This window comes from Streptomyces sp. CWNU-52B, from assembly GCF_047444975.1.
Classification (GTDB): Bacteria; Actinomycetota; Actinomycetes; order Streptomycetales; family Streptomycetaceae; genus Streptomyces.
Map to the genome: position 1 here is coordinate 958,258 of NZ_JBLFJV010000005.1, position 54,241 is coordinate 1,012,498.

46 protein-coding genes and 2 pseudogenes (1 of these 48 cut by a window edge) are annotated in these 54,241 nt (G+C 70.6%); 21 read left to right on the forward strand and 27 right to left on the reverse strand.

The window, feature by feature from the left end; all coding sequences use genetic code 11:
- Nucleotides 1-243: the 3' end of a PP2C family protein-serine/threonine phosphatase gene (locus ACLVWQ_RS07165; protein ID WP_414107322.1), read on the forward strand. It extends 963 nt beyond the left edge of the window; 243 of the gene's 1,206 nt are visible here — the last part of the coding sequence; its start codon lies off the left edge, out of view; it ends in the stop codon at nucleotides 241-243.
- Between the two features lie 141 nt (nucleotides 244-384).
- Nucleotides 385-1,110: a beta-glucanase gene (locus ACLVWQ_RS07170; RefSeq protein WP_414107323.1), complete on the forward strand. Its 726-nt coding sequence runs from the start codon at nucleotides 385-387 to the stop codon at nucleotides 1,108-1,110.
- Nucleotides 1,111-1,201: 91 nt separating this feature from the next.
- Here ACLVWQ_RS07170 and ACLVWQ_RS07175 read toward each other — a convergent pair whose 3' ends face one another.
- Together ACLVWQ_RS07175 and ACLVWQ_RS07180 are read right to left on the reverse strand one after the other, a co-directional pair.
- Nucleotides 1,202-3,565 (reverse strand): AbfB domain-containing protein, encoded by a 2,364-nt coding sequence (locus ACLVWQ_RS07175; RefSeq protein WP_414107324.1) that lies wholly within the window; start codon nucleotides 3,563-3,565, stop codon nucleotides 1,202-1,204.
- A 270-nt stretch (nucleotides 3,566-3,835) separates the two neighbouring features.
- Nucleotides 3,836-4,615 (reverse strand): maleylpyruvate isomerase N-terminal domain-containing protein, encoded by a 780-nt coding sequence (locus ACLVWQ_RS07180; protein WP_414107325.1) that lies wholly within the window; start codon nucleotides 4,613-4,615, stop codon nucleotides 3,836-3,838.
- A 147-nt stretch (nucleotides 4,616-4,762) separates the two neighbouring features.
- Here ACLVWQ_RS07180 and ACLVWQ_RS07185 point away from each other — a divergent pair, with 147 nt between their 5' ends.
- Both ACLVWQ_RS07185 and ACLVWQ_RS07190 read left to right on the forward strand, forming a co-directional pair.
- Entirely contained in the window at nucleotides 4,763-5,341 is a 579-nt protein-coding gene (locus ACLVWQ_RS07185) for a TetR/AcrR family transcriptional regulator (protein ID WP_414107326.1), read from the forward strand.
- A gap of 32 nt (nucleotides 5,342-5,373) precedes the next feature.
- Nucleotides 5,374-6,003 carry a YczE/YyaS/YitT family protein gene (locus ACLVWQ_RS07190; RefSeq protein WP_414107327.1) on the forward strand — a complete coding sequence of 210 codons (630 nt, stop codon included), beginning with the start codon at nucleotides 5,374-5,376 and terminating at the stop codon, nucleotides 6,001-6,003.
- A gap of 14 nt (nucleotides 6,004-6,017) precedes the next feature.
- Here ACLVWQ_RS07190 and ACLVWQ_RS07195 read toward each other — a convergent pair whose 3' ends face one another.
- Nucleotides 6,018-8,054: a CASTOR/POLLUX-related putative ion channel gene (locus ACLVWQ_RS07195; RefSeq protein ID WP_414107328.1), complete on the reverse strand. Its 2,037-nt coding sequence runs from the start codon at nucleotides 8,052-8,054 to the stop codon at nucleotides 6,018-6,020.
- 213 nt (nucleotides 8,055-8,267) lie between these two features.
- Between ACLVWQ_RS07195 and ACLVWQ_RS07200 the strand changes: the two genes are divergently transcribed.
- Nucleotides 8,268-9,716 carry a WGR domain-containing protein gene (locus ACLVWQ_RS07200; RefSeq protein ID WP_414107329.1) on the forward strand — a complete coding sequence of 483 codons (1,449 nt, stop codon included), beginning with the start codon at nucleotides 8,268-8,270 and terminating at the stop codon, nucleotides 9,714-9,716.
- A gap of 241 nt (nucleotides 9,717-9,957) precedes the next feature.
- Here the strand turns inward: ACLVWQ_RS07200 and ACLVWQ_RS07205 are convergent, their stop codons facing one another.
- The 4 genes from ACLVWQ_RS07205 to ACLVWQ_RS07220 form a co-directional block, all read right to left on the reverse strand.
- Complete coding sequence (locus tag ACLVWQ_RS07205) at nucleotides 9,958-10,284, reverse strand: STAS domain-containing protein (protein WP_414107330.1); 327 nt, start codon at nucleotides 10,282-10,284, stop codon at nucleotides 9,958-9,960.
- 137 nt (nucleotides 10,285-10,421) lie between these two features.
- The gene (locus tag ACLVWQ_RS07210; protein ID WP_414107331.1) at nucleotides 10,422-10,781 is read right to left on the reverse strand and encodes an STAS domain-containing protein; all 360 of its coding nucleotides are present in this window, start codon (nucleotides 10,779-10,781) and stop codon (nucleotides 10,422-10,424) included.
- Nucleotides 10,782-11,162: 381 nt separating this feature from the next.
- A complete protein-coding gene (locus ACLVWQ_RS07215; protein ID WP_414107332.1) occupies nucleotides 11,163-14,300 on the reverse strand; it encodes a discoidin domain-containing protein in 3,138 nt (1,045 codons plus the stop codon).
- Nucleotides 14,301-14,462: 162 nt separating this feature from the next.
- The gene (locus ACLVWQ_RS07220; protein WP_414107333.1) at nucleotides 14,463-14,990 is read right to left on the reverse strand and encodes an ATP-binding protein; all 528 of its coding nucleotides are present in this window, start codon (nucleotides 14,988-14,990) and stop codon (nucleotides 14,463-14,465) included.
- A gap of 214 nt (nucleotides 14,991-15,204) precedes the next feature.
- Here ACLVWQ_RS07220 and ACLVWQ_RS07225 point away from each other — a divergent pair, with 214 nt between their 5' ends.
- A complete protein-coding gene (locus ACLVWQ_RS07225; RefSeq protein ID WP_414107334.1) occupies nucleotides 15,205-15,843 on the forward strand; it encodes a CHRD domain-containing protein in 639 nt (212 codons plus the stop codon).
- A 186-nt stretch (nucleotides 15,844-16,029) separates the two neighbouring features.
- On the opposite strand, the gene icmF is transcribed toward ACLVWQ_RS07225, so the two are convergent.
- The 4 genes from icmF to ACLVWQ_RS07245 form a co-directional block, all read right to left on the reverse strand.
- On the reverse strand, nucleotides 16,030-19,257 hold the full coding sequence (gene icmF / locus ACLVWQ_RS07230; RefSeq protein ID WP_414107335.1) for a fused isobutyryl-CoA mutase/GTPase IcmF: 3,228 nt from the start codon (nucleotides 19,255-19,257) through the stop codon (nucleotides 16,030-16,032).
- Nucleotides 19,258-19,595: 338 nt separating this feature from the next.
- Entirely contained in the window at nucleotides 19,596-21,041 is a 1,446-nt protein-coding gene (locus ACLVWQ_RS07235) for a glycoside hydrolase family 43 protein (RefSeq protein WP_414107336.1), read from the reverse strand.
- Nucleotides 21,042-21,338: 297 nt separating this feature from the next.
- Entirely contained in the window at nucleotides 21,339-21,713 is a 375-nt protein-coding gene (locus tag ACLVWQ_RS07240) for a nuclear transport factor 2 family protein (protein ID WP_414107337.1), read from the reverse strand.
- A gap of 29 nt (nucleotides 21,714-21,742) precedes the next feature.
- Entirely contained in the window at nucleotides 21,743-22,207 is a 465-nt protein-coding gene (locus ACLVWQ_RS07245) for a cupin domain-containing protein (RefSeq protein ID WP_414107338.1), read from the reverse strand.
- A gap of 541 nt (nucleotides 22,208-22,748) precedes the next feature.
- On the opposite strand from ACLVWQ_RS07245, the gene ACLVWQ_RS07250 reads away from it, so the two are divergent.
- On the forward strand, nucleotides 22,749-24,173 hold the full coding sequence (locus ACLVWQ_RS07250) for a cytochrome P450 (protein WP_414107339.1): 1,425 nt from the start codon (nucleotides 22,749-22,751) through the stop codon (nucleotides 24,171-24,173).
- A 448-nt stretch (nucleotides 24,174-24,621) separates the two neighbouring features.
- A complete protein-coding gene (locus ACLVWQ_RS07255) occupies nucleotides 24,622-26,049 on the forward strand; it encodes a phosphatase PAP2 family protein (protein WP_414107340.1) in 1,428 nt (475 codons plus the stop codon).
- Nucleotides 26,050-26,484: 435 nt separating this feature from the next.
- Here ACLVWQ_RS07255 and ACLVWQ_RS07260 read toward each other — a convergent pair whose 3' ends face one another.
- From ACLVWQ_RS07260 to ACLVWQ_RS07275, 4 genes are all read right to left on the reverse strand, one after another.
- A complete protein-coding gene (locus tag ACLVWQ_RS07260; RefSeq protein ID WP_414107341.1) occupies nucleotides 26,485-26,868 on the reverse strand; it encodes a toxin Doc in 384 nt (127 codons plus the stop codon).
- Nucleotides 26,868-27,107: a hypothetical protein gene (locus ACLVWQ_RS07265; RefSeq protein WP_414107342.1), complete on the reverse strand. Its 240-nt coding sequence runs from the start codon at nucleotides 27,105-27,107 to the stop codon at nucleotides 26,868-26,870. The genes ACLVWQ_RS07260 and ACLVWQ_RS07265 overlap by 1 nt, the downstream gene beginning before the upstream one ends.
- Nucleotides 27,108-27,285: 178 nt before the next feature.
- The gene (locus tag ACLVWQ_RS07270; RefSeq protein ID WP_414107343.1) at nucleotides 27,286-28,236 is read right to left on the reverse strand and encodes a bile acid:sodium symporter family protein; all 951 of its coding nucleotides are present in this window, start codon (nucleotides 28,234-28,236) and stop codon (nucleotides 27,286-27,288) included.
- A 292-nt stretch (nucleotides 28,237-28,528) separates the two neighbouring features.
- Nucleotides 28,529-28,882: an ATP-binding protein gene (locus ACLVWQ_RS07275; protein ID WP_414107344.1), complete on the reverse strand. Its 354-nt coding sequence runs from the start codon at nucleotides 28,880-28,882 to the stop codon at nucleotides 28,529-28,531.
- A 387-nt stretch (nucleotides 28,883-29,269) separates the two neighbouring features.
- Here ACLVWQ_RS07275 and ACLVWQ_RS07280 point away from each other — a divergent pair, with 387 nt between their 5' ends.
- The 3 genes and pseudogenes from ACLVWQ_RS07280 (at nucleotide 29,270) to ACLVWQ_RS07290 (ending at nucleotide 31,318) form a co-directional block, all read left to right on the forward strand.
- Nucleotides 29,270-30,142, forward strand: a complete 873-nt coding sequence (locus tag ACLVWQ_RS07280; RefSeq protein WP_414107345.1) for a helix-turn-helix domain-containing protein — start codon at nucleotides 29,270-29,272, stop codon at nucleotides 30,140-30,142.
- Nucleotides 30,139-30,387: pseudogene (locus ACLVWQ_RS07285) on the forward strand (DUF397 domain-containing protein); the annotation flags it as partial. The gene ACLVWQ_RS07280 and the pseudogene ACLVWQ_RS07285, both read left to right, overlap by 4 nt.
- Before the next feature lie 115 nt (nucleotides 30,388-30,502).
- Nucleotides 30,503-31,318 carry an SAM-dependent methyltransferase gene (locus tag ACLVWQ_RS07290; protein ID WP_414107346.1) on the forward strand — a complete coding sequence of 272 codons (816 nt, stop codon included), beginning with the start codon at nucleotides 30,503-30,505 and terminating at the stop codon, nucleotides 31,316-31,318.
- Nucleotides 31,319-31,447: 129 nt separating this feature from the next.
- Here the strand turns inward: ACLVWQ_RS07290 and ACLVWQ_RS07295 are convergent, their stop codons facing one another.
- The gene (locus ACLVWQ_RS07295) at nucleotides 31,448-32,425 is read right to left on the reverse strand and encodes an NAD-dependent epimerase/dehydratase family protein (RefSeq protein WP_414107347.1); all 978 of its coding nucleotides are present in this window, start codon (nucleotides 32,423-32,425) and stop codon (nucleotides 31,448-31,450) included.
- A gap of 40 nt (nucleotides 32,426-32,465) precedes the next feature.
- Between ACLVWQ_RS07295 and ACLVWQ_RS07300 the strand changes: the two genes are divergently transcribed.
- Nucleotides 32,466-32,903: a MarR family winged helix-turn-helix transcriptional regulator gene (locus ACLVWQ_RS07300; protein WP_414107348.1), complete on the forward strand. Its 438-nt coding sequence runs from the start codon at nucleotides 32,466-32,468 to the stop codon at nucleotides 32,901-32,903.
- A 96-nt stretch (nucleotides 32,904-32,999) separates the two neighbouring features.
- Here ACLVWQ_RS07300 and ACLVWQ_RS07305 read toward each other — a convergent pair whose 3' ends face one another.
- Both ACLVWQ_RS07305 and ACLVWQ_RS07310 read right to left on the reverse strand, forming a co-directional pair.
- A complete protein-coding gene (locus ACLVWQ_RS07305) occupies nucleotides 33,000-36,281 on the reverse strand; it encodes a LamG-like jellyroll fold domain-containing protein (protein ID WP_414107349.1) in 3,282 nt (1,093 codons plus the stop codon).
- A gap of 676 nt (nucleotides 36,282-36,957) precedes the next feature.
- Nucleotides 36,958-37,455: a peptidylprolyl isomerase gene (locus ACLVWQ_RS07310; protein WP_414107350.1), complete on the reverse strand. Its 498-nt coding sequence runs from the start codon at nucleotides 37,453-37,455 to the stop codon at nucleotides 36,958-36,960.
- A 327-nt stretch (nucleotides 37,456-37,782) separates the two neighbouring features.
- Here ACLVWQ_RS07310 and ACLVWQ_RS07315 point away from each other — a divergent pair, with 327 nt between their 5' ends.
- Together ACLVWQ_RS07315 and ACLVWQ_RS07320 are read left to right on the forward strand one after the other, a co-directional pair.
- Nucleotides 37,783-37,917 (forward strand): hypothetical protein, encoded by a 135-nt coding sequence (locus ACLVWQ_RS07315; RefSeq protein ID WP_414107351.1) that lies wholly within the window; start codon nucleotides 37,783-37,785, stop codon nucleotides 37,915-37,917.
- Nucleotides 37,918-38,033: 116 nt separating this feature from the next.
- Nucleotides 38,034-39,563 (forward strand): aKG-HExxH-type peptide beta-hydroxylase, encoded by a 1,530-nt coding sequence (locus tag ACLVWQ_RS07320; protein WP_414107352.1) that lies wholly within the window; start codon nucleotides 38,034-38,036, stop codon nucleotides 39,561-39,563.
- A 64-nt stretch (nucleotides 39,564-39,627) separates the two neighbouring features.
- Here ACLVWQ_RS07320 and ACLVWQ_RS07325 read toward each other — a convergent pair whose 3' ends face one another.
- The 3 genes from ACLVWQ_RS07325 to ACLVWQ_RS07335 all read right to left on the reverse strand — a co-directional run bounded on the left by ACLVWQ_RS07325 (nucleotide 39,628) and on the right by ACLVWQ_RS07335 (nucleotide 42,641).
- Nucleotides 39,628-40,347: a LuxR C-terminal-related transcriptional regulator gene (locus ACLVWQ_RS07325; protein ID WP_414107353.1), complete on the reverse strand. Its 720-nt coding sequence runs from the start codon at nucleotides 40,345-40,347 to the stop codon at nucleotides 39,628-39,630.
- A 156-nt stretch (nucleotides 40,348-40,503) separates the two neighbouring features.
- On the reverse strand, nucleotides 40,504-41,826 hold the full coding sequence (locus ACLVWQ_RS07330) for a family 43 glycosylhydrolase (protein ID WP_414107354.1): 1,323 nt from the start codon (nucleotides 41,824-41,826) through the stop codon (nucleotides 40,504-40,506).
- A gap of 194 nt (nucleotides 41,827-42,020) precedes the next feature.
- Nucleotides 42,021-42,641 carry a TetR/AcrR family transcriptional regulator gene (locus tag ACLVWQ_RS07335; protein ID WP_414107355.1) on the reverse strand — a complete coding sequence of 207 codons (621 nt, stop codon included), beginning with the start codon at nucleotides 42,639-42,641 and terminating at the stop codon, nucleotides 42,021-42,023.
- 84 nt (nucleotides 42,642-42,725) lie between these two features.
- On the opposite strand from ACLVWQ_RS07335, the gene ACLVWQ_RS07340 reads away from it, so the two are divergent.
- Nucleotides 42,726-43,667, forward strand: a complete 942-nt coding sequence (locus ACLVWQ_RS07340) for an aldo/keto reductase (RefSeq protein WP_414107356.1) — start codon at nucleotides 42,726-42,728, stop codon at nucleotides 43,665-43,667.
- A gap of 36 nt (nucleotides 43,668-43,703) precedes the next feature.
- Here the strand turns inward: ACLVWQ_RS07340 and ACLVWQ_RS07345 are convergent, their stop codons facing one another.
- Nucleotides 43,704-44,522 (reverse strand): class I SAM-dependent methyltransferase, encoded by an 819-nt coding sequence (locus tag ACLVWQ_RS07345; RefSeq protein WP_414107357.1) that lies wholly within the window; start codon nucleotides 44,520-44,522, stop codon nucleotides 43,704-43,706.
- Nucleotides 44,523-44,691: 169 nt separating this feature from the next.
- Between ACLVWQ_RS07345 and ACLVWQ_RS07350 the strand changes: the two genes are divergently transcribed.
- From ACLVWQ_RS07350 to ACLVWQ_RS07360, 3 genes are all read left to right on the forward strand, one after another.
- Nucleotides 44,692-45,939, forward strand: coding sequence for a sensor histidine kinase (locus ACLVWQ_RS07350; protein ID WP_414107358.1), 1,248 nt, complete (start codon nucleotides 44,692-44,694; stop codon nucleotides 45,937-45,939).
- Nucleotides 45,936-46,568 carry a response regulator gene (locus tag ACLVWQ_RS07355; RefSeq protein ID WP_414107359.1) on the forward strand — a complete coding sequence of 211 codons (633 nt, stop codon included), beginning with the start codon at nucleotides 45,936-45,938 and terminating at the stop codon, nucleotides 46,566-46,568. The genes ACLVWQ_RS07350 and ACLVWQ_RS07355 overlap by 4 nt, the downstream gene beginning before the upstream one ends.
- A 451-nt stretch (nucleotides 46,569-47,019) precedes the next feature.
- Complete coding sequence (locus ACLVWQ_RS07360; protein ID WP_414107360.1) at nucleotides 47,020-47,307, forward strand: hypothetical protein; 288 nt, start codon at nucleotides 47,020-47,022, stop codon at nucleotides 47,305-47,307.
- Nucleotides 47,308-47,374: 67 nt separating this feature from the next.
- Here the strand turns inward: ACLVWQ_RS07360 and ACLVWQ_RS07365 are convergent, their stop codons facing one another.
- The 4 genes from ACLVWQ_RS07365 to ACLVWQ_RS07380 all read right to left on the reverse strand — a co-directional run bounded on the left by ACLVWQ_RS07365 (nucleotide 47,375) and on the right by ACLVWQ_RS07380 (nucleotide 51,568).
- Nucleotides 47,375-48,229, reverse strand: coding sequence for a class II fructose-bisphosphate aldolase (locus ACLVWQ_RS07365; protein ID WP_414107361.1), 855 nt, complete (start codon nucleotides 48,227-48,229; stop codon nucleotides 47,375-47,377).
- Nucleotides 48,230-48,392: 163 nt separating this feature from the next.
- Nucleotides 48,393-49,337 carry a DMT family transporter gene (locus ACLVWQ_RS07370; RefSeq protein WP_414107362.1) on the reverse strand — a complete coding sequence of 315 codons (945 nt, stop codon included), beginning with the start codon at nucleotides 49,335-49,337 and terminating at the stop codon, nucleotides 48,393-48,395.
- Nucleotides 49,324-50,361, reverse strand: a complete 1,038-nt coding sequence (locus ACLVWQ_RS07375) for an N-acetylglucosamine kinase (protein ID WP_414107363.1) — start codon at nucleotides 50,359-50,361, stop codon at nucleotides 49,324-49,326. The genes ACLVWQ_RS07370 and ACLVWQ_RS07375 overlap by 14 nt, the downstream gene beginning before the upstream one ends.
- A gap of 34 nt (nucleotides 50,362-50,395) precedes the next feature.
- Entirely contained in the window at nucleotides 50,396-51,568 is a 1,173-nt protein-coding gene (locus tag ACLVWQ_RS07380) for an SIS domain-containing protein (protein ID WP_414107364.1), read from the reverse strand.
- A 164-nt stretch (nucleotides 51,569-51,732) separates the two neighbouring features.
- Here ACLVWQ_RS07380 and ACLVWQ_RS07385 point away from each other — a divergent pair, with 164 nt between their 5' ends.
- Together ACLVWQ_RS07385 and ACLVWQ_RS07390 are read left to right on the forward strand one after the other, a co-directional pair.
- The gene (locus tag ACLVWQ_RS07385) at nucleotides 51,733-52,524 is read left to right on the forward strand and encodes a GntR family transcriptional regulator (protein WP_414107365.1); all 792 of its coding nucleotides are present in this window, start codon (nucleotides 51,733-51,735) and stop codon (nucleotides 52,522-52,524) included.
- Nucleotides 52,525-52,655: 131 nt separating this feature from the next.
- Nucleotides 52,656-53,189, forward strand: coding sequence for a ferritin-like domain-containing protein (locus ACLVWQ_RS07390; RefSeq protein ID WP_414107366.1), 534 nt, complete (start codon nucleotides 52,656-52,658; stop codon nucleotides 53,187-53,189).
- A gap of 409 nt (nucleotides 53,190-53,598) precedes the next feature.
- Here the strand turns inward: ACLVWQ_RS07390 and ACLVWQ_RS07395 are convergent, their stop codons facing one another.
- Nucleotides 53,599-53,907, reverse strand: coding sequence for a hypothetical protein (locus tag ACLVWQ_RS07395; RefSeq protein WP_414107367.1), 309 nt, complete (start codon nucleotides 53,905-53,907; stop codon nucleotides 53,599-53,601).
- A gap of 112 nt (nucleotides 53,908-54,019) precedes the next feature.
- Between ACLVWQ_RS07395 and ACLVWQ_RS07400 the strand changes: the two are divergent.
- A pseudogene (locus tag ACLVWQ_RS07400) lies at nucleotides 54,020-54,241 on the forward strand (hypothetical protein); the annotation flags it as partial.

The following is a 54,241-nucleotide window of genomic DNA, read 5'->3' on the forward strand; positions in this document are numbered from 1 at the left end:
CTCCCGGCCGCCGGAGCCCTGACCCTCTACACCGACGGCCTCACCGAAGGACACAACGGGACGAAGAGCGAGCGGCTCGGCGTCGAGGGGCTGCTCGCGCTGATCGAGAACCTGCCGTCGGCGGACCCGGCCGCCCACGTCGACCTCCTCATCAAGGAGACCCACGCGCTCAACGCGGGACGGCACTCCGACGACCTGGCCGTGCTCCGCCTCGACTGGGGCAGCCGGGCCACCCGTCCCTGAGGCCCCGCTCGGGCAGGGAGGTCCCTGTCAGGGAGACCCTTGTTCGGCGAGGCGGCCCTTGTCCGGTGGGCTGATTCACCCGGGCGGGTTGTTTCGCGCGCCTGTCGGGCCGGTCGGCGCATGAGCGGCGGCCGGCGGGGGATGAACCGACCGCGCACGTCCCCCCGTTCCTCACCGCCAAGGAGCCGGCCTGTGTCCGACATCGTCTTCACGGCCGACTTCGGGTCGCACGATCAGTGGGTGGCCGGCCGCTCGTGGGCCTATCCCGAGGGCGGTCCGGTCAACCCGTCCGACGACAAACTCGACCACCTGGTGTCCGATCCCGCCTACTCCCGCACCGGCACCTTCCGCGCCACCCGCCGGCCGGACGGCCGGTGGAACGCGGGCCTGCTCACCACCGAGGGGAGCGAGGACGGCTTCCTCGTACGGGCGGGCGACGTACTGGAGACCAGGGTGCGCCTGCCCACCGAGCTGGGGGCCTGGCCCGCCATCTGGACCTGGCGGGACGGCGACCAGGAGATCGACGTGTTCGAGTACCACCCGGACAACCCGGACCTGCTGGAACTGTCCAACCATGTGCGCGGCGGACATCTGTATCACCGTGACGAGGGCATCCGGCCCGGCGGACACGTCGACCTGCGGGTGGAGTTCGGCGCCCGCTCCGTGGTCTGGTGGGTGAACGGCGAGCGGACCTTCGCCGACAGACGCGGCGTCCGCAAGGACTGGTGCGCCTACCTCATCGTCAACCTCTCGGTGTGCGCCGGGCGTTACCACCCGTCCCCCGAGCGGGGGGTCGAGGAGATGTCGTACGAGGTGGAGCACCTGGTCGTCCGCCGGCCGGGTCCGGTTCCGCGGCCGGGGGCGTGAGGGAGCGGGAGTGCGAGGGGCGGCACACCGGCCGCCGCCCCTCGCACGGGATCACAGAAGCACGTGGAATCCCACGCGGGGTCAGGTGCGGTCAGGGTGCCCAGGGTGCCTCGACGGCCCAGGTGGTGTCCGCGGTGAAGGAGGCGGGGTTGTCCCACGCGTGGGCCCCGCCCGGGGTGGCGAGCCACAACTCTGCGTTGTAGTGCCGCAGATACTGCTCGGGGAAGTTCGACGCCGACAGCCGTACGCCGCCGTCCGCGCCGCGCACGGCGCAGAAGGTCGCGTCGGCCTTGAACACGTCCCCGCTGCCCGACTCCTTGTAGACGCGGAAGGCGCGGTGGCGCAGGTACTCACCGGGGTAGTTGCGTGACTCGAAGGAGTAGCAGGCGCTGTTGGACAGGCCCGGCACGATCTTCCAGGTGGCGTCGCTCTTGAGCAGGGCGGCGCTGTTCGCGTCCACCACGTCGGTGTAGGCGGCCCCGTCCCGGTGCCGCAGATAGCGGTCGGTGTAGCCGGAGGTGGTCACCCGCAGGGACTTGTACTGGTTCGTGGGCAGGACGACGGGGGCGGCCGGAGCCCGGGAGGCGTCGATGAGCGCGCGGTTGGCGGCCTGGACCCGGGCCGCGTCCACCTTGACGATCTGCCGGTCGTAGGTGAGGAGGCCGTTCGCCTCGTTCTCCACATCGGTGATCTCGGTGTAGACGGAGGCGGAGAGCCCGGCGGGCATCCGCACCTCGCGCAGCGCGTCGAGCAGCCCGACCAGGCGGTTGTCGAGATGGGCCCGGTCCGCCTGGTCCTCGTAGCTGAAGCCGCCGCCCGGAAACCACTCGTGCCCGGAGACCTTGAACCCCAGACCGCCGTACTCGCCGAGGACGGCGGCGCGGGTGGCGCTGGGCACGGTGGTGCCGGGTCCCACATAGACGTGATGGTCCAGCACGTCGCCGTTGCCGCCGTCGACCGCCCCGCAGCAGTTGATGCCACTCATGTTGTCGACCAGCCGCGAGGGGTCGTACGCCTTCACGTGATCGGCGATACGGGCCTGGTCGTACTGTCCCCAGCCCTCGTTCTGGTTGACCCACATCACCACGGACGGTGAGCTGCGGTGCTGGTCGATGATGCGGTCGTACTCGGCCTCCCACTGCGTCCGGGCGGCGCTGTCCGGGGTACGGGTGTCCATCGCGGGCATGTCCTGCCAGACCAGCAGCCCCAGCTTGTCCGCCCAGTAGAACCAGCGCTGCGGCTCGACCTTGATGTGCTTGCGCACCATGTTGAAGCCGAGGTCCTTGTGTTTCTGCAGGTCGTACTTGAGGGCGTCGTCGGTCGGCGCGGTGTAGATGCCGTCCGGCCAGTAGCCCTGGTCGAGGGTGCCGGTCTGGAAGACGAACTTGCCGTTGAGGACGGGACGCAGGACGCCGTCGACCCGTGAGACCCCCACGGAGCGCATACCGGTGTAACTGCCCACGGAGTCGACCGTGGCCGAACCGGAGAGCAGGTCCGCTCTCACGTCGTACAGGAACGGGTCCTCGGGCGTCCACAGGTGCGGGTTCGGTATCGGCACCGTGATCGTGCCGCCGACCGCGCCGGTCGCTGTGCCCACTGCGGTCGAGCCGGAGGACACGGTCACCCTGGCGCTCTGCCCGGAGACGCCGTCACCCCTGACGGTGACCTTCAGGGTGTTGTTCGTGAGGTCGGGCACCAGGTCGAGCCGGGTGATGTGCGCCGGGGCCGTCGGCTCCAGCCACACCGTCTGCCAGATGCCGGAGGCCGCGGTGTAGAAGATGCCGCCGCCGGGATGCGGGGCCACGTCGTTGATGCGCTGCTTGCCGACCGCCTGGCCGCCCGTCTGGCTGGGGTCCCAGACGGACACGACGACCGTGTTGGTGCCGCCGTTGAGCAGAGCGGTGATGTCGTACGAGAAGGAGTCGTAGCCCCCGCTGTGCGTGCCGCCGGCCTGGGTGCCGTTGACCCAGACCGTCGTACGCCAGTCGCTGGCACCGAAGTTGAGCTGGACGCTGCGGCCGTTCCAGCCGGCCGGGACCGTGAAGGTGCGCTTGTACCAGAGCTTGTCGTTCTGGGTGATCTTGCGCTGGATCCCGGAGAGCGCGGACTCGGCGACGAAGGGCACCCGGATCTGGTCGGGGAACGACGAGGGCTGGCCCGCGTCGGCCGTGGTGACCGCGAAGTCCCAGATGCCGTTGAGATTGGCCCAGTCGGAGCGGGTGAGCTGGGGGCGCGGATACTCCGGCAGCGGCTGGTCGACCGGGACCTGGTTCGTCCACGGGGTGGTCATGGGGGAGGGCTTGGGCGTCCACGCGGCCGGTGCGGCCTGGACGGAGCCCGTGGCGGTCAGGGCGGCCGTGCACACCAGCGCGAGGGTGGCGAACACGGTGGTGATCCGCCTCGCCCGCTGTCTCAGCCATGCTGCCCAGGGGCGCGGGACCGTGATGCTGCGCATCGTGACTCCTTGGGGTGTTGTCGTGGGGCAAGGACGTGCGCGTACGGAGAGGGGGCCGAGATTTCCGGCGGCTCGTCGTCTCGGTGTGTACAACGTTGGAAAGAGCGGTAGTTGGCATGACAGCACGACGCCGATGGTCTGTACAGGTGCATGACAACGCAAATTGCGGGGACTGGACGTCCGCTGCGGGAACTCACGAGCCAGGGAGATCCGCCGAGGCCCGGCCCATGCCTGCCCGGGTCGGTCCAGGTCGGTCCAGGTCAGTCCAGGTCAGTCCAGATCGGGCAGGCGCAGGAGGTTCTCCAGGGTGGCGCGGTCGCCCTCGCCGCGCAGGCCGGTCAAGGGGAGGCGGCTGTGCAGGGTGAGCAGGAGGTCGCTCGCCGGTCCGTACAGAGCGGCGGACGTCTCGCGGGGGCCGTCGACGACGCGCGAGCCCGACGCCGTCAGGTCGACCAGCCATGATCGGCCCTCGTCGGTGTGCAGTCCGACCACGACCGGCTCGTGCGGCCAGGGACCGGCGGTGCCGTGGCTGACGTCGAGGAACTCGGCGATGCCGTCGAGCGCGACAGCCGTGGGAACGGGCCGAGGGGCCGCGGCGGCCAGTTGGGCGTCGAAGGCGTGGACGGCGGCCTCCTGGACCTGATGGCGCGCCACGGCCTCGCTCGTCGCCGGGACACCGGCGTCGGCCCACCAGGTCCAGCACCCCGCCGCGGGGCCCGCGGCACGCAGAGCGGCGATCAGTTCCTGGGTGGCCGCGGCCGAACGGCCCAGGAGGTCGACCGACAGGGCTCCACCGGCCGGCTCCGGGGCCGGCGCCTGCGGCGGGGGCTTCTCGCCGGGTCCTGCCGCGACCGCCGCCGCCCAGAACCGCTGGACCTGGGCAAGGTGTTCGACGAGGTCTCGGAGCGTCCAGTCGGGACAACCGGGGACGCGGGCCTCCAGACCGGGGGAGCCCGTGACACCGACGGATTCCGCGACGCTGTCGCGCAGGGCGGCGGAGCGGTCCTGGATCAGGTCGAGCAGGTCGTCGAAGGCAGGCGTCTGGGGCATCCCGGATTCTTACCGCTCGGGGGCCACGCGTAGGAGGGCGTCTCCCGAATCGGCCGTACCCGCCGCGTCAAGCGGTGCCGACCGCGCTCAACTCCGCTTCGAGCAACGTCGGCCGTGCTTAACTGAACTAACTGGTAAGTTTTATCCATGAAGAGGAACACCACCTCCCGCGCCCGTCTCCTCGCTGCCGCCGAGGGCGTCTTCTACGCGCGGGGCATCGCGACCACGTCTGTCGACGTCGTCGCGCGGACGGCCCACGTGGCCAAGCCGACCCTGTACGCGCACTTCCCGTCCAAGTCGGCGCTCGCCGCGGCTGCCTTGGAGAGCCGCCACACGCGGCGCACCGAAGAACTGCGGGCACGTCTGGCGCACGCGGAGCCGGGAGAGCCACGTCTGCGGGCCGTCTTCTCCTGGCTCGCCTCGTGCTACCGGCACGACAACGACCGGGGGTGCGCGTTCCTCAACGCGGCCGCCGAATCCCCGGCCGACGAACTGGTCACCGCCGCTGTACGAGACGAGAAGCTATGGCTGCTGAGCACGTTGGTCCAGTTGTCCGAGGACGCCGGACTCGTGGGTCCGGCCGGCCTCGCCTCACAGCTGATGCTGCTGATCGACGGGGTCGCGGGCCGCGTCCTCGTGCATGGCCCGGACGCGGCAGCCGAGGCGACCGCGGCGGCGTCCCACGCGGCAGGCGTCCTGATCGAGGCGGCCCGCCGCCACCCGTAGCCGCTCTCACGGACCGCCCCCTCCAGCGCTCCGTGCGCCTGACGGCGGGCCTGGCTCTCTTCGGACTCTGCCTCGCACTGCTGGTGAAGGCCGACCTGGGCGCCGACCCCTGGACCGTCCTGACCCAAGGGCTCGCCGCGGTCACCGGACTCACCCTGGGCCAGGTCGTCATCGCCGTCTCCCTGGTGCTGCTGGCCTCATGGATTCCCCTGCGCCAGCGTCCCGGTCCGGGCACCGTCGCCAACGCGCTCCTCGTCGGCCCGTTCCTCGACCTCTGCCTCACCTGGCTCCCGGCCCCGCATCACCTGGCGGGACGGGTGGCCTTTCTCGGCGCCGCAGTCATCGGCGTCGCCGTCGCCACCGGCCTGTACGTGGGCGCCGGATGGGGAGCGGGCCCCCGGGACGGGCTGATGACCGGGCTCGCCGAGCGGGGCGTACCCGTGGTCGTCGCCCGCGCAGGCATCGAACTGACCGTGCTGGGGGCGGGATGGCTGCTCGGTGGACGTGTCGGCGTCGCCACGGTCGTGTTCGCCCTCGGTATCGGCCCCCTCGTCGGCTACGCCCTTCGGAGACTGCGTCTGCCGCCTTCCGGGCCCCCTTCCGCGGCACCGCCCGTCCCTCCCACCACTCCTCCTGCAGGCGTCGCGGATCCCCACGGCTGACGGATCGCCGGTCGTCAGCGGGCCTGATCGCTGTCATCCGTTGCGTGTCCATGGCCGTGGCGCATGCCGGGCACCGGGGCCGGCGACTGGTGCGGCCGGTCCGGTGCGGTGGCGTCCTGCGCCACGACGACGACTTCGTCGTGCGTGTTCCACACACGCCGTTCTGCCTTGGCGGGATTGAGGCGCAGTCGATGACAGGGGCCGGTGCCGGTGCTTGTGCCGGTGTCTGCGCCCGCGTCCGGTGCCGGGTCCGCGTGGCGGTAGCCGATGGCGTATTCGCCGTGCTGGAGGGCCGCCGCGACGACGGTCGCGAACGAGGCATCCCGCCCGGTCGCGACGTAACGGCCGGCCGGGCGCAGGTGGACCGAGGCACCGTGGGCCGCGAACAACTCCTCGAACACGGCCGCCAAGTGAGGGCTGTGCGAGATCTGAGCCATCAGCAGGCTGGTCAGCTCGCCCCGGACGACGACATCGGAGGCAGGCCCCAGGGGCGCGAGGGCGCGGTTGCGGTGGTCGCCGAGCTCCGCGATCACCGGCAGGACGCGACCGGCCCGACGTTCCGTCTCCCGCAGGAGCAGCAGAGTGACCAGGACCCTGTCGTCGGGATGCCCCGGTCCGGCCACCGTGTCCGCGCCCAGCACGATCACCGTGTCGTACCCGAAGAGATCCAGGTCGCCAAGGCTCTCCGGGTGCAGCAGGTCGCCGGCCCGGTGGGTGACGGCCAACCGCGTCGCGGCCCGTGCGGAGCAGGCGTGGTCCTGCGAAGGCGCCGACTGCGTCTCGTCGACGACGACGTCGAGCACCGATCCCGGGGCGACGCTGTGGCGCAGCGCCTCCACGAGCAGCGGCGCGCGACGGTTCCAGCCGAGGAGCAGTACCCGTACCGGACGGGGGTCCTCGGACTGCGGGGAGGCCATCGCGGTCGGGTCGACGTGAGCACGGCAGTCGGCCGGCGGGTCCGGCCGGTCGTCGTGTGCGATCACGATGAGCCGGTCTCCGGGTCCGACGACGGTCCCGGGCGGCGGGCCGAGCTGCGGTCGTCCGTCGGAGCGCAGCAGTCCCACCACACTGGACCGCTCGAAACACAGCGGCACATCCCCGAAGCGACGGCCCACGGAGCCCTGGTGCGCGTCCGGCGGCACGTCCACGAAGTGGAACTCCACCCCTGCGAAATCCAGCAGGTCACGCAGCACGGCACACACACCGGTGCGCCGTGCCGACTGCACCAGCAGCCGCGCCGTCGTCGAGTCCGTCTCCACGATCGTGCCGCGGCTGCCTGCCGCGAGCCGCGCGGCCGGCAGATGTCGGCCGTCGCGCACGGCCGCGACGACCGGTGGTCCCGCGTCCTGACCGAGCACCGCCCGCAGGCCCAGCAGGACCCGTACGACCTGACTGTCCGCGTCCGGTGCCTCCGAGGGCAGCACCAGCACCGAACTCGCAGCCCGGGGGTTGACCAGTGCCAGTGTGCCGACGGCTGTCAACGACCCGCTGCGGCAGACGAGTCGGGCACCGGAACCGCGCCCCAGCGAGGCGGTGAGCGCCTCCTCCATCTCGGTGACGTCCCGGTCGGCCAGTACGGCGATCACGCACCGGCGTCCCGACCGGGCCGCGACCAGTTCGCCCACCACCGTGAACACCTGCTCCGACCAGCCGAGGACGACCACGTGCTGCTGTTCGAGCACCATCGAGCGGCCTCGCCTCAGCTCGGCCAGCCGGTCACCCAGCCCGGTCGTGATCACCCCCACCAGGGTCGACACGCACAGCAGGGTGACCAGCCCCAGCAGCAGCGACAGCACCATGCGGACGGGCGCTCCGCTCAGCGCGCCGAGTCGCAGGGTCTCCGCGCTGGTCTGCCACACCGCCACCAATCGGCCCGGCAGCGAGCGCGGGGAGTCGGGATCGGTCCACACCACCAGCGCGCTGACGGGCACCACGACCGCCAGACAGGACAGCACCAGCCAGCCCACCAGCATTCTGGTGCTGCGGGCCAGCGTGGTGTCGAACCGATAGCGTGCCCGGTCCCGCAACGAGGTCGGCCGCTGCCGCTCCACTGAGCCCCCACTTCCCCCACCCGTCCGGCACGGTGCCGCCGGCTCTGTGCGAGAGAGCGTGCTGGCCGGACGCCGAGGACACGCCGTGACGCGGCGCCATTCATCCTTTCGAGACGCACCCCCGTCCGTGCCCGAGTGTCAGTGCCTGCCTCTACGGTGTGAGCAGTGGGACCCGCCGGAAAGACCGCGGGCCCGTCCCGGGAGGGGTCTGTCATGTCTACCGAGTCCGCGTCGACGACGTATCTGGAGCTGTCGCAGGAGGACGGCGCCGCGCACAAGTTCTACGAAGTGGCCGTCGACGGCACGCTGGTGACAGTGCGGTACGGGCGGATAGGCGCCGCCGGGCAGACCCAGACCACCACGTTCCCCACAGCGGACAAGGCCCGGTCCGCCGCCGCGAAGAAGGTGGGGGAGAAGGTCCGCAAGGGGTACGCTCCGGCGGTCGCGGGGCAGCGCGCGCCGCGCTCGGTGACCCGGCGTCAGGTGGAGTCGGCCCCCTCCACCGCACGTGCCGTGGCGCCCGTGCTGTGGCGGTTCCGCACCGGCTCGTCGGCGTTCGGCATCCATGTCGACGACGACCGCTGCTGGGTCGGCAACCAGTCGGGCGATGTCTTCACCCTGGACCACGACGGCGGTGTCCTGGCCCGCTTCAGCCTGCCGGACGGTGTCAAGTGCCTGGTCGCCGACGACTTCTGGATCTACGCGGGATGCGACGACGGCCGGGTCTACGACCTGTCCTCGAAGCTGCCGTTCGCGGCGTACGACGTCGCGGCGGACGTCGACATCTTCTGGCTGGACATCCACGAGGGCGTCCTGAACGTCTCGGACCGTGAAGGCCGGCTCACCGTCATCGACCACGAGGACGAGCACCAGTGGGCCCGGCGCAGCCAGGGCGAGCACGCCTGGATGGTCCGTGCCGACGACCGTGCGGTCTACCACGGCCACCAGCGGGGGGTGACCGCCTACGCGCCCGACGGGAGCGGCGAGCTGTGGCACACGCCGACCCGCGGGGGTGTCCTGTTCGGCTGGCAGGAGGACGACGCCGTGTACGCGGGAACCGCCCACCGCGCGGTCCAGCGGCTGTCCAAGGCGACCGGCCGGGTCGAGGCGACCTACGCCTGCGACGGCGCGGTCTACTCGTGTGCCACCTCGCCCGGCGGCCGGTTCGTCTTCGCCGGTGACGCGGCCTCGTCGGTCTACTGCTTCGACCGGGACGGCACCCGGCTGTGGAAGCTCGGCACGGGCGGCGGCTCCGCGCTGTCGATGCAGTACCACGACGGGCGGCTGTACCTGGTGACCACGGACGGCTCCCTGGTGTGCGTGGACGCGAGCGAGGCGGCCATCACGGCGGCGCAGCAGGGCACGGTGCCGGTGGCGCGGGACGTCAAGCTCGCCGAGGCCCTGCCGACCTATGAACCCGCGACGGCCGCGGCCGCGATGGCGACCGTCTCCCAGGCCCCGGCCGGAGCGATCGTCGTGGAGTGCGTCCAGACGACCGGCCGCATGCGCGTCCACGTGGTGTCGGAGGGCTACGAGCCGTCGTGGAACGTCCAGTTCCCGCGCACCATACGAGAGCCCGGAGCACGCTACGTCGTCGACGCCCTGCACGCGGCGGCCGGAGGCTTCTACCGGGTCCGCGGTGACATCCGCCGCCTGATCTGACCGGCCTGACGAGTTCACCCGCGAGCGCCCCGCGGCACGGCGATCCAGGCGAGGGAAGCGGCGCACCGGCGTCGTCCGGTCGGCGGCACGCGGCCCGCCCGTGGCACAGGGCCGGGCGCGGTACAGGGCCAGGCGCGGTACGGCCGGGCGCCGTTCACAGCCGGTGAGCGGCCCGGTCAGGCCCGGCCTCGACGGGGCGTGGAGCCCCGGCACCTGGAATCGGCCGGTGCCCGCCGGGACTTCAGCGGCGGGGCGACACGAACGCTCCCACCCGCACCGCTCTCTCGCAGCGCCGCTCAAGACGCGGGGACAGCCGCAGGCGCAGCTCGCCGCAGTCCCGGTGGGCCCGGCCGTCCATGGCCACCAGCAGCGCGAGGGAGGCCAGGCTCACCGAGGTCACCGCGGTGAGGTCCACATGGATCACTCGGCCGCGATGCTGGGCCACCAGGTCGGCGAGACACCGCTCCAAGGCCACATTGGTGGTCGTGTCGAGGACACCGGCCAACCGCACTCCCGGCGGGCGGGAGGTCCGGCAGGTCTTCAGGCCGGGCTGTACAGAGGGAGACAAGGACACCGCGCACCGCTCCGGGGTCTGGGGAGCTGGATGACTGGGACTGCTGCCATCATCCTCCTTGCCCGCCGAGGCACGGAAGCCTCGGACCGCCGGAGCCCGTCCCCCACTTGCGGCACGGACGGCGGCGGTTCTCACACCGGCGTGCGACCCAGCGCCTCGTCCAGCGTGCGCAGGACCCGAAAAGGCCCGGCGAACCGCAGAACCCGCAGGGTCAGGGCGTGCGGGCAGACCACCCGCAGGCATCCGCCACGGGCCTGGACGCGGTCGCGGGTGCCGCACAGCAGCCGCAGGCCCGAGGAGCCGAAGAACGTGGTGGGGCTGAGGTCGATCACGAGAGAGTCTCCGGGGAGGGCTTCCGCCACCTGCAGACGGACACCGATCTCCTCGACGACGGCCAGATCGATCTCTCCGTTCAGTTCGACGACCGTATGTCCGTGCGTCCGGTACATACGCACGTGCGCGGAGAAGGCACGCGGAGGATCGTGCAGCACGGCGGCATCACCTCGGTGAGTAGCTGCCCCTGGCAGAGGCAGGCGCGCAGTTCACAGTCAAGGAAACAACCGGCCCAACCAAGGTCTGGGGCAACGCCGTTGCTGTGAACCTATGCACGGAGGCAGCCGCAAGAACGATTCCCTGCATGCCAAGTCGCTCGATGAGGTGAACACCTCGCCTATGGCTTGCCAGTTCGGTCATCGGTCGTACGGATTCAGCGGCCGTCGACGGACATGGCCGTCTCGTCAAAAGCAGCCCGGCCGGGCTGCTGCGTCTCGTATGCGCCCCTGTCCCCAGAGGCGGCCCGTGGGCCGGACCTCCAGTCGGAGGTCCGGCCGGTGTGCTCTCCTCCCCGGCGGCGGTGTCCTGGCCGACCCCGGTCAGCTCACGGAGAAGCGGGTCAGGCGGCTACCGGTCCTGCCCTTCGTGTCGGTGACCAGAGCGACGTACCGCGCGGTGACGTCCGTGCCGAGCCGGCGGGTTCTGCCGTGCCCGGTCAGGTTCCCGGCCGGCCGGTAGGTCAGGCCGTCGTCGCTGAACTCCGCCCGCAGACCGGGGACCCGGCCCCCCGTCCACCCGGTGCGCAGGTCCCGTACCCGGAGCCGGGCGCCGAGGTCGACGACCAGGCGGCCGTCGGGTCCGGGCGTCCAGGCCGTCCCCGGGTCACCGTCGACGGCGGCCGCCGGGTCGGACATGCCCGGCGGGAGGGGGTCGGTCGGGAAGACCGTGCGTCCCAGCGCGAGGTCGGCCAGCGGGTAGGCGGTGGCGCCGCGCAGGGTGACGGTCGTGGTGTGCCCGGCGCGGACGACGGCGACCGTGCTCACGTCCTGGCCCGTCACCCGGACCCGGCAGGAGACGCCGGTGAGCCGGACGGTGGCGGCGTCGACGACCTCCGCCCGCAGGCCCTCGGGGAGCCGGCCGCCGGCGAGCGGACGCAACGTCAGCCGTGGCGGGAGCAACAGCGCCGAAGCCGCCTCGATCCGGGCCTCGTACGCGCTTCCGCTCCCGGTCACGCTCTGCTGCCCTTCGAACAGCACCAGCCGTGACCTGGACTGCGGAACGTCCACGCGGGTGGTGACCGACTGCTCGGAGAGGTTGAACAGACTGAGGTGGTCCTCGGTGAGTGCCGCGCGGACCGAGCCGTCGGCGGCCTCGGGCACGGCACGCCCGGCCAGGGCACGCAGGACGGCCACCGAGGCGCCCGGGAACCCCTCCACCAGCAGCGGCGCGGCCGGACCGTCCGCCAGCACCACGGTGTCGCCGTACACGGCGAGTCGCTGCTTCGAGCCGCGCACGACGAGACCGGCGCGGCCGTCGACGTCGAGCCAGCCGCCCTCGCTGACCGCGTCGGGGACGGGCCAGGACACCAGATCGGTCCACTGCCGGCCGTCGGCCGAACCCTGCACGGTGTACGCGCGCCCGGCGGCCGCCTCCCAGCGCAGGGTGACCCGGTCCACGCTGCGGGCCGTGCCGAGGTCGACGGCGAGCCAGCTGTCCGCACGGGGGCGGTCCGCCTTCGACACCGCCCACCTGCTCGACGCGTTCCCGTCCACCGCGAGCGCCGGTTCCTTGCCGGGGTCGAAGGACGACGCGGTGGCCGTCCCGCCGCGGGCGAGATCCGTGCCGTCGGCGCCGTCACGCGCCTCGAAGGCGTACAGCGAGTAGCCGTAGGCCGGGTCGGGGCGGACACCGAGCATGCGCAGGTGCCGGACCTCGGTGCGCGGGAAGGTGACGTCGTCCACGCGCGGTGCGGCCCCCGACGGGCCCGCGTCCTGGGCCGCGACGGTGGCACTGCCCTCGGCGAAGCGGTACGTGCGGGAGCCGGTCAGCCCCGCCAGGCCGGGCATCGTGAGGTTGTGCACCTCCAGATGGCCCTCACCGGCCGCGGTGCCGGTGGTCGCGTAGACGACGGCGCCCGAGGGGAGCGTGGTCAGGCCCGCGATCCCCGCGCCCGCGCGCAGCACCGTCGCGCTGCCGTCGAACCCGTCGCGCAGCGTGGTGTACGTACGGACGTCGCGGCTCTTGACCGCGGTCGAGGTGGCCGGGAGGAACATGGCCGTCGCCCCGCTGAGCCGGAACAGCCAGTCGTCGTGCGCCGGCTGCCAGGCGAACTTCACGAAGCCCGGCTTGGTGACGGCACCCGCCCAGGCGCCCGGCGACTGGTGCGACACCAGACCGACCTCCGCACCGAAATCGGTGACCCCGGAGGCCTGCCGGAACAGCTCGTCCTCGGACAGCGGGCGTACCGTGCGGCCCTGGCCCGCCGCCCACAGGTGGAGCAGATAGCTGATGGCCAGCTCGGCGCGGGCTTCCGGCTCGTACTTGGGCTCACCCGAGAACTTCGCCAGCCGGTACTCGGGCGGGTACTTCTGGTACGACTCCAGCCGCTGTGCCAGGGCCTGTTCGGCGCGTGCCGCGGCCCGGTCGCCGCCCACCTGGGCGAGGAAGGCGAGCGGGATGACGTCACGGCCGTAGAGGTGCTCGCGGTCGTTGACCATGGGCATGAGAGGCTCGCCCGCGTCGCTCATCACGCCGAGCAGCGTGCGCCACAGCGGATCGGCGTTCGGCTGCTCGGTCAGCACCTGTGGCAACGGACGGCCCGCGGTGATGAAGTGGGCGGCGTTGCGGCCCGACGTACGCCACAGCTCTTCCTGGTAGTGCGGACCGAAGGAGCCGTGGTTCTCGACGATGAAGGCGTCGTACAGGTTCCGGGCCTTGTTGTCGGAGACCGGGACTCCGTCGACGCGGGCCGGGTTCGCGAGGTCGGCCTGGGGCAGACCGGCCTCGTTCCGCGACCACGTGCCGTAGGCCGCCAGCCAGTCGGCGTGCCGTGGGTCGTCCGGGGCCCACGCCAGACCGGGGGCCAGGGACTGCGCGTAGACGCCCATCTCCTCCAGCTTGGTGTCCCCCTGATGACCGCCGGCCAGGCCGTTGGGCGTCCAGCTGCCGGAGTTCGGGTCGTTGCCCGTGCCCAGGTTCGTCGTGTAGGCCGCCTGCTCGCGCGCGATGGTGTCGACGTTCGCGCGGGTCGCCTCGTCGAGGTCGTCCCAGAGCAACCGGGCGGCGAGGACGAAGTACAGCTGGAACGTGGTGTCGAAGAACAGCGTCCGGCCCCACTGGGTGCCGCCGGTGAGCCGGTTGGAGGCGGCGAAGTGCCGGATGGTCGCCAGGGTCCGGGTCCGGAGCGTCCGCACGTCCACCCCGGCCCGGTCGCCGTCGTAGGAGCCGTGCGTGAGCAGGACGGCGTTGCCGAGCACCACGGCGAACCCGAAGTCCTTGTCCGTGTAGTAGCCGCGGGACTCGTCCCACTGCGTCTCCGACCACCGGGTGTGGTTCAGCAGGACGCGGTAGTAGGTCGCCGCCACGTCGTCCGCCGTGACGTCCGCCGCGTCGTGGGAGCCTCCCGCGGCGTGGGCGGTGCCGGTCCCCAGGGTGGCGGGGAGGGAGGCAAGGGCCGCCGACACACCGACGAGCTGGACGAAGCGACGTCTGTTCACCTGCAGGTCTCCGTGGAGCATGTACGCGCCTTTCCTACTGCCCTACTGCACAAAGACAACGTTGTCATTGTCGGCGCCAATTCTTTGTCCACCTTCGTCGGCGCGTCAAGGGGCTCGGTCCCACTGAGGTAAAAGGGGCAAAGACTCAGGTACCGCTGGTCCGTGTCGGGTGACGGGCGGACCTCACAGGATGACGGCCTCCGCGATCCGGAGGGCTGCCCGGTCGGGTGTGAGACGCGTGGTGTCGACGACCTCGGCCTCGGCGTGCAGCCACGTGCGGGCCGCCTCCGCGTAGGGCTCGAGGTGCGCGAGACGGAACGGGGAGGGGCCGAGAACGGTGTCCCCCTCGATGCGCCCGCGGAGGGTGTCCTGGTCGGCGTGGAGGACGAAGTGCCGTACCGGGATGCCGTGCCGGGCGAGTCCCGCGCTGATCTCGCGCCAGTACTGCTCGACCAGGACGGTCATGGGCATCACCAGGGTGCCGCCGGTGTAGTCGAGCACGCGGTGGGCGGTCTCGACCACGAGCGGTCGCCACGGCGGCCAGTGCTGGAAGTTGTCCGTCCCGGGGCCGGGCAGCACCGGTGTGATGTCCATGAGGGTCTCGCCGACCTTCTCGGCGTCGAACACCCGTGAATCCGGGATCAGTCGCTGCACGAGTGCGCTGGTCGTCGTCTTTCCCGCGCCGTGGGTTCCGTTGAGCCATACGATCATGGGCCCTCACGCTAGTGGGGGAGTCCGGTACGGCGCGGCCGCTGTGTCCAGATCGCGTCCCGAGTGAGCGCGGGCCGTCTCAGGAATGTCTCAGGCGTGTCATCGGGTGACCAGGACCGCGGGGGAGGCCCGTGTGGTGGGTGACGGACCACACGACAGCTGTGGTCGTACCACTCGAGAGGTCATGACTGCTATGAAGAGCCAGCGTATTGCGATGATCGTCGTGTCCGCCGTCGTCGGCGCGCTCGCGCTGACCGCCTGCAACGGTGACGACACCGCGACCGGTGCCGGGGCAGGCAGCCCGGCGGCCGCCGGAGGTCACGCGTCGACCGGTACGGAACACACCGGAGGGGGCGATACCGCGCAGGGTGTCGGCCGGTGGGACAAGAACAAGGCGGACGCGGCCTTCTTCGGCTCGGTCCTCGACGGCGCGAGCGAGGTGCCGGTCGAAGGCGGGCCCGCCGTGGGCGACAAGGACGGGAAGGCGCTCGCCCTGATGCGGATCCAGGGCGACCAGGTCTCCTACGCGTTCACCTTCACGGGCACGGAGACGCCGACCCTCGGTCACCTCCACAAGGGGGTCAAGGGTGTCAACGGCGATGTGAAGATCCCGTTCTTCACAGAGAAGCTGGAGAACGGCGCGAAGTTCGTCCACGGCACGGTCACCGTCGACGATCACGACCTGCTGGAGGGCATCAAGGCCAACCCCGGGAACTGGTACTTCAACCTTCACACCGGCGAATTCCCCGGCGGCGCCGTCCGCGGCCAGGCCTACAAGCTCCCCACCGGAGTCCGTGTCCCCGACGCCATGAGCGAGGAGACGCTCGGAGCCGTCGTCAAGGGCGCCGAATAACCCGCCAGGCGCCGGTCCGGCCGAACAGGAACGGTGATCCGGCGACCGGGTGAGGCGAAGACACAGAAGCGGGGCCTCCTGGTGGTTCGGCGCAGCAACAGGAACCGGACAGACCACCAGGAGCCCCGCCCACCGCCCGGCGCGCCGCCACGCCACCGGCCCCGCGCCGGAGGGGCGCCGCGGTCCTCACACGTTCCTGCGGTACTGGCCGCCCACTTCGAAGAAGGACTCGGTGATCTGGCGCAGGGAGCAGACCCGGGCGGCGTCCATCAGGGCCTCGAAGACGTTGGCTCCCTCCACCGCGGCCTCCTTGAGCCGGTCGATCGCCCGCTGCGCCTCCTCGGCGTGCTCCGTCTGGAAGGCGCGGACGCGACCGAGCTGGGATTCCTTCTCCGTCGAGGTGGCGCGGGCGAGTTCGACCGCGACGGGCTCGTGGCCGCCGTCCGGGCGACGGAAGGTGTTGACCCCGATGATCGGCAGGGTGCCGTCGTGCTTGCGCTGCTCGTACAGCATCGACTCGTCCTGGATACGGCCGCGCTGGTAGCCGGTCTCCATGGCGCCGAGCACACCGCCGCGTTCGTTGATCCGGTCGAACTCGGTGAGGACGGCCTCCTCGACCAGGTCGGTGAGCTCGTCGACGACGAACGAGCCCTGCATCGGGTTCTCGTTCATCGCCAGCCCCCATTCGCGGTTGATGATGAGCTGGATCGCCAGGGCGCGGCGCACCGACTCCTCCGACGGGGTGGTGACGGCCTCGTCGTAGGCGTTGGTGTGCAGGGAGTTGGCGTTGTCGTAGATGGCGGTCAGCGCCTGGAGCGTCGTACGGATGTCGTTGAAGTCCATCTCCTGGGCGTGCAGGGAACGGCCGGAGGTCTGGACGTGGTACTTGAGCTTCTGCGCACGTTCGTTGGCGCCGTACTTCTCCCGCAGGGCCACGGCCCAGATGCGGCGGGCCACGCGGCCGAGCACCGAGTACTCGGGGTCCATCCCGTTCGAGAAGAAGAACGACAGGTTCGGTGCGAAGTCGTCGATGTGCATCCCGCGGGCCAAGTAGGCCTCGACGTAGGTGAACCCGTTGGCGAGGGTGAAGGCGAGCTGACTGATCGGGTTCGCGCCGGCCTCGGCGATGTGGTAGCCGGAGATCGACACCGAGTAGAAGTTGCGGACCCCGTGGGCGATGAACCACTCCTGGATGTCGGCCATCATCCGCAGCGAGAACTCGGTGGAGAACAGGCAGGTGTTCTGTCCCTGGTCCTCCTTGAGGATGTCGGCCTGCACGGTGCCGCGCACGGTGGCCAACGCGTGCGCACGCAGACCGGCGGCCTCCTCGGCGGAGGGGGCCCGGCCCTCGGCGGCCTGGAACTTCTCCGTCTGCTGGTCGATGACCGTGTTGAGGAAGAACGCCAGCACGGTCGGGGCCGGGCCGTTGATCGTCATCGACACGGAGGTCGTCGGGGCGACGAGGTCGAAGCCGTCGTAGAGGGCCTTCATGTCGTCCAGGGTCGCCACCGACACGCCGGACGTGCCGACCTTGCCGTAGACGTCGGGGCGCTCGTCCGGGTCGCGGCCGTAGAGCGTGACCGAGTCGAAGGCGGTGGACAGCCGGGTGGCGGGCTGCCCCTCGGACAGCAGCTTGAAGCGCCGGTTGGTCCGGAACGGGTCGCCCTCCCCGGCGAACATCCGGGCCGGGTCCTCGCCGTCCCGCTTGAAGGGGAAGACACCCGCGGTGAACGGGAAGGCGCCCGGCAGGTTCTCCCGGCGCCAGAACCGTACGAGTTCACCGTGGTCGGTGAACCGGGGCAGGGCCACGCGCGGGATCCTGTTGCCCGAGAGGGACTCGCGGGTCAGCGTCGTGCGGATCTCCTTGCCGCGGACCTTCACGACCTGCTCGTCGCCGGAGTAGGACGCCACGACGGCGGGCCAGTTCCCCAGCTGTTCCGTCACCTCCGGACCGAGCTGCCGGCCGGCCTCGGTGAGCAGCTCCCGCACACCTCCGCTGTCGGATCCGGCCCCGTCCAGTTCCTCCCGTACGGCCTCCAGTCGCTGTACGCGGCTCGCGGCCTCGGCGAGCCGCTCGGACTCCCGCTGGTAGCCGCGGACCGTCTCGACGATCTCGGCGAGGTAGCGCACCCGCTCGGCGGGCACCACCTGGCGTATCCCCGAGGAGTGGCGTACGTCGACCGGCGTGAGCACGCCCTCCTGGCTGGGCAGGCCGTGTGCGTCGAGGACGGTCTTGAGATGCTGGTACAGCGCGGTGACGCCGTCGTCGTTGAACGTCGCCGCGGAGGTGCCGTACACCGGCATGTCCTCGGGCCGCTGGTGGAACGCCTCCCGGTTGCGGACCAGCTGGCGGCCCACGTCCCGCAGGGCGTCCTTGGCGCCGCGGCGCTCGAACTTGTTGATGGCGACCACGTCGGCGAAGTCGAGCATGTCGATCTTCTCCAGCTGGGAGGCCGCACCGAACTCCGGCGTCATCACGTACAGCGAGGCGTCGACGAACGGCACGATCGCCGCGTCGCCCTGCCCGATGCCCGGCGTCTCCACGATCACCAGGTCGAAGCCCGCCGCCTTGACGACGTCGATCACGTCGGACAGGTGTTCGGGCAGTTCATGGCTGCCCCGGGTGGCGAGACTGCGGAAGAAGATCCGGTCCCCGTCGAGGGAGTTCATCCGGATCCGGTCGCCGAGGAGCGCGCCTCCGCCCCGGCGGCGCGTCGGGTCGACCGCGATCACCGCGATGCGCAGCTTGGACTGCTGGTCGCGCCGGAACCGGAGCACCAGCTCGTCGGTGAGGGACGACTTCCCCGAGCCCCCGGTACCGGTGATGCCCAGGACGGGCGTGCTGCGCTTCGCCGCCGCGGCGCGCAGCTGCTCCAGGCCGTCCGCCGGCAGCTTGCCCGACTCGGCGCCGGTGATCGCGCGGGCGATCGCGAACCGGTCACCGGTCAGCACGGCGCCGATGTCGGCGGGCCGGCTGTCCCAGAGGTCGAAGTCGCAGTCGCGTACGACGGAGTTGACCATGCCGGCCAGGCCCATGCGCTGGCCGTCCTCGGGGGAGAAGATGACGACCCCGCTGCGGCGCAGCCGGTCGATCTCCTCCGGCACGATGACCCCGCCGCCGCCCCCGACCACCCGGACGTGCTCCGCGCCCTGGCCGCGCAGCGACTCGACCAGGTATTCGAAGTACTCCACGTGCCCGCCCTGGTAGGACGAGACCGCCACGCCGTGCACGTCCTCCTCGAGGGCCGCGTCGACGACCTCCTGCACCGAGCGGTTGTGCCCGAGATGGATCACCTCGGCGCCCTGGGACTGGAAGATCCGCCGCATGATGTTGATCGACGCGTCGTGGCCGTCGAACAGGGCCGAGGCGGTGACGAGGCGCACGGGATGCGCGGGCTGGTGCATGTCGCTCATGGAGAGCCTTCCCGGAGCACGGAACAGCGTGGCGTCGTAGGTACGAGGACGTCCTAGTAATTCAATATAGTAGGACGTCCAAGTATTTTCGCCAGGGGGGTCCAGGAGCCCCGGGTGTCCGAGGCCCGGGATCCGGGGCCCGCGGGGCCCGGGGCCGGGTTCCGACGCCGGGCCGATCATGGGCAGGCACGGGCGCGTCGGCCCGCGGTGAACGGCGCAGGGGCCGAGCGGGTCCCGCGCCGACTCGGGCCGGGCGTCGCCGGCAGGTCACGGGCGCGCGCCGAGCGCCTCCTGGCGGTCGTCGCACCGCTCGAGCGCGGCACGCGCCGCGCACGGGGTCAGTCCGTGTAGACCTCGGCGCGGTCGACGCTCACGAACGCCGCCCCGGACGAGGAGTTGCGTTCCCCGGTGACACGGACCTGCACGGTGTGTGCGCCGTAGGGCAGGCGCGGGCTGAGGTACTGGAGCGTCTCGCCGGTGCGGAGGGCGCCGTAGAAGTCGACGCGCTGTTCGGTGCCCCCGTCGACGCGGATGCCGGCTATGCCGTTGCCGGTGTCCTTCACGGAGAGCAGCGCGAGCCTGGTGCCCGTGAAACTGAACGTCGCGGTGTTGCCGGTCTGGTCGCTCCAGTGGTCGTCGCCCCAGAAGCACTGCGCCGCGCACCCGGTGCCCGAGTTCCACGAACCCTGGTACGTCACCGTGCCGGTGCCGCTGGAACGGCCGTCGTCGTTGATCCAGTGGTTGCCGGACCCGGGGTCGCCGGAGGGCAGGTTCTGCGTGGCGCCCATCGCGAGCGGAGTGCCGAGGTCGGGGCCGCCGTCGGCCCGCCAGCCGATCTTCTGCGCACGGGTCGTGCGGTTGCTGTAGGTGACATCCGACGTGGACTTGGCGTGGTAGATGATCCAGTCCTCCGTCCCGTCGGGGGAGCGGAAGAAGGCGTGGTGGCCAGGGCCGTACACCCCTCTGGCGTCGTTGCGCGAGAACACGGGCCCAGAGCGCTGCGTCCAGTTGCCGGGCACCAGCGGGTCGGCTGCGTTCGGCAGGGACATCTCCCACACCTGGTAGTCGGGCTTCCCCGTGTCGCACGTCGAGTACGTCATCCAGGTCCGGCCGTTGCGGTTCAGGAACTCGGGACCCTCGCGGACCTCCGGGCAGCCGCCCGCCCCGTCCAGCGCGACGGCGTTGCCCGAGACGGTGTACGGGTTCGACATGGGCGCGATGTTCAGGCCGTTGTGCTGGTACGCGTTGATACCGCTGTAGGCCAGGTAGAGCCTGCCGTTGTGCTGGAGGATGCCGGGGTCGATGGCGAAGTCGTTCGTGTGGTTGGGCGGGGTGAGCTTCGCCTTGAAGTGGTACGGCCCCGTCGGGTCGTCGCCGGCCGACTCCAGGACGTACAGGCGATGGTGGTCGTCCACTCCGTCGTCGGCGGTGTAGTACATGTACCAGCGGTTGTCGAAGCGGTAGAACTCGGCCGCCCAGATGTGCTGGTTGCGTGAGGCGTCCGTGTCCGTCCATACCGTGATCGGTTCGGCGTCGAGCAGGGTGCCCAGCGAGGGGGAGCGCCACATCTTGATGCTGCCGCCCTGCGTGGTGGTGAGGTGGTAGGCCCCGTTCGCGTACGTCAGGAACGGGTCGGGTCCCGTGTTCAGCGGATTGCGGAAGGTTCCCGTGGCTGCCGCCGCCGTGGCCGCCGGCGTCGCGGCGGGGGCCTGCGGTGCCCAGAGCAGGCCGACCAGCAGGGCGAACAGGGCGGCTGCCAAGGTGCTGACGGACCGAGCACGCATCGATGGCTCCCAACGTATCTCGGGGTCCTGGTGTGACGGACAGCGCGACATGAGCTGGTGGTTGCCTATGGCAGCACAGTGATTACATCGATGTAAAGGGCGGCGGAGCAAGGGATTCCGACGGGCCGGCAGGCGTGATGCCAGGAGGGTGGGTCAGGGGGACGGGTCAGGGGGCGGCCCGGCCTGCGCGAAGAGGCGGGCGACGCGAACTCCCGTATGTGCGCCGCGAGGTGGGTCACGCCGCCCCGGAGCCGTGCGGTGAGAGGCCCTCGGTCGAGGGCGGCTGGTGCTGTCCCCTCAGCTGTTCCCACCGACGGGGACGTAGTTCGCGTACGCCTCGATGCGGGTGATCAGTTCGGCGTCGTCGAAGTCGAAGTGGACCGCGGCGTGCACCTCGCCGCGCTCGCCGTCCTCCGTGGTCACGTGCACCACGTGTTGCTGAAGCACCTCGCCGGGCCGGGCGAACTGGCGGATGACGTCGTACCGAATCGCCGCGTAGGAACCGATCTGGTCCCGCAGCCCCTCGAAGTACTCCTCGCCTGTCTCGTCGCCCTTCCCGTCGTTGTGCCAGACGGTGACTGTGTCGGCGCACCGGGCCCGCGCGGCCTCCCAGTCGGACTTCTCCAGTGCGTGGAGAAAGGTGATGACCTTGTTCCTGAGGTCGTGGCTCATGGTGCTCCTCGTCGATGTCGGGGGTGATGTCAGGCGGCCGGCGGGTTGTCGAAGTTCACGATTCCGTATTCCGACGCGAGGTCGGTGTGCTCGGCGTCGGCGCGCGCGTCAGCGGGTCCGACCGAGTGGAAGAGGCCCTCGACGGCTCCGGGGTTGTTGATGACCAGGACCTCCGCGGTCGGCGTGAGGGTCTGGAAGGTGTGAGGGATCAGGCGGGACACATGGACGTAGGCGCCCGGCTCGGCGTCGCGCACCTCGCATGTGTCGAGCGAGGTCGATCCGACCCAGAACCGGACGCGGCCGGACAGGACCACCCAGCTCTCGTCCTCCCGGCTGTGGCTGTGCAGCGGGGGCGCGTCCGCGCGGCCCACGGTGAGCCGCATGACGCTGGCCGCTCCGCTCGTCTCGGCATTGGTGACCACCTGCTCGATGACGTTGTCGTAGTAGCCGAAGTCCTGGCCGTCGCCCGGGTTTCGCACGAGGGCAATGCTCATGGGGGATTCCTCTTCTCGATGCCTGGCTCCCCGGAGGGGGCGGTCGGCTCGGTGGAGCGGGTGACTCGGCGGCTCGCGGAACCCGGCGGCCCGCGAGAGCCGATCGCCGGAGGGCGGGTCGCCGATTGCGTACGGGAACGGCGCGCGCCGAACCCGCTGTCCGGTACGGCTGCCGCCGAAGCGTCCTTTCGTCGCGCGATGCGATCCTGCGTCCACCCTAGACCCTTGTTCGACAGCTGTCGAATAGAGGTGGATCGGGGTGAGCGGACCGGGCGAGCGGCCGACCGGAAAGGGGAAACCTTCGACGTCACGGCCCCCGGCCGCCCCGGCGTTCGGGCCGCGAACGGGCCACGAAAGGGCCGTGAACGGACCACCGGCGACCGCGGCCCCGGGCGGCTGGCGGGCCGTGCACCCGGTGCCCGTCGGCCGTGCCACTCCTCGGTGTGGCGTATTGATCACACAAAGAGGGGCATTTGCTGTTCTCGTGGTGGGCATGCATGGAGCGCAATCTGACGGATCCCCACAAGGAGAGATACATACGATGTGTGCTCTGTCCACTCCGTCCACCCCCACGCGGACTGCCCCCGGAGGCCTTCCGCTGATAGGTCACGGCATTCAACTGGCCCGCAGACCGCTGCCGTTCATCACCTCGTTGCGTGACCACGGCAGCGTCGTACGCATACGGATCGGACCGACCCCTGCCTACGTCGTCACCGACCCCGCCCTCACGCGCAGGGTGCTCGTCGGCGACGCCGCGTCCTTCGCGAAGGGCGGCAAGATCATCGACGCGCTGAGAGTGTTCTTCGGGGACGGGCTCGCAACCGTCGCCGACGGTGACACGCATCTGCGTCACCGCCGCATGATGCAGCCCATGTTCAACAAGGCGCACATCGCCCGCCGCGGCGACCTGATGATCGACCAGGTCCGGTCCGCGGTCGCCGAGTGGCACATCGGGCAGCGGCGTCCCGTCTACGACGACATGAACGCGCTCACGCTGGGCGCCTTCCTCGCCGCGCTGTTCGGGGAGGACCTGCCCGGCCATCTGGAGGGCGAGTTCATCGAGCTGATGCCCGTGATCATGCAGGGCACCATCCGGCAGACCATCCTGCCGGGCTGGGTGACCAGGCTGCCGCTGCCGGCCAACCGCGCGCACGCGCAGCGTGTGGAGCGGCTCCGTGTCCTGATCGACGAGGCCATCGATCACCATGATCCGAAGAAACGTTTCGTCAATCCGGTGGACGTGGCGCGAGGCGATGCCGCGCAGTGCCCGCACGCCGCCGAGCGGAAGGACGAGGGCGGGTTGTTCGACGCCCTGCTCACGGCCGAGGACCCGCAGGCGGGGCCGCTCAGCAGGCAGCAGCTGCAGGACGAGGCGATCACCCTGCTGACGGGGGCCATCGAGACGACGGGTACCACCCTGGCGTGGACGCTGTACGAGCTCACCCGGAATCCCACGGTGTACCGCCGGGTGATCGACGAGCTCCGGACCGTCTGCGGGGACCGGCCCCTGCGCTACGCGGACGTCGACTCGCTCGTCTATACCCGGCGCGTGCTGCAGGAGACGATCCGCAAGTACGGGCCGGCCTGGCTGGTGACCCGCACCGCCACCCGGACCGTCGAGCTGGGCGGGCACACCATTCCCCAGGGCGCCGACGTCGTGTACAGCCCCTACCTCCATCAGCACGACCCCGCGTACTTCCCCGACCCGCAGGCCTTCGACCCCGACCGGTGGACCGACGAGCGCGCTGCCGAGACGCGCGGCTCGTTCCTCGCGTTCGGCGACGGCCGGCGCAAGTGCATCGGCGAGAACTTCGCCTGGGCGGAACTGCTGATCATCCTCACGACGATTCTGCAGGTGTGGCCGGAGATCCGGCTCACCTCACCCCCGCCGAAACCGCAGGCCGTCGTGACGGTCAAGCCCGACCGCCTGACCATGACCTTCGCCCGGGAGGGGAGTGGCGTGTGACATCGGCCGGAGGTCCGGAGGGTGGCTGCGTTCCCGGCGCGCGACCTCCGCTCCGCGGCTGAGGCGGCACCGGACGAGAGAGGCGCGGGCCTGACCGGGCCGCGGCCGCGCGCGTGGCGTTCTCGGAGTGACCGGTCGGCCAGGCCCCCGGCCCGGCCGACCGGTCAGGCAGGGACGTGAGGGACCCGGCCGAGCCGCTACGGTGTCCACTCAGGGTCTCTGTCGAGCACCACCACCCCTCCCGCAGGGCAACTCATGATCCATCCACGTCTCGCCCGGCCGGAGCCAACGACCGGGCACGGTGTTTCCATGCCGAACACCGCACGAGGTGGAACCCGGACGGTGATCTTTCCGTCTTCCCGGGTCGGGGCAGGGCCGCTCTCGTGAGGGAGACGGTCCCTGACGGGAAGGCGGCGAGGGCTGAGCCCGCCCTGATCTTCGATTCGGAATGCTAGAAATCGGCGGAAAATTGATACAGGTACCGTTGCGGGATTTTCCGCGGATCAAGCGAAGAAGCGTGTTCTCCGCGGGGCGTCGATCGCGGGGAGCGCTCTGGGCCGTGGTGGCTCTCGCGGCCCTCGGATTCCTGGTCGCGTTGGAGATCACGGCACGTCGCTACGGACTGCCGGGGCCGATCACCAGCCAGGTGAGCGAGGTGATATCCGCCCCCAAGTCGGGTTTTCTGCTGTATGCCGGTATGGCGTTGATGATGGTGGTGCTCACCTGGCGGCAACGGTTCATCGCGGCCGGTGTCGCGGTCGGCATCGACCTCGTTCTTCTGGTGGTCCGGTGGGCGGCCGACGCGAAGGTGACCGACGGCCACCCCTTCGGCAACGGCGCGCTGTGGGTGATGCTGGGCGGTGCCGTCGTCGCCGTCACCCGCCGCACCGGCCGGGACCGGGTCCTGCTCCTGAAGGGGGTCGGGCTGGGGCTGCTCCTGGTGGCCGGCCGGAAGACCGGCGACACCTGGCTCCTCATCACGTCCAAGACCCGCCCCATGGTGCTCGACCAGTATGTGGCGACCGCCGATCGCGCGCTGGGTGACCCGTCGTGGCTGGCGGGCCGGGTGGTCACGGCCACCGGACCGATCGGCTTCAACTTCCTCGACGTCGTCTACGGTCAGCTCGCGGTGGCCGCGGTCGTCGTCTCGCTGTACCAACTGCGTCACGTGGCACGTGACCGCCGCTTCCCGGGCCACTACCTGGTGCGCACCTTTCTGGTGATAGGTCTCCTCGGGCCCGCCGTCTACATGGTCTTCCCGGTGGTCGGACCGGTCTTCGCCTACGGCACCGGTGCCGAGCACTGGGCGTCGGTCAGCCTGTGGGCCGAGATGCCGCCCAGTGCGCCGTGGGCGGTGGGCGACCTGTGGCCGCGGACGCCGCCGCCGGTCGGCGTCCCGCATCCCATGGCGTTCGACGGGATCACTCCGAGGAACTGCATGCCCAGCCTGCACACGGCGTGGGCGACCGCGATCTTCATCCATTCCCGGCAGGGTCCGCGGATTCTGCGGTACGCAGGCACGTTCTGGCTGGTCGCCACGGTCTGCGCGACGCTGGGGTTCGGCTATCACTACGGCGTGGACCTCATCGCCGGCGTGGTGTTCACCCTCACGGTCGAGGCGGCTCTGCGGTCGCTGGACCGGGGCTGGGACCGGTCGGGGATCCGGCTGGTCGTGTTCGGTGCGAGCGTGTTCGTCGCGCTCCTGGTGTCCTATCGCTTTCTGCCGATGGAAATGGCGAGGTATCCGTGGGTGTTCGGACCGCTGCTCGTGCTCACGACGGCCTCGGTGGTCTACGGCTACGTGAGGACCACGGCGCTGTGGGGGCCGGCCGCCGAGCCGACGCGCCGACCGGCGCCGCGGCCCGAACTGGTCTGAGACGGGGCTGAGGCGGTCTCCGGTCCGTTCTTGAGCGATGGCATGGTCAAGTTCGAGCCTCGTTCGACATGGGGAACACGAAGGAAGGCCGAGGGTTCAGGCCGCGCCGGAGCGGGGGGAACGGACCCGCTCGTCCTGGGCATGTGGCTGGAATATGCCAGAGGTATCCGTGCTGGTGGGATAGTCGCCGAAGAGGGGCGCTGCCGGACCTCTGTGGCTCCATCGCGAGCCACATGCCTGGAAAGCTCACGGCGCCCCTCGCAGATGGCCCCGCCCCACCTCCCCGCAGGGCGGGGCCGACTCTGGACTCTGTCGACCTGTGGACAGATCGACGTGTCGAGCCCTTCGCGGCGCGGCGCGGCATGGCGCGACATGGTGCAGCCCCCGGCCGCAGACGCGAGGCGTCCCCGCTGCCGCCGCCGTCCTGTGGCGAGGTCAGATCCGCCAGGAGCGGAGCGAGTCGGCGATGTCGTAGATGGTCAGCCGGGTTTCGCGGACCTTTTTGATCAGGTCGGACAGAGCCCCGTACGGAGGGTCGATCCCTTCCCCGGACTGGTCCATGTACTGACCGGTGACGAAGGCGGCGAAGAGGCTGTTGCGGTGCGGGAGCGGTTCGAGACGCACGATGGTGTGCAGGAGCGCGGCCGCACGCCACGCGGTGTCGGGGTTGGACGTGGCGAGGGTCGGCATGCGCGTCTTGTGACGGGCGACGGCCGCGACAAGGGCCGAGTAGTCGGTGACCGACACGTCGTCGTTGTCGAGAGCGGCGTCCTGGACGTCAAGAAGCCATGGGACATCGATGTACAGGATCTCGCTCATCAGGCGGCGGTGGCCCCCTCGCCGCGCTGCGACGGGGGAACCTCGTCGGGGAAGGCCTCGTCGAACTCCGCGCGCAGCCTGTCCGCCCACGAGGCGGCGCCGGCGACGAACCGTTTGCGCTGCATCTCGCGGACGCCGAGGTCGTGCATGTACTGCTTGAGGCTCTTGCCCTCGGCGGCGGCTGCCGCGCGGACCCCTTCCATTTCCTCGTCGGTGAAGGTCACATTCAGTGATGGCATAAGGGTATGGTACCTAGTCGGTACCTTCCTGTGCGACCCCGTCCGGTGAAGGAGTAGGGAAGAGCGGGACCGGAAGAGCACCGGGGGAGCAGCCGAACCGGCGACGCGCGACTCGTCGCCGATGATCACCCGCCCGTCCCGCCCTCCCCGCCCGTCCCGTCTTCCCCGACAGCCCCGGTCAGCGCCCCCGGCGCGACAGCCAAGCGGCGGCGAGTGCGCCGGAGATGTTGTGCCAGACGGAGAAGACCGCGGCGGGCAGCGCGGCCAGGGGACTGAAGTGGGCGGTGGCCAGCGAGGCCGCCAACCCGGAGTTCTGCATACCCACCTCGAAGGCCATGGCGCGGCTCGCGGGCTCGCCCATCCTGGTGAGCCGTCCCGCGCCGTATCCCAGCGCCAGACCGAGGCAGTTGTGGAGCACCACGGCGACGAACACCAGCAGCGCGGCCGACTTGATGGCGTCGGCGCTGCCCGCGACGACCACGGTCACGATCACCCCGATGGTCACCGCGGACAGCCAGGGCAGCAGCGGGAGGGCGCGCTCCACGTAGCGGCCCGCAAGGAGCCGCACCCCGAGTCCCGCGAGGACCGGCAGCAGGACGGTCTTGAGGATGTCGGTCACCATGGAGCCGGTGTCGACGGGCAGGTACTCGCCCGCCAGCAGCAGGGTCAGCGGCGGGGTGACCAGCGGGGCCACGAGCGTGGAGACGGTGGCCACCGAGACCGACAGCGCCACGTCACCGCGCGCCAGGTACGTCACCACGTTGGAGGCGGTGCCGCTGGGAGCGCAGCCGACGAGGATGACGCCCGCCGCGAGCTGCGGAGGGAGCTGCAGCAGATGAGCGATGGCCCAGCCGAGTCCCGGCATGATGACGTAGTGCGCGACGAGTCCGAGGGCCACCGCCCAGGGCCGTCTGGCGACGCCGTGGAAGTCCTGCGGGGTCATCGTGATGCCCATGCAGAACATCACCACTCCCAGCAGGTACGGGACCGACTCGCCCCAGCCGGTGAAACTGCCCGGGAGCAGCAGCCCGACGGCGCCCGCGGCGAGAACCAGGACGGGAAAGATGGTGACGGCGCGGCGCGCGGAGCGGTCGTCCGTGGTGTCTTTGGCGTGGTGTTCGGTACTCACCGTGCGAGACAACGCCTGGTCAGGGCCATGACGCAAGGCTGTCTCGGCATGTGATCACCGCTCGGCCGGGTGACGGCGGACGAAGCGGCCCCGCACTGCCCGCGGAGGAGAACCGGGAGCCCGCACACTCCGCTCGGCGCGGTTCGCCGGACCGGGGCGTGCCGTGGCCGGCAGTGGCGGCCTCGTCGCGCCGCCCGCCCGTCGGCGGCCGGAGCCGCGCGGCCGGCGACGGAGGTCCAGGACGCGGACGAGGCCACCGGGTCGAGGTCGCCGGAGGCCGATGCCGTCGTGGTCAGAGCCCGATCCGCAGAACCGCCCAGACCGCGTTGCCTCCGGTGTGGAGTGAGCGGGCGGCTCCCCAGGAGTCCGCGAGCTGCTCCACGATCAGCAGGCCCCGGCCGTTCTCGTCCTCGGAGCCGGGCCGGCCACCGGACGGACGGGTCACGGTGCGCCCGTCGTCGTGCACCTCGATCCGCAGCCGCTCGCGCGAGGTCAGCGACAGCCCGCACAGCACATGAGCGCTCTCGGAGTGGATGACGGCGTTGGTCGTCAGCTCCGAGATGAGCAGCACGGCGTCGGTGCACGCGTCACCGGGCAGTCGCCAGGTACGCAGTTGGCGCCGGACCGTGTCACGGGCCGTTCGCACGCTCGTACGGAGCGAGGGGAGGCCGAACCAGTGCTCTCGGCCCGGATGGGGGGTGAGGGATAACAGTTCGGGCGAAGAGTCCGTGTGGGGGGTCACGTTGATCGCCTTCCAGCGCGGGCGGCGCGGTACAAGGAGCTGACCTGAGCGGGCGAGGGCAGGGGGAGTGGTCTGTTGCCTGAGCGCAGGGAGGCGTAACTCCCCTGGCGCGCCCAGGAGTTGGCGGTGTGCCGTCCGATCGGGAAGGCTCGCTCTCAAGGCAACTATGCTCTCAGTTCAGTTCATGCTGCAACCGGCTCCCTGATAATTTCAGCAAGACGTAATCAGACTGGTGTCGTCATCAAGTCGCTGTCAGAATCAGTCCGGTGACAGATCATCAGGAGGCTGGGCGTGAGTGAAGCTCGTAACGGCGCAGGCGCGAGCGCCCCGACAGTGCTGCGCATGATCCTCGGCCGACGGCTCCAGGACATGCGGCAGGGTGCGGATGTCTCGCTGGCCGACGCCGCCAAGGCTCTGCGGGTCACACCCCTGACAATCCGCCGCCTGGAGAAGGCGGAAGTCGCCCTCAAACCCCTCTACGTCGAGAAGCTCTTACAGACCTATGGCGCGGAGCAACAGGAGATAGACGAGTTCGTCGTCCTCGCCGAGCAGGGCAACAAACCCGGCTGGTGGCACGCCTACCGTGACGCGCTGCCCAGCTGGTTCACGGCGTACGTCAGCCTGGAGACCGGGGCCAGCACGCTGCGTACCTACGAACCCCACTACGTCACCGGGCTCCTGCAGACCCACGACTACGCCCACGCCGTGCTGAGCGGCGGCCTCCCGAACGGAGCCGAGGAGGACGTGGAGCGCCGCGTCAACCTGCGGCTGCGCCGGCAGGCACTCCTGGACCGGAAGAACGCGCCCGTCCTGTGGGTGGTCATGGAGGAAGCCGTCCTGCACCGGATCGTCGGCGGCCCCGATGTGATGCGCGAGCAGATCGACCGGCTTCTGGAGGTGTCGGAGCTGGACCACGTCAGCATCGACATCCTGCCCTTCGCCGTCGGCGCCCACGTCGGAGCGTGCGCACCCTTCACCTATTTCCGGTTCGAAGAGCCGGAACTGCCGGACATCGTCTACAGCGAGATCCTGTCGGCCTCGGTGTACCTGGACGAACGCGCGGACGTCGTCGATCACCTCGAGGCGCACAACAGGATGTCGCTGCTGACCTCGTCCCGGGCCAGCAAGGCACTCCTGAACCGCATGCGCAAGGAGTACTCATGACCGTCACCGAAGACACCGTCTACAACGGGATGCCCGCCTCGGACCTCGGCGAACAGGGCTGGGAGCGTCCGTGGAGCGGACCCAACGGAGGCCAGTGCGTGGAGACCAAGCGGCTCGCCGACGGACGGGTCGCGCTGCGTCAGTCGACCGACCCGGCCGGCCCCGCGCTCATCTACACGCCCGAGGAGATCAGCGCGTTCGTCCGAGGGGTCAAGCAGGGCATGGCCGACCACCTCACGACCGGCAGGGACGGACAGCGGGTCAGGAAGACCGGCACCGCCGGCACAAGGGTGAGGGAACGGGCCGCCGCCGGCCACGACCTGCCCGGCACACCGCAGCACACCTTCTGAAGGAGACGGAATGAGCAACACCCACGCCGCGCGGGACCTCGACACCAGCAGGCCGCACTCGGCCCGCATGTACGACTACTACCTCGGCGGCAAGGACCACTTCCCGGTCGACAAGCAGGCTGCGGAGGCGGTCGCCGACGCCTACCCGGGCATCTTCACCTGCGCCCGGGAGAACCGGGCGTTCATGCACCGCGCCACCCGGGTACTGGCGCAGGAGCACGGAATCCGCCAGTGGCTCGACATAGGCACCGGCATCCCCACCGAGCCCAATGTGCACCAGGTGGCCCAGTCCGTGGTCCCCGACGCCCGAGTGGTCTACGCCGACAACGACCCGCTGGTCCTCAAGTACGCCGAGCGGCTGATGCGCAGCACCCCGCAGGGCCGCACCACCTACGTCGAGGCCGACGTCAACGACCCCGACTCCCTCCTGTCCGCACCGGAGTTGGCCGAGATCCTCGACCGGTCCCAGCCGATCGCCCTGTCCCTGAACGCGCTGATGCACTTCATCACCGACGCGGCGGACCCGTACGGCATCGTCAGCCGGGTCATGGCGGAACTTCCCTCGGGCAGCGCCCTCGCGCTGAGCCACTGCACACCCGACTTCGACCCGCCCACCTGGGAGAAGGTGACGGACATCTACACCGGCTCGGGCACGCCGGTGCAGTTCCGGTCGCAGAAGGACGTGGCGCGCTTCTTCGACGGGCTCGACCTGCTGACCCCCGGCGTCACCGTCGGCCACCGCTGGCGGCCCACCCAGCCCGCCGGCCCCGAGACCCCGACGGACGCACAGGTCAGCCTGTGGGTGGGGGTCGGCATCAAGCCCTGAAGGACCTCGCCGGACGGCGGCTCCTGGACGACGACACCGCGTTCCAGGAGCCCGTCCGTCCGCCGTCTCACCATCGCCCAGGGCATGACCGGGGGACGCCTGACCGTGCCGCGCGGCTGCACCCGGGTGTCACCGCTCGTTTCCGGCGCGGAGCCAGGCGAGGTAGTCGGCGGCCGCGGCGGCGGTGTCGTACCGGGGTTCGAATCTGGTGTCCTCGCGCAGCCGTGTGATGTCGAGCCAGCTCACGGGCCGCGCTCCGGCCGAAGGCAGCTCCCAGTGGAAGCCGGGCTCGACGGACCCGATCGCGGTGATGACGTCGGTGTTGCTGGTGGCCCGGCCGGAGGCGACGTTGTACGTCGCGTGGTGCAGCTCGTCGGCGAGCTGCAGGAGCGCGAGCGCACGGCCGGTGTCCTTGACATAGAGCAGATCGAGCGCGTCCTCGGCGTGCGGCGGCGCCATGAGCCCCGTCAGGTCGGGCTCGGTCCGCCGCGCCGCGGCGAGTGCGAGCGACGGGGCGGCGAAGAACGGGTCGGGCAGGTGTCCGCCGGGCCCCCAGGTGCCGGAGATGCGTGCGTTGACGATGTCCACGCCGGCCACGTCCGACAGATGCCCTGCGAGCAGCTCGGTGATCTTCTTGAACGTCGGGATGACGTGGACGTGCTCGAGGGAGAGCGGCAGGTCCTCGGTGAGCGCGCCCTCGGCCGCGGTGCCGCTGTAGACGCCGATGGTGCTCGCGGTCACGACGCGGCGCGCACCCCAGGTCTGCGCGGCGCGGACGATGTTGAGGAACGCGTCGAGTGCCCGCCCGGACGCGCCGATCGGATCGTCGCTCGCCACCGGCCAGGGCAGGGCGACGGCGAGGTGCACGATGCCGGTGATCGGGTACTTCCGCCCGACGGCGAGCAGGGTGTCGAGGTCGGCGACATCGCCCTGGACGACGTGCACGGGCAGGTCCGCGAGGTGGGGCGGAACCTGCGGGCTGCGGCGCTGGAGGAGGACGCACTCCTCACCCGCTTCGGCGAGCGCGCGGACGGTGTGGGAGCCGATGAAGCCGGCCCCTCCGGTGACGAGGATCATGGCGATGCCCTTCGATGCAGTGCTGATCATCAGTAGTACTGACGATCAGCCTAAGCGTAAGATGGGGCGCATGTCCACCGAAGCGAGCGCCACCGCCGACCCGCACGACGTCCTCGGGTATCTCCTCAAACACGCCACCCTGAAGTTCACGGCGCTGACGGACGCGGCGCTCGAACCCCTCGGGATCGACAGCAAGGACTTCGGGGCGCTGCGCGTCCTGGCCCACCGCGAACCGACGTCCCAGCTCCAGGTGGCGCAGACGCTCGGTATCGACCGCACCACGATGGTGGCGTTGCTGGACGTGCTCGAACGGAAGGGCGTCGTCACGCGTCGACCGGACCCGGCGGACCGGCGCAGGAACGTCGTCGAGCTCACCGAGCAGGGGGTGCGGACCTACGACGCCGCGCAGCAGGCGTACGGGGAGGCCGAGAGCGCGTTCCTCGCAGCGGTCGGCCCGAGCGCGGCCGCTCAGCTGCGCCGCACGCTGCGGACCCTGCTGGGGGCCTGAACCGGCCCTCCGCGGGCCGCGCACAGCAGTGGTCCCGGTGACGGGAACCTCTCGTCACCGGGACCACTCACTGCTGCTTACCGCGCGTGCTGCCGGTCAGGGCTTCTCGCCGGCGTAGAGGTCGCTCACCTCCTGGTCGGTGAGCGCGCGGTCGACGGCGTGGACCTCGTCGACCGCTCCGTTCCAGAAGTCGACCTTCGAACCCTCCCAGTTGGCGCGGCCGACGGTCAGCGGGCCGGTGCTCGGCAGGGCGGCACCGCCGGCGGCCGTCGCCGCCAGCTTTCCGTCGAGGTACAGCCGGATCTCGCCGGTGCCGGAGTCCCGTACCCCGACGAGGTGGTACCAGCGGCCCGTCTCCGCGGCGACGGCCACCTGGGCGCGGCGCTCGCCGGGGGTGCTGAAGGCGAAGTTGCCGTGCCCGTACTGCAGGTAGAACGCGTTGGCCGTGGCACGGGTGTCCTGACTGACCGCCGTGCCGTAGTTGCCGGGGATCCCGTCGAGCCGGACCCAGGCCGACACCGAGTAGCTGCCACTGGTGTCGAGCACCGGTCCCGAGGTCTCCGCGTACTGCTTCTGACCGTCGAACCGCAGAGCACTGCCGCGGACGCCGTCGGTCCAGGACGCGCCCTCGCGCAGGGTGAGCGGCTTCTTGCCGGGACCGGAGTCCGCGGCGGTGGCGCCGGCGCCCTCGTCGAGGGTCCAGTGGCCGCCCTTCAGCTTCTGCGTGCCCGCCGCGGCACCGGCCGCGATCACCTTGAGGTTGACCTTCCGTACCGCGGCGGCATCCATCTTGATGTCCCGGCGGTCGTACGTGTAGAGGCCGTTGAGCTCGTTCTCCAGGTCGGTGATCTGGGTGTAGACCGAGCCGGACAGTTCGGCGCTGGCCTGCTCGACGTAGAACTTCTCCGTGTTCTCGACGTACTTGGCGGTCAGCTCCGCCTTGGTGGTGACACCGCTGTAGATGACGGTCGGGGCGCCCGGCCACATGTGTCCGGGGGAGCGCAGGGTGAAGCCGCCGTGCTCGCCGTCCATCGCGGCCCGCTCGTCGTCCGGGAAGGGCGGGTCGTCGTTGTTGTAGTCGTGGTGGTCGATGATGTCGCCCTTGCCCGAATCACCCTTGGAATTGCAGCAGTTGACACCGCTGTGGGCGTTGACGACACGGGACGGGTCGGCGGCCTTGACGGCCTCGGTGATGCGGCCGGTCTCCTCGCGGTTCCACTCGCCCCAGCCTTCGTTGAAGACGATCCAGCCGATCACGGCGGGGGAGTTGTGGTGCTGGCGCATCGTCTCCCGGCCCTGGTCGACGAACGCCTTCTGCCCCGTCTCGTCGGTGAGGTTCCCGGAGACGAAGTCCTGCCAGACGAGCAGGCCGAGCTTGTCGGCGTGGTAGAACCACCGCGCCGGCTCCACCTTGATGTGCTTGCGCACCGCGTTGAAGCCCAGCTTCTTGTGCGCCTCCAGGTCGAAGGCGAGGGCGTCGTCGCTGGGCGCGGTGTAGAGACCGTCGGGCCAGAAGCCCTGGTCGAGGGTGGCGAGAGAGAAGATCGGCTTGCCGTTGAGGACCAGCTTGTTGAAGCCGCCCACCTTCTCGACACCGATCTTCCGCATACCGAAGTAACTGCGGACCTTGTCGCTCGACCTGCCGTCGGTCAGGGTGACGTCGAGGTCGTAGAGGTACGGGTCGTCGGGGCTCCACAGATGCTGCTTCGCCACGGGCAGGGTGAGCTTCGTGCCGGCCGCCCCGCCGACCTTGCCGACGACCTTGCCGCGCGCGTCACGGGCGACGGCCTCGACGCGGGCGGAGGAGGAGGCGCCTTCGGCGTCGACCGTCACCGCGAGGGTGCCGGTGTCGATGTCGGGCGTGGTGACGACGTTCTCGATCGCGGCGGGAGCCACGGGCTCCATCCACACGGTCTGCCAGATACCGGAGGTCTGCGTGTAGAAGATGCCACCCGGGTTCGTCGACTGCTTGCCCATGGGCTGGTCCGCGCCACCGGTGTCGGTGACCGCGACCACGATCTCCTGCTTGCCTGTCCCCTTCAGCGCGTCGGTGATGTCGGCGGTGAAGGCGTTGTACCCGCCGGTGTGGTCGGCGACCTTCGTGCCGTTGACGTAGACGCGCGACTGGTAGTCGACGGCACCGAAGTTGAGCTTCAGCCGGTTCGAGCGGTCGTCCTTGCCGACCTTCCAGCTCTTGGGCACGTCGATGACCCGGCGGTAGAACATGTGGTCCTCGTGCCGTTCGAGCCCGGAGAGCTGCGACTCGACCGGGAACGGCACGATGATCTTCTCGTCGAGGTTCTTGCCGAAGACCGGCTGCTCACCCGCCTCGGCGGCACTGAACTGCCAAGGCCCGTTGAGGTTCTCCCACTTGGACCGCGTCTGCTGCGGACGCGGGTACTCGGGCAGCGGGTGCTTCTTGTCGACCTTGTCGCCCCACTTGGTGGTGAGACGGTGGGTGGAGCCGTTCTCCGCGTACCGGATGACCTTCGGTACGGCCTTGCCGCCGGCCGTCAGACCGCCCTCGCCGTCGTAGGAGACCCGCACCAGCTGGTTCTTCTGGATCGGCTCCGAGAGGTTGACGTAGAGGGAGGAGGAGTCGCCGGGCACGGCGGTGACCGACTTCACCGGCATGGCGGTGGTGTCCGCCTCGGCCTTGAGGTGGTCCTTGACCGCCTGGAGCTTGCCCACCTTGCCCTCGAACCGGGCGCGCAGCCGCAGCCCGTTCTCGGCGACGGTGAGCTCCACGGGGAAGACCTCGAAGTCGGCCGGCGGCGTGAACGCGGACATCGGCACGATCTGCTTGGCCAGCGTCGGCGTCGACCAGCGCAGGTACATGTTGGCGCCGCCGGTGTCCTGGAACAGCTCCAGACGGAACGTGTGCTGCTCGCCCGCGGTCAGCCTGACGGACTGACTGGTCTGTTCCCGGTCCCAGTCGCCCTCCCAGTGGTCGATGACGGGCTCGTCGTCGATGTAGAGCCGGAAGCCGTTGTCGCCGATGGCGTAGAACGTGTAGTCGTCCGTGGCCGGCGCCTCGATCTGACCGGTCCAGCGGGCGGTGGTGTGCTCCGTCTTCCCGGTGAACTCCTTGAAGGTGTCGGTCAGACCGGAGAAGTTGATCTGCGGGTCCAGCGTCGTACCGCCGAGTTCGGCGAAGTCCCGGGCGCCGGGTGCCGACATGCTGAAGTACTCACCCTTGAGGCCGTGCGTCTTGACGGCGGCCTGTTCGGCGGCGGGCGCCGAGACACCGCTCGTCGACTCCGCGGCCGCCGCGACGGGCAGCATTCCGCTCGGGGGCAGCACCAGGGCGGCCGTGGCGAACAGCGCCAGCACTCTGGCTCTGCTTCTGACTCTGGGGCGGGCGTCGTGTGGAGTCATCGAACCTTTCCTCGTACAGAGGCCGTGACCGCGTCCGACCGCCGGGGCAGGGTTACGGGCTTCCGCGAGGAAGCCCGTAGAAAGAAGCTGCGCACAGGCTGAGGCACATTCGGTAAGGCGGCCTTTTCAACGTTGGAAACCCTCTGCCTGCGGTATGACAACACGCTCTCAGGACCCTGTCCAGACCCTGTGCAGCACTCTGTTTCCTGGTGACACGACGAGGGGGGCCGGGGTGCGGCGGAGCGGCCGGGCTCGACGAAGGGATCGAGGGCGCGGTGCGCGGGCTCGTCAAAGAGGTTCGTGGCGAGGAGAGTTCGGGCCGGCCGGTTCTGCGGGCGGGGCGCGGCCGCGGGTGATCGCGGCCTGCGGCGGCCCGTGGCGGGGGCTCGAAGGCGCTGACGGGCTGAGATCGCCGGCCGTCGCCGCGGTGCCGCACGCGGCACATGGCCGCTCACGCGGCGGGCTCGACCGCTCGTGACCGAGGGGCGGGACCGGTCGCGACGACACCGTGCCCGGACGGGTCGGCCGCCCGGGCTGGTCTGTCTGGTGTCCGGGGCGTGGTGTGACCCGTGCCCCGGGTGCGGTTCCGGTGTTCTCCGGCGCCACACCCGGCGCCCCGTGGCGGGGCCCCGCGGCAGGCCGTGTCGTGCCGGCGCTGCCGCCCGGGGCGGGGAGGTCAGTTCTCCAGGACGCCCGAGGAGGCGATCTGGATCTTCGCGCGGGTGGTGCCCGACGAGGTGCCCAGGGACTCGATCCTCTTGATGAGGTCCTGGCCCTCGACGGCCTCGCCGAAGACGACGTGCTTGCCGTCCAGCCACGGGGTCAGGACGGTGGTGATGAAGAACTGCGAGCCGTTGCTGTTGGGGCCGGAGTTCGCCATGGAGAGCAGGAACGGCTTGTCGTGCTTGAGCTTGAAGTTCTCGTCGTTGAACTTCGCGCCGTAGATGCTCTTGCCGCCGGTGCCGTCACCGCGGGTGAAGTCACCGCCCTGGAGCATGAAGTCCGGGATGACCCGGTGGAAGCCGGAACCCTCGTATCCGAAGCCGTGCTGGCCGGTGGCCAGCTCACGGAAGTTCTGCGCCGTCGCGGGGACGACGTCGTCGTGGAGCTTGAAGACGATCCGGCCCGCGGCGTCGCCGTCAATGGTGATGTCGAAGTAGACGTTGGTAGACATGAGAACAATCCTGTCATGACGCCGGGCCCCGCTCGGGGCCCGCCCCGCCCCACGCGCTCGGGAAGACCGATTTCCGGCGTCCGCCCTCGTGATCCTCTCCGGTGACGACGCGCCACCGGGACGGGCCCGCACGCGCCGTGAGCAGCGGATCGGCCGTGTTACGCGTGGGGTGTGTGTTTAGTGGTGGGGCTGTGGGGGTGCGGGACAGGATTGGGGACATCCGTCTCATCGGTGTGGGACACAGGTGTCGGAGGATGATGTTCCGGGCAGAGTGTCCTGCGTTCCGCCCGGGCTTGTTGTGCCCGATGTCGATTGAAGGGACTGGACATGCTGGTAGACGATATCGAGACTCCCGACCTGGCTCCGCGCCTGCTCCGTGACGAGGAGACGCCGCAGGTGGCTGTCGACGCGCCGGAGGAGCGTGCCTGGCTCCCGTCGTACCAGGCGGTCCGGGCCGCCTGACACAGGGCGCGTTCGGCCGGCACCGGGCTCCGGCCCGGTGCCGGCACCCCGCGTGCCTTCGCGTGCCCCTGTCCGTGTCCGCTGTTCACTGCCTGTCTTCGGAGGACGGTTTGCCGTTGCCCGCTTCGCTTTCCGCCGCCGCGCCGGTCGCCGATCGGGTGGCTCAGGCGGACGGCCTGCTGTGTTCCGACGGTCAGTTCGGTGACTCGGGTGCGATCGGTGAGCGCAATCTCGCCCGGTTCCGGCTGGGGCTGACGATGCTGGCGCGCTCCGACAGCGCGGCGGCGGACGTCCTGAACGGAACCGCGGCGGCAGACGATGAACTTCTGCGCCCGCTGCTGTACGACCCGGTGCTGCGCAACAGCTTCGAGGTGGACCTCGCGCGGCTGGAGAGCGGCCGGCCCGGACCCAGCTCGTTCGGCACCTACGCGCGCCCCTACGTACCCGGTGCCGGGGCGGGGCCGGCGGCCGCCGCGTCCGGAGCGGGGCCGTGCGAGGGCCTCAGCGCCCCGCACCGGCGCGCGTGGCCCGGGCTCGGGGACGCCTGGGTGCTGACCGATCCGGTGCCCCGGGAGAGCTCGCAGGAGGCGCTGGCCGGGCGGCTCATGGAGCTGTACCGCGGTGCGCTCGGCGACAGCGGGGCGCCGGGACCGGTCGATCCGGCCGACGACGTCCTGGCGGTCCTGCGGGAGGGCGCGGAACTGCTGGCCACCCTGCTGCCCGCCGCGGGCGCCTCGGTGCTGGGCCACGTCTCGGTGGTGGGCTTCACCCACCGGGAGAGCGAGGAGGGGCCGCTGCAGTCGATGTCCGGCGGGGACCCGCTCCCCTCGACGGTCCTGCTGGCCCCCGAGCGCTGCACGTCCCCGTGGCTCGCCGCGGAGAGCCTCCTGCACGAGGGCGCGCACTTGAAGCTCTTCGACGCGCTGCGGTGCGGCTCCGTGGTCGAGAACGCCGCCGAGCGGGTGCCGATCCCGTGGCGCATCGGTTCCTGGACGGTCATCAGGGTGATCGTCGCCCTGCACTTCTACGTACACCTGCTGGTCTTCCGGGCCGCGGCGGCCGGGGCGGGGGAGGCGGTTCGGGAGAGGTTCGGCGCGCCCCCGTCGGCGGAGGACCTCGACGAGCCCAGCGCGGGCACCCCTGCGGCCGCGAGCGGGCAGTACCGGACCAGCGTGGAGCGGGCCCGGTACCTCGCCGAGTGCGTGCTCTCGCTGCCGGCACAGGCGCTGACCGGGAACGGGCACCGGTTCGTCCGCTGGCTCCTCACCGCGCTGTGCCTGGTGGACGACGGCGCGCCGCAGCCCCCCGACCGGGCCGCCGCGACGCCGGGGCGGCCGGAACCGGCCGAATCCCTGCCGGAGGCGCCCCGCACGGGTGTCCTCCAGCGGGTCACACCGGTGGACGCGTGTGCTCTGCCGGGTCTGGGGCAACTCGTCGTCAGCCCCGCGGGATCGGCCCGGATGCACTGGCTGAACGGGCGTGCCTGGACGGTCTACTCGCTGTGCGACGGGCGTGACCTCGACTCGGTTCGCTCGGCCTACGCACGGGCCGCCTCGCTCGAGAGCGGCTCGTCGGAGGCCGCCCGGCAGGTGGGCGACAGCGTGAACAGGCTGGTGGCCGCGGGCCTCGTCACCCACGCCACGTAGCCACGCGCCACTGCCTGCCCGCAGGACCGGCCCCGCGGACCCCGCTGTCGGCCTCGACCGCCGCTCAGCCGGGACGTCCCTGCGCCTGCGCCCCCACGGAACCGGTGCCGGGGGAGGCCGTCTCCAGGCCGGCCAGGCGCGCGGAGACGATGGCCTCCAGCCTGCTGGAGACATGGATCTTCGGCAGGATGGTGGAGACGTAATTGCGTACGGTCTTCTCCGATATGAACAGCTCCTGCGCTATCCGGCGGTTCCCGTAGCCCAGCGAGACCAGCCGCAGCACCTCCCGTTCCCGGTCGGTCAGCGCCGGGAACGGAAGGGCCTCGTCGGCCTCCGTCAAGCGTGTCAGCAGGGTGGCGAGATCACCGCCGGCCCGTGGACCCAGCGTCACGTACCCCCGCTGCACGGCCCGCACGGTGCGCAGCAGGTCCACGGCCTGAGCGGTCTTGAGCAGGTAGCCGGTGGCCCCGGCCAGCAGGGAGGCCAGCAGCAGACGGTCGTCGTCGCGCTCCGGGGACACCGAGGCGACCAGCCGCGACGCCGGGGCCTGCCGGCGCACCTGCTGGAGCAGCCCGAGCCCTGTACGGCCGGGCAGATCGAGGTCGACGACGACCACGTCGGGCCTCTCCTGGCGGATCGTACGCATACCGCTCTGCGGGTCGTGGGTCGCTGCGACGACGGCGATCCCGTCGTCCTCGAGCGCGGAACGCAAGCCGCCCAGAATCAGCGGAACGCTCTCGATCACCACTACGCGCGTACCGGCACCCTGGACCGTGTCGGCCATGTCGACCCATCCTTACACCCGAGCCGGCGCGGGCCCAGCGAAGCGCTCTCCCGCACCGTCAATGTCAACGTCCAGGTGAAAGCGTAGAACTCCCCTTGATCCGCGGGCCGTTGCGCCCCGCGGACAAGGATCCGGCTGCCGGCCGGCCGCCTGTCCTCAGTCGCGGCGCCGGACGTACAGACGATCGCCCTTCGGGCCGGTCCACTCCACCTGTACGACACCGGGCACGGCGGCGTCGGCGATCCGCGAGGCGTCGGACCAGTGGCCGAAGTTCGGGTTGCGGAAGAACGTCGCCCACAGCTGCCCGCGGTGATCCTCGAAGAAGTTGTTGTGGCCGGCCCCGACACCGGCCGTCCAGCGCCGCGAGTAGGGTCCTTCGAAGGCGTCGGAGACGGCGACGACCGCGTCGTACTGGTACTGGACACGACCGGTCGCGCCGGGGTCGTAGGCCTGGCGGACGCTGCCGTCCGGGTTCACCGAGGTCCGGTCCCAGGCGGCCTGGAGCAGGTAGTACTTGCCGCCGTACTTGAACACGTACGCGCCTTCGAGGTACGGCTCGGGCGAGTAGGGCGTCTGCCGGAACGCCGGGAGGTCCGTCGTGGGGACGATGTCCTCCATGTCGTCGCGGAACCTGGCGTACAGGTTGTTGTGCAGCACCAGCCAGGCGTCGTCACCCTCGGAGTACAGGCTGCCGTCGATGTGGTGGTACGCGCCGGGCTCGATGAAGGCGGGGCCCCCGACGAACGAATCCCCGAAGGGTTTGTCGAGATTGCCCTCGATCAGCCGGTACGGTCCCTCGACGCCGCCCTCGCTGACGAGCATGAACGAGCCGACCTTCTTGGAGTGGTCGCCCATGCACGCGACGATGTACCACCTGTCGCCGAAGCGGTGCAGCTCCGGCGCCCAGGCCTCCCCGCGCTTGCCGAAGTGGTCGTCGTACCAGTACTCCTGCCAGGGGGCCACGACCGTGCGGCCCGGCCGGTTCTCGCCGACGAACTCGGGCGACCACACCTTGCCCTTCTCCTCGCCGGGCCGGATGCCGGTGGTGTCCGCGAGTCTCCAGGGTCCCTTGAGGGAGCGCGCCACCCACACGAAGATGCCGTCGTTCCAAGGGCCGGCCGTGTCGAGTCCGGGCACCCGTGTGGTGCCCGTGGCGACGTAGAGCGGACGGCCGTCGACGACGAAGCAGTTGACGTAGGTGTCGCGCATCCAGACCAGCCCGCGCTCCTCGTCGCGCGGGCGCAGCTCCAGGGGCAGGACGAAGGAGTTGTCGTCCCTCGGCCAGAGGTCCCGGCGGGTGTCCGCGAGGCCGTAGGGGGCGGGGTCGGGCCAGTTGGCCGGGTGCCGTCGCACGGGCGTGGATGCCGACGGGGCGGCCTGCGCGGGCGGTGCGGGCAGTGCCGCCGCCGCACCCAGACCGGCGGCGCCGGCCAGCAGGGACCGGCGTCCGACGGGTGATCCGTTCTCGTGGCTGGTCAACCGTCAGCTCTCCTCCGTGCCGGTATCAACTGCTGCCAGCATGGAAAACGCCGATGATCTACGTCAAGGGACCGGTTATTTAATCCGGCGCCAGGCGTTCGTGATCCTGGTCATGGCCGGAACACGGCACCGCGCCCGGGGTCATGTCCTCCTTGTGCTGCCGGCGTTCGCCGGATCACTGCTCGGGCCCCGCGTCACCGGTCCTGGCGCCCGGAGGCCGGGCCCAGCGCGTCGACGATCAGGTCGAGGAGCCGGTCGATCCTGTCCGGTGAGTCGATCGCCGTGGTCGAGAGGAACACCCCCAGGATCATCATCGTGACGTCATCGGGTTCGACGTCCGAGCGCAGTGAACCGTCCCGCGCGCCCTGGTGAAGGATGAGGGCGATGGCGGCGGTGACGCGTTCCCGTGTCGCGGGGGTGGCGATACTTCCCGATGCCCAGCCTGCGCGGAGCGTGTCGGACATACCGCGTTTGATCTTGAAGAAGGCCGCGTACCGGGTCATCCACGCGCGCAGCGCGGCCGGGGGTTCGAGCTCCGCGAGGAACGTCGGCGCGCTGGAGACGACGTCGTCGAGTTCCGCGGCGTAGACGGCTTCCACCACCGCCTCGCGGGTCGGGAAGTGCCGGTACAGGGTGCCGATCCCGACGCCCGCCGCGCGGGCGATCGCGTCCAGTGGTACGGCCTCCTGTGTCGAGGCGAAGGCGTCCCGGGCGGCGGCGAGCAGCCTGTCGCGGTTTCGGCGGGCGTCGGCGCGTACCGGCCGGTCCGGCGGCGAAGCGTCGCGGCCGGTGGCTGGTGAATTGCTCCCAGGCAAAACGGAGGACCTCCGGTTAGTGTTACGGTGGGCGAAACGGAGCTACTCCGTTTCGCCTATGGTCCCACGTGAAGGAGCACTCCCATGGCTTCCCCTGCCCGATCTCCTCAGCTCACCGCCTCCGGGGCGCGGCGCGCCGGCGGCGCCGGACGACTGGCGGGCCGTACGGTCTCCCGGATCGGCTTCGGCGCGATGCAGCTGGAGCGCCTGCGAGATGACCGCAAGGCCGCGGTCGCGTTGGTGCGCCGCTGTGTCGAGCTGGGAACGGACCACATCGACACCGCCGAGTTCTACGGCCACGGCTTCGCCAACGAGGTGATCCGCGAAGCCGTCCGCCCCGAGGACGACGTCATGGTGGTCAGCAAGGTCGGTGCCGAGCCGGAGCCCGACGGCCCGATCCCGCTGCGCCTCGCCCAGCGCCCCGAACAGCTGCGGGCCGGCGTCGAGGCCAACCTGGCCCGCCTCGGCCTGGAGCAGATCCCGCTGGTCAACCTCCGTCGCACGGACCAGGGCCCCGGCCTGCGTGCCGAAGGGGATCAGCTGGTCGGCCTCGACGACCAGCTGGCCGAGATGACCGCCCTGCGCGACGAGGGCAAGATCGGTGCGATCGGCCTCAGCAGCGTCTCCCTCGACGTACTGCGCAGCGCCCTGCCCGCGGGCATCGCGTGCGTGCAGAACGCCTACAATCTCCTGGCCCGCGACGACGAGGACATGCTTCGGCTGTGCCGACAGGAGGACATCGCCTGGGTTCCGTACTTCCCCCTCGGCAGCGCCTTCGACGGGATGCCGAAGGTGACCGACGAGCCCACCGTCGTCACCGCTGCGCGGGCGCTGGACGCCACCCCTACGCAGGTCGGACTGGCCTGGCTGCTCCACCACGCCCCGAACGTGCTGCTGATCCCCGGCACGGCGGACCCCGAGCACCTGGAGGCGAACGTGGGGGCCGGAGCGGTCACGCTCGACAGCGCGACACTCTCCCTCCTCGACGCGGTTCCGTCCCGCTCAGGAGACATCGCGCTCGGCTGAAGACGCCGTCGAGGTCTCTGGCGACCGAGGGGGCGGTCAAGGGGCGACCGAGGGCGTGGGGGTCTGTTCCACCGGGCCGGGGTTCCCCTGGGTGACTCGGATCTTGGACTGGCCGTGGGGGAGTTCTTCCCAGTCGTCCATGAAGCGCGCCCGCAGTCCGTGCCGTTCTGCCAGGGACGTGAGCGTCTCGGTGCGGTAGTAGAAGTCCTCCCGAAGAACGTGGTGTTCCTCGCCCTCGGTGCGGTCGAAGGTGAAGTCGAACCAGCCGCCGGGCGCGAGCACCCGGCCGACATGCGCCAGGCATTCGTCGATGACGGGGAGCGGTGAGTGCGAGAAGACGCTGTGCGCGTGCACTACGTCGAAGTGGGCGTCGGGCAGGAACCGCAGCGTCAGGTCACGGACCGGGCTCAGCGTCGGGAGCTTCTGCTGCAGGCCCATCTCCACCACGGTGTCCTGGGCGGCGGTGAGGATGTCGGGCGAGATGTCGACGCCGTGGTAGTGCCCGGCCTCCAGATGGCGGATGAACCGCCAGCCGCCCCGCAGGTTGCCGCAGCCGATCTCCAGCATGCGGTGTTCGGGGCGCAGACCGTGGCCGAGCAGGTAGTCGAACTGCATGGCCCCGAGCGCGAGCCATCGCTCACGGCTGCGGCTGCCGACCGCCGTGTCCGGGTCGGCCCGGGTGTCGGAGCGCATCACGGCACGGTAGTAGGAGACATGGTCGGTGTGACGACGGCGCAGCCACAGGTCCCGGGCCGCTCGGGTCAGATAGCGGGGGACCCGGTCCGGGTGACGCAGGGCGTAGCCGACGCGATGGCCGAGGGTGGCGCGGTTGGCGGTGAGGTTCTTCGTGGGCATGGGGTGCTTCCGTCCCGAGGGGTGGATGGTGTGGTTCCAGCCTCGGCGCGGGAGGGGTGCGGTCGGCTCGGTCAACAGGCTGTGGTCCTGTGGAGGTTCGGGTGACGGCGGCATCAGCCGATCGGTTGACGCGGTGCCGCGTGCGGTGCGTTAGACACGAAGGATGAGCATGAGGACGGAACACGGTGATCCGGACGAGCGGTGGCTGGGCGTGGTCGTGCACGTCGCGTTCTTCCTGCTGCTCGGCTCCTCGTTCGTGCGTTTCCTGACCCGCGACCGGGGCGGGGCGCACACCGGGTGGGTGGTGGCGCTGTTCGCGGTCTTCTGCCTGCTGTACATCCTGGGTCGCGTCCTGGCCGCGCCGCCGGCCCCCGGTTCGCGGCCGACCGGGCGTCATCTGGCCTGGCTGGGCTCGGTGTCCACGGTCTGGGTCGTGCTTCTCGCGCTCGCGCCGAGCGCCACGTGGTGCGCGATGCCGTTGCTGTTCGCGGGTCTGCACGCGTTGCCGCCGCGGATCGCCGTGCCGGTGGCGGCCGTGCTCACCGCGCTGGTCGTCGCCTCTGAAGTACGGGTCGCCGAGGGTGCGTTGAACCCCAACATGGTCATCGCCCCGCCCGCGGTCGCCGCCGTCGCCACCGCCGTGATGGTGCATCTGCAGCGTCAGGGGGCCCGGCAACGCGTCCTGATCGAGGACCTGGTCCGTACGCGGCACGAGCTCGCCGCCACCGAACGGGGAGCGGGTGTCCTGGCGGAACGCCAGCGGCTGGCCACGGAGATCCACGACACCGTCGCGCAAGGCCTGTCCAGTCAGCGGATGCTTCTCCAGGCTGCCGAGCGCGTCTGGCGGACCGACCCGGACACGGCCCGCGAACACGTGCACAGGGCGGCGGAGATCACCTCGCGCAGCCTGGCCGAGGCCCGCCGGTTCGTGCACGGCCTGGCGCCGGCGGACCTCGCCGACGACACCCTGCCGGGCGCGCTCGCCGTACTCGCGACACGGGAGAGCGGTCCCGGGCTGACGGTGGAGTTCCGGCTCGACGGCGAGCCGGGCAGGCTGCCGGAACGGGTCGAGGCGGGGCTCCTGAGGATCGCCCAGGGGGCGCTGGCCAATGTGCGCGAACACGCGGCGGCGACCCGGGCCGCGCTGACCCTGACCTGCCTGGACGACCAGATCTCGCTGGACGTCGCGGACAACGGGCGCGGGTTCGGGACGGACGCCCCGCGCCCCTTGCCCGGACCGGCCCCGGGCAGTCCGCGCGGACACGGGCTGCCCGCCATGCGCATCCGGGCCGCGCAGGCGGGCGGCACGCTCACCGTGGAGTCCACGCCGGGCGAGGGCACCGTCGTGTCGGCGGCGATCCCCCTGGCCTCCGTGCCCCTGTACCCCGCCACCACTCCCGAGGAGCCTGTCCTGTGACGCCCGTCCGGCTGTTGCTGTGCGACGACCACGCCGTGGTACGTGCGGGGCTGCGGGCCCTGTTGTCCAGCGCCGACGGCATCGAAGTGGTCGGTGAGGCGGCGACCGGCGAGGAGGCACTGGCCATGGCTGCCCGGTTGAGTCCGGACGTCGTCCTGATGGACCTCCAGCTAGACGGCGGGATGGACGGCGTGACCGCCACCCGGCGGCTGACCTCCGAGGGCGCGGGGGCGGGCCCCCGGGTCCTGGTGCTCACGATGTTCGACACCGACGCCGACATCACCCGGGCCGTCGAGGCGGGCGCCACCGGCTATCTGCTCAAGGCCGAACACCCCGATGAACTGTTCACGGCGATCCGCCACGCGGCGTCCGGTCGTACGGCGCTGTCGGCCCCGGTGGCCGACCGGTTGATGGTCCGGCTGCGCGGCCTGCGTCCCACGCTGTCCCCGCGCGAGCACGAGATCCTCGGACAGCTTGCCCGCGGCTCGGGCAACCGGGAGATCGCCCGCGTCCTGTTCATCAGCGAGGCGACGGTCAAGACCCATCTCGGGCGGATCTACGGCAAGTTGGGGGTGGAGACGCGGGCGGGCGCGGTGGCGGTCGCCAAGGAGAGGCGGCTGCTGGAGTGAAGGGTGGGGTGAAGGTTGAGGTGACGGGTGGAGTGAAGGGTGGGGTGACGGTCTGAGGACGCGGACGGCCCTTTTCGCGAACCGGCGTCGACCGGCGCACCGGTCGGACACCGCGATGAACTCCGGCATGCCTGCCGCCGCTGCGGGCAGTGTGCGGCCGGACGGGGCGCAGGTGGTTCAGGGCGGTGTGCCGAGTTCTCCGCGCGCCCTCCCCGGGGGTGGTTTGGTTCAAGTGGCTTCGGCGGAGCGCCGATCGGCAGAGGAGTGTTCGTTCGCAGTCCGGTCAGGCTCCGATGCAGGAGGTTTTGTGAACAACGTTCGTCTGACTGCCGTTCTGGGCGCGTTCGCGCTCACCGCCGTGTGTGCCACCGCGGCTTCCGCCGCTCCTGTCCGAGCCCCGGCCGCAGCCCCAGCCCCGGCTGCGGGTCCGGCAGATTCCTACAACGGGTGTGTGTATCCGCGGGTCTGTTTCTATCTGACCGATGCCCAGTGGGCCGACGGGGCTCCTACGGCCGCCTACCGGGACGTCACGACCGGCTATCAGAACCTCGGTTCCCAAAGCCGTGGCGCGAATTGGGTGAACAACACCCGCAACGACGACCGGGCCTACCTCCGCTACATCGTCGTCAGCACGGGTGCTACGCAGTACACGTGTCTTCCGCCCAACCATCACCAGCAGTTCAGCTCGAACTTCGAGGTGACCGGCATCAGGATCGACACGGCGGCCACCTGTCCCTGAGCGGGAGAGGCGGTCAGGTCCGCCACCGGGCCCCGGTCGGTGATTTCGTGCCGTGGCCGGGGTCCGGTCAGGGTGAGGTCGTCAGCGTGGTGAGGATGTCGTGCACGGTGGTGGCCACGGCGTCGCGGGCCGGTCCCAGGTATCTGCGGGGATCTGTGAGGGCGGGTTCTTCGTCGAGTGCGTCGCGTACGGCGCGGGTGAACGAGACGTTGAGAGCCGTCCCGATGTTGATCTTCACCATGCCGGCCCGGACCGCGGCGCGGAGTTCCTCGTCGGGGACGCCGGACGAGCCGTGCAGCACCAGCGGGACCGGGACCGTTTCGCGGAGCCGTTCGATGAGCGCGTGGTCCAGCGTCGCCGATCGCCGGGTCATGGCGTGGCTGCTGCCCACGGCGACGGCTAGGGCGTCCACACCGGTGCTTGCCACGTAGTCGGCGGCCTCCGCGGGGTCCGTGCGTACCCCGGCGGCGTGTGCGCTCGCGGGGGAGTCGGGTTTGCCGCCCACATATCCCAGTTCGGCTTCCAGCCACAGCCCCGCCTTGTGCGCCCATTGCGCCGCTGAGGCGGTGGCGGTGACGTTCTCGGAGTAGGGCAGGGCCCCGGCGTCGAACATCACGGAGGAGAAGCCGGCGTCGGCCGCCTGGTGGAGGAGGTCCGTGTCGGTGACGTGGTCGAGGTGAAGGGAGACCTCGACCGTGGCGGAGTGCGCCAGTGCGGCCGTGGCCAGGGCGAGAGGGGTGAGCTGTCCGCGGTGGTACCGCACGGCGTTCTGACTGATCTGCAGGATGACCGGGCGGCCGGCGGTCTCGGCACCTGCCACGATTCCCTGGGCGTGCTCCAGGGTGATGACGTTGAAGGCGGCGACGCACTGATGTCCGGCGGCGGCCCGGGTGACCAGTGAGTCGGTGGGGACCAAGGGCATGCGGGTGCTCCTCGTCGGGGGTGTTGGGCCGGTGGCGGTCTGTGTGCGGTGCGGTGGTTTCGGCGGGGGCCGCCGTTGCGGAAGGGGCGGCAAGGGCGGCCGGGGCGGACCGGTCGGCGGCCGGTTGGGGGCCGGACCCGGCTGAGAGCGGTCCCGGTTCGGCTTACGGGCCGACGACGGGTGCGGACGGTTCCCGCTCCTGGGGTTCCTCGTCCTGGGGTGCCTCCTCGCGCTTCTCGTCGGCGTACACCATCAGCGTCGACCCGCCGAGGGCGAGCACGATGCCGATCGTCGCCCATATCGTCGGCAGTGTCTGGTAGATGATCAGCGACAGCACGATCGTCAGGACGGGCGCGAGAGCGTTGGTGATCGGCGCGACGACGCTGGCCTTGCCGCGGCTGAGTGCCATGACGAGGAACAGCGCGCCCACGGCGTTGAGTATCTGGGTCCCGGCGGTGAGTGCCGGGGCCTGCCAGGGGGCGTCGGGCAGGCCGCCCATCATGAGGAGGGCGACGGGGACGAGCAGCAGACCGCTGATGGTCATCCAGCCGAACGTCGTCGCGTCGTTGACGCCTGCGAGCGCGGCTTTGCGCATGAAGAACGCCTGCGCTCCCCAGGCCACGCAGATGAGGACGGCCAGCAGCAGCCAGGATCCGGTGCTGACCTCCCCGCCGGCGCCGGCGGGGATGCTGATGAGGACGATGGCGACGAGCGCGGCGATCACTCCGGTGACCGCGACTCGGCCGATCCGCTCCCGGAGCAGAGCCACGGCCAGCAGGACGGTGATCACGGGGGAGAGCGAGACGACCGGGAAGATCAGGTACGCGGGGCCGTCGGACAGGGCCTGGAACAGCAGGAGCTGGCCGCCCGCGCCGGTGAGCCCGGCCGTGAGTCCGTAGAGCGCGGCGATGGGGCGGCGGTCGAACCGCTCGCGGCGCAGCGCGAAGGCGGCCGGGACGAGCATGGTCAGGGCCCAGATGACGTAGATCATCTCGTCCGGGTAGCCGTAGCGTTCGGTCGGCTGGCTGGAGAACGCGCCCCAGACACCCCAGAACAGTACGAGCAGACCGGCGTAGAGGATCCAGGTTCTTCTGTCACGCAGTGTCATGACGGTTCTCCGTGGTGGTGGTCTCCGTGGTGGTCCTTGTGGCGGTGGTCTCGGTGCGGGAGCGCAGGGTGGTGAGTGCCGTGGTGCTGAGGGGGGTGCCGGCCAGTTTGGCCGCGTAGAGCGCGGCGCCGACCACCGGTTCGAACAGCGGCTGCCGCAGCTCGTAGGAGGCCGCGCCGCTGCGGAGGCGCCCGGTGAACGCGTCGAGTACGGCGGCCGAGCGGAAGACGCCGCCGGAGTAGGAGACGGGGACGGGTTCACCGGGGGGAAACCCCAGCCGGTGGCGCGCGCTGTCCACCAGCAGTGCCAGCTCGCTGCCGGCCTCGGCGAGTACGGCGGCGGCCTGCGTGTCGCCCAGGCCCGCCGCCTCGGCGACGAGGGGGCTCAGTGAGGCGATCTCGCTGCGGTGTCCCTGCCAGCGGTTGAGGACCACGTCGATCACTTCGAGGTCGGAGGTCAGCGCGAGATGGCGGCGCAATACCCCCGCCAGGGGGCCCTCGGGAAGCCGGCCGTCGCTCATCCGGGAGAACACGTTCAGCGCCCGGGTGGCGATCCAGTACGCGGAGCCCTCGTCGCTGAACAGTTCGCTCCAGCCGCCGGTGCGCACGCCGCGGCCGTGCCGCTCGCCGTAGGTCATCGAGCCGGTGCCGCTGATGACGTTGATGCCGTCCACCGCGCCGAGCGAACCGGCCCAGCCGCAGATCATGTCGTTGTCGGTGGCGTAGCGCCGGTGGCCCAGCACCTGGCCGGGAGCGGCGTCCAGCGCGGCGACGTCGCCGGGGACCTCCCCGTACCCGGGCAGGCCCAGGAACGCGTACCCGATGTCCGCGCGCGTGATGCCCGCGGCGTCGATCACGGCCCCGATCCCTTCGTCCAGGACCTTCACGACATGGCCGACGCCGTCGGTGGCGTTGTCCGCGAAGTAGTAGGAGCCCGCTGCGAGGACTCGGGCCCGGATGGTGCCCGCGCTGTCGATGAGACAGAAGGCCGTCTTGGTGCCTCCGCCGTCCACACCCAGAAACATCGTCGTTCCTCCGCTCGGCTTTCGCTGCACGCTGCTACACGACGTCGTTGCGTCGCTCGGGAAGCGGATGCACGGTCACCCCCTGCACCACGCGGTTCACCTCCCCGGAGGGGAACGGGTTGTCGGGCCGGATGCCCAGGCCCATGGACGAACGCAGCGCGACGAGCTGCGCGCAGACGACGCCGGCCAGCGCGACGGCGGTGTCGTCGGCGTCCGGGAGCCCGGGGAGCAGCCAGGTGTCGTCGCCGGACACGTCGTCCGCAGACGCGGTGACGGCCACGACGCTGCCCGGCGGGAGCCCCGCGCGCAGTTCGGCGAGGACGTCGAGGTCGTAGCGGCGCGTGTAGGGGTCGTTGGACACGTACACGACGACGGCTGTGCGGTCGTTCAGCACCGACTTGGGGCCGTGGCGAAAGCCGAGTGAGGACTCCGAAGAGGCGACGAGCGCGCCCCCGGTCAGCTCCAGCAGCTTCAGCGCGGACTCCTGGGCCAGCCCCTTCAGCGCGCTGCTGCTGCCGAGGTAGACCAGCCGCTCCGGCTCACGGGCCAGCAGCGCGTCGATGCCCTGGTCCAGGCCGCCCGCAGTGATGTGCTCGGCCGCCGCGGCGGGGGCCTCGATGCCGTCGGTGGTGAGTGCGCCGAAGGCCAGCAGCGAGGCCAGCAGCATGCTGGTGAAGCTCGACGTCATGGCGAAGCCCTGGTCGTTCGCCGCGGCAGGCATGAGCAGGACGTGGGAACCGGCGCTGTCGCCGTGCGCCCGGGCCAGCTGCCCGGCGCTGTTGCAGGTGATGACGAGATGGTGCACGCGGGTCAGGACCTGCTCGGCCAGCCGGGTCGCCGCGACGCTCTCGGGGCTGTCCCCGGACCGGGCGAAGGACACGAGCAGCGTGGGGACGTCGTCCGGGAAGGACGCGCAGGGGTCGGCGACGATGTCGGTGGTGGACACGGCGTCCGCCCGCCGGCCGGTGGCCCGGCCGACCGCCGCCCGGACGACCTCTCCCGCGAAGGCCGAGGTACCGGCCCCGGTCAGTACGATCCGCAGGTCCTTCTCGGCGAGGAGCGGCCCGAGGAAGGCGTCCAGGGAGTCCCGCCCACCGGCGACGATCGCACCGGTCTCCCGCCAGACGCGAGGCTGCTGGACGATCTCCGCGACCGTGTGGTCGGCCCCGCTGCCCTGCGGCACCGTGTCGTGGGCGGTGGTCTTCACGCGTACTCCTTGCCAGAGGTGGTGTTGAGGGGTGTTGTCCTGGGTCGACATCGACATGCCCCGGTGGTCCTCCATCGGATGGAACGGTACTGGTCTCAATGTGGACCGTCAATGGTCTTCATCTGGTATTGAACTGGTCCGCACTGGACTGGTATACATCTGGTATGCCTTCCTTGGATCGTGCCCTCCCGCAGGGACTGCTGGACGGAGACGCCCTGCCGCTGTACGCCCAGATCGCCGGACGCCTCCTGGACGACATCTCCGCGGACGGCGCCCGGCCCGGAGACCGCCTGCCGTCTGAGCGGGTGCTGGCCACCCGGTACGGAGTCTCACGCGTCACCCTGCGCTCCGCACTGAACGAACTGGCGGAGCGTGACGTCATCGAGTCCTCACCGGCCCGCGGATGGTTCCTGGCCCAGGGCTACGCGCACACGGCCCCGGCCGCTCCGCCGCCGCCCGGCCCGGCCGCGGACCAGTCGGTGCAGGGCTTCGCCGACTACGCCGAACAGCAAGGCCTGCGGCTGAGGGACACCGTCCTGGAGTCCAGGGTCCGTGCAGCCACCGTCCAGGAATCCGAACTGCTGCGCGTCGGCCCCGGGGCCGCACTCTTCGAGATGCGCCGGCTGCGCTTCCTGGACGACATCGTCGTCGTCCTGGAACACAACAGGCTGCCCCTGGGCCTGTGCCCGCAACTGGCGGACACGGACTTCACCAAGGACACACTCTTCGCGACCCTCCGCCGCGCCGACCCACCGCAACTGCCCAAGGTCGCCGACTACTCCGTGGAAGCCCGCCACCCGGACCGGGAGGAGCGGAAACTGCTGGAAATCACGGACACGACCCCCGTGCTCGTCGCCACCCAGCTCGCCTTCAACCAGAACGCACAGCCCCTCGAACTCACCGCGGCCGTCTACCGCGGAGACCGCTACCACTTCCGGGCCTCGATCACGGGGTGAGCCGCCGAGCCGCCCCTTCTCCGGCGGACCGCGGATGTGCGGGAGCGCACGACGGCGAGGCACCCACTGATTTGTCACCGTTCATTGCCTAATGGTGACGAATCATCAAGGGAGCTTGAAAGGAAGCCTCGGTGGAGAACAAGTTCGAGATCGACATCAAGGGTATCCGGGACGACGCGCGCGCCCATATGGAGAAGGGACCCGTGACCGAGACCTACGGAGCCGATCGGGAGCGCCTGATCGAGGTGCTCAACGAGGTCGTGGCCACCGAGGTGGTGTGCTACCTGCGGTACTCACAGCACGCGATCGCGGCGAGCGGAATCGACCGCGCACAGGTGGCGGCCGAGTTCACCGAGCACGCGGGACAGGAACTGCAGCACGGGCTGCGCGCCGCGGAGCGGATCAGCCAGCTCGGCGGGAAGCCGGACTTCGACCCGGCGACGCTCAAGCAGCGGTCGCACACGGAGTACGTGACCACCGAGGACACGGACCTGAAGCGCATGCTCCAGGAGAACCTGGTGGCCGAACGCATCGTCATCACCACCTACCAGGAGATCGTCCGCTGGATCGGTGAGAGCGACCCGACCACCCGCCGCCTGATCGAGTCGATCCTGGAGGAGGAAGAGGAACACGCCGACGATCTCACCGACCTTCTGGGCATGTGAGACCACCCGACAGCGGCACGGAGCCCCGGAACCGGACACGTTCCGCTGCGGCCTCCGGCCGCCTGACGACGTCCACGCCAGACGGAAGGAGAAGGCCGACGGGGCGTGCCGACAGCCGAACCCATCCAAGATCGGTGGTGAGGTGAGGTGAGCCGGCGAACACGCCGATGAGAGCGCGGACCTCCACCCGGATCACGTGTACTTCGGGGAGGACAGGACCGTATACGGCCTGAGGCACGGCCGGGCGTTACGGAAGGCTCTGGGCGCCGGGCCGAGCCGTGCCCTGTTCAGCACGATGGTGTGCAGTGCGTGATCCAGCTGTCGACGATTACTGCGGCTGCTCCGCTGAGCGGCGGAGAACAGAGTCCGCTGGGCCGGGAGCTTGCGCCTGCGCAGTTCAGCACGGAGCTCATCCGGCGCTGACGCAATTCAGGTTCTTGAGCTGATTGATCGCGGCGATGGAACCGAGGGCTGCCCCCTGACAGGTCGCCAACAGCACTCGCAGGGCTCCGCGTTCGCCTCTGCCACGAGACTGGACGGGACGGTCGGCAGAGAACGCGTCCTTCGCCGCGCGAACGACGCCGATCATGCCGGCCCTGCGTCTACCGCGGCCGAGATCAGCCTCGCTGGCGAAAGTGTCCAGCGCGGCGAAAGGAGAGCCAGCGCCGATGCCGTGGGAGAGGACGTGCCGTATCCCGTACGGGTTGCCTTCTGCCATCACTCACCCCGATCGGGGCGGTACGACGCGGTGTTCTGAGTACACGTACTCATGAGGGCGGTCGCGGTCAGGCCCGACAGTGAGGGTTCGCCCCGCGCATGAGGAGCAGTCCATGACCGCCACCCGCCCCACCTCCGCCCCGATGCTGGACGGGGGACTGTCTCCTCGGCGCCGTCTGCCGGCCGCCCTCGCCGTCGCAGTGACCGCGGCGCTCGTCGTGTCGAGGTTCGGCGCGGCCGATCCGACGACCTGGCTGCTGGAGACGGTGTGGGTGATGGCGGGCCTGCCGCTGGCGATCCTGCTGCGCCGCCGCTTCCCGCTGAGCGGTCTGCTG

Bases quoted from the DNA above. Each gene is read 5' to 3' on its own strand.
- ACLVWQ_RS07375 (WP_414107363.1), bottom strand. From the start codon at position 50,361: ATGTTTCTGGGTGTGGACGGCGGAGGCACCAAGACGGCCTTCTGTCTC.
- ACLVWQ_RS07245 (WP_414107338.1), bottom strand. From the start codon at position 22,207: ATGAGCATTGCCCTCGTGCGAAACCCGGGCGACGGCCAGGACTTCGGC.
- ACLVWQ_RS07175 (WP_414107324.1), bottom strand. From the start codon at position 3,565: ATGCGCAGCATCACGGTCCCGCGCCCCTGGGCAGCATGGCTGAGACAG.
- ACLVWQ_RS07370 (WP_414107362.1), bottom strand. From the start codon at position 49,337: ATGACACTGCGTGACAGAAGAACCTGGATCCTCTACGCCGGTCTGCTC.
- ACLVWQ_RS07325 (WP_414107353.1), bottom strand. From the start codon at position 40,347: ATGGCCGACACGGTCCAGGGTGCCGGTACGCGCGTAGTGGTGATCGAG.
- ACLVWQ_RS07215 (WP_414107332.1), bottom strand. From the start codon at position 14,300: ATGCTCCACGGAGACCTGCAGGTGAACAGACGTCGCTTCGTCCAGCTC.
- ACLVWQ_RS07250 (WP_414107339.1), top strand. From the start codon at position 22,749: ATGTGTGCTCTGTCCACTCCGTCCACCCCCACGCGGACTGCCCCCGGA.
- ACLVWQ_RS07345 (WP_414107357.1), bottom strand. From the start codon at position 44,522: ATGCCCACGAAGAACCTCACCGCCAACCGCGCCACCCTCGGCCATCGC.
- ACLVWQ_RS07240 (WP_414107337.1), bottom strand. From the start codon at position 21,713: ATGAGCCACGACCTCAGGAACAAGGTCATCACCTTTCTCCACGCACTG.
- ACLVWQ_RS07235 (WP_414107336.1), bottom strand. From the start codon at position 21,041: ATGCGTGCTCGGTCCGTCAGCACCTTGGCAGCCGCCCTGTTCGCCCTG.
- ACLVWQ_RS07310 (WP_414107350.1), bottom strand. From the start codon at position 37,455: ATGTCTACCAACGTCTACTTCGACATCACCATTGACGGCGACGCCGCG.
- ACLVWQ_RS07260 (WP_414107341.1), bottom strand. From the start codon at position 26,868: ATGAGCGAGATCCTGTACATCGATGTCCCATGGCTTCTTGACGTCCAG.
- ACLVWQ_RS07295 (WP_414107347.1), bottom strand. From the start codon at position 32,425: ATGATCAGCACTGCATCGAAGGGCATCGCCATGATCCTCGTCACCGGA.
- ACLVWQ_RS07350 (WP_414107358.1), top strand. From the start codon at position 44,692: ATGAGGACGGAACACGGTGATCCGGACGAGCGGTGGCTGGGCGTGGTC.
- ACLVWQ_RS07180 (WP_414107325.1), bottom strand. From the start codon at position 4,615: ATGCCCCAGACGCCTGCCTTCGACGACCTGCTCGACCTGATCCAGGAC.
- ACLVWQ_RS07185 (WP_414107326.1), top strand. From the start codon at position 4,763: ATGAAGAGGAACACCACCTCCCGCGCCCGTCTCCTCGCTGCCGCCGAG.
- ACLVWQ_RS07170 (WP_414107323.1), top strand. From the start codon at position 385: ATGAACCGACCGCGCACGTCCCCCCGTTCCTCACCGCCAAGGAGCCGG.
- ACLVWQ_RS07265 (WP_414107342.1), bottom strand. From the start codon at position 27,107: ATGCCATCACTGAATGTGACCTTCACCGACGAGGAAATGGAAGGGGTC.
- ACLVWQ_RS07315 (WP_414107351.1), top strand. From the start codon at position 37,783: ATGCTGGTAGACGATATCGAGACTCCCGACCTGGCTCCGCGCCTGCTC.
- ACLVWQ_RS07255 (WP_414107340.1), top strand. From the start codon at position 24,622: ATGCTAGAAATCGGCGGAAAATTGATACAGGTACCGTTGCGGGATTTT.
- ACLVWQ_RS07225 (WP_414107334.1), top strand. From the start codon at position 15,205: ATGATCGTCGTGTCCGCCGTCGTCGGCGCGCTCGCGCTGACCGCCTGC.
- ACLVWQ_RS07290 (WP_414107346.1), top strand. From the start codon at position 30,503: ATGAGCAACACCCACGCCGCGCGGGACCTCGACACCAGCAGGCCGCAC.
- ACLVWQ_RS07220 (WP_414107333.1), bottom strand. From the start codon at position 14,990: ATGATCGTATGGCTCAACGGAACCCACGGCGCGGGAAAGACGACGACC.
- ACLVWQ_RS07200 (WP_414107329.1), top strand. From the start codon at position 8,268: ATGTCTACCGAGTCCGCGTCGACGACGTATCTGGAGCTGTCGCAGGAG.
- ACLVWQ_RS07300 (WP_414107348.1), top strand. From the start codon at position 32,466: ATGTCCACCGAAGCGAGCGCCACCGCCGACCCGCACGACGTCCTCGGG.
- ACLVWQ_RS07385 (WP_414107365.1), top strand. From the start codon at position 51,733: ATGCCTTCCTTGGATCGTGCCCTCCCGCAGGGACTGCTGGACGGAGAC.
- ACLVWQ_RS07365 (WP_414107361.1), bottom strand. From the start codon at position 48,229: ATGCCCTTGGTCCCCACCGACTCACTGGTCACCCGGGCCGCCGCCGGA.
- ACLVWQ_RS07340 (WP_414107356.1), top strand. From the start codon at position 42,726: ATGGCTTCCCCTGCCCGATCTCCTCAGCTCACCGCCTCCGGGGCGCGG.
- ACLVWQ_RS07395 (WP_414107367.1), bottom strand. From the start codon at position 53,907: ATGGCAGAAGGCAACCCGTACGGGATACGGCACGTCCTCTCCCACGGC.
- ACLVWQ_RS07305 (WP_414107349.1), bottom strand. From the start codon at position 36,281: ATGACTCCACACGACGCCCGCCCCAGAGTCAGAAGCAGAGCCAGAGTG.
- icmF (WP_414107335.1), bottom strand. From the start codon at position 19,257: ATGAGCGACATGCACCAGCCCGCGCATCCCGTGCGCCTCGTCACCGCC.